The sequence below is a fragment of the Thermophagus xiamenensis genome (assembly GCF_900112795.1).
GTDB classification, from domain to species: Bacteria; Bacteroidota; Bacteroidia; order Bacteroidales; family Marinilabiliaceae; genus Thermophagus; species Thermophagus xiamenensis.
In genome coordinates this window covers 1-57671 of sequence record NZ_FONA01000014.1, presented here as the reverse complement: position 1 = coordinate 57671, position 57671 = coordinate 1, and the positions used below count along the sequence as shown (strand labels likewise).

43 protein-coding genes and 1 tRNA gene are annotated in these 57671 nt (G+C 39.1%); 24 read left to right on the top strand and 20 right to left on the bottom strand.

Features of this window, described 5'->3' with window-relative positions; genetic code table 11:
* Positions 1-86 precede the first annotated feature (86 nt).
* Entirely contained in the window at positions 87-788 is a 702-nt protein-coding gene (gene sfsA / locus BM130_RS09685; protein ID WP_010527826.1) for a DNA/RNA nuclease SfsA, read from the bottom strand.
* Between the two features lie 324 nt (positions 789-1112).
* On the opposite strand from sfsA, the gene BM130_RS09680 reads away from it, so the two are divergent.
* A complete protein-coding gene (locus BM130_RS09680; protein ID WP_010527825.1) occupies positions 1113-1379 on the top strand; it encodes a YkgJ family cysteine cluster protein in 267 nt (88 codons plus the stop codon).
* Here the strand turns inward: BM130_RS09680 and BM130_RS09675 are convergent.
* Positions 1376-2068, bottom strand: coding sequence for a head GIN domain-containing protein (locus BM130_RS09675; protein ID WP_010527824.1), 693 nt, complete (start codon positions 2066-2068; stop codon positions 1376-1378). The two genes, BM130_RS09680 and BM130_RS09675, sit on opposite strands and share 4 nt — an antisense overlap.
* A gap of 528 nt (positions 2069-2596) precedes the next feature.
* The gene (locus tag BM130_RS09670) at positions 2597-5560 is read right to left on the bottom strand and encodes a DEAD/DEAH box helicase (RefSeq protein WP_029626618.1); all 2964 of its coding nucleotides are present in this window, start codon (positions 5558-5560) and stop codon (positions 2597-2599) included.
* 224 nt (positions 5561-5784) lie between these two features.
* On the opposite strand from BM130_RS09670, the gene BM130_RS09665 reads away from it, so the two are divergent.
* From BM130_RS09665 to BM130_RS09655, 3 genes are all read left to right on the top strand, one after another.
* Positions 5785-6390 carry an NAD(P)H-dependent oxidoreductase gene (locus BM130_RS09665; protein WP_010527822.1) on the top strand — a complete coding sequence of 202 codons (606 nt, stop codon included), beginning with the start codon at positions 5785-5787 and terminating at the stop codon, positions 6388-6390.
* A gap of 344 nt (positions 6391-6734) precedes the next feature.
* Positions 6735-7358, top strand: a complete 624-nt coding sequence (locus BM130_RS09660) for an IMPACT family protein (protein WP_010527821.1) — start codon at positions 6735-6737, stop codon at positions 7356-7358.
* Positions 7359-7399: 41 nt separating this feature from the next.
* Entirely contained in the window at positions 7400-8320 is a 921-nt protein-coding gene (locus tag BM130_RS09655; RefSeq protein WP_010527820.1) for an SMP-30/gluconolactonase/LRE family protein, read from the top strand.
* Between the two features lie 172 nt (positions 8321-8492).
* Here BM130_RS09655 and rplS read toward each other — a convergent pair whose 3' ends face one another.
* The gene (rplS, locus tag BM130_RS09650) at positions 8493-8840 is read right to left on the bottom strand and encodes a 50S ribosomal protein L19 (protein ID WP_010527819.1); all 348 of its coding nucleotides are present in this window, start codon (positions 8838-8840) and stop codon (positions 8493-8495) included.
* Between the two features lie 250 nt (positions 8841-9090).
* Between rplS and BM130_RS09645 the strand changes: the two genes are divergently transcribed.
* The 3 genes from BM130_RS09645 (at position 9091) to BM130_RS09635 (ending at position 15038) form a co-directional block, all read left to right on the top strand.
* Positions 9091-9834 carry a lysophospholipid acyltransferase family protein gene (locus BM130_RS09645; RefSeq protein ID WP_010527818.1) on the top strand — a complete coding sequence of 248 codons (744 nt, stop codon included), beginning with the start codon at positions 9091-9093 and terminating at the stop codon, positions 9832-9834.
* 99 nt (positions 9835-9933) lie between these two features.
* On the top strand, positions 9934-11910 hold the full coding sequence (locus BM130_RS09640; protein ID WP_010527817.1) for an OmpA family protein: 1977 nt from the start codon (positions 9934-9936) through the stop codon (positions 11908-11910).
* 221 nt (positions 11911-12131) lie between these two features.
* Entirely contained in the window at positions 12132-15038 is a 2907-nt protein-coding gene (locus tag BM130_RS09635) for a triple tyrosine motif-containing protein (protein WP_010527816.1), read from the top strand.
* 220 nt (positions 15039-15258) lie between these two features.
* Here BM130_RS09635 and BM130_RS09630 read toward each other — a convergent pair whose 3' ends face one another.
* The 3 genes from BM130_RS09630 to BM130_RS09620 all read right to left on the bottom strand — a co-directional run bounded on the left by BM130_RS09630 (position 15259) and on the right by BM130_RS09620 (position 18636).
* The gene (locus tag BM130_RS09630) at positions 15259-16137 is read right to left on the bottom strand and encodes a bifunctional 5,10-methylenetetrahydrofolate dehydrogenase/5,10-methenyltetrahydrofolate cyclohydrolase (protein WP_010527815.1); all 879 of its coding nucleotides are present in this window, start codon (positions 16135-16137) and stop codon (positions 15259-15261) included.
* A 64-nt stretch (positions 16138-16201) separates the two neighbouring features.
* Positions 16202-17536 carry a signal recognition particle protein gene (gene ffh / locus BM130_RS09625; RefSeq protein WP_010527814.1) on the bottom strand — a complete coding sequence of 445 codons (1335 nt, stop codon included), beginning with the start codon at positions 17534-17536 and terminating at the stop codon, positions 16202-16204.
* Between the two features lie 116 nt (positions 17537-17652).
* Positions 17653-18636, bottom strand: a complete 984-nt coding sequence (locus BM130_RS09620; RefSeq protein WP_010527813.1) for a Gfo/Idh/MocA family protein — start codon at positions 18634-18636, stop codon at positions 17653-17655.
* 599 nt (positions 18637-19235) lie between these two features.
* Here BM130_RS09620 and BM130_RS09615 point away from each other — a divergent pair.
* The gene (locus tag BM130_RS09615; protein WP_010527812.1) at positions 19236-20237 is read left to right on the top strand and encodes a metallophosphoesterase; all 1002 of its coding nucleotides are present in this window, start codon (positions 19236-19238) and stop codon (positions 20235-20237) included.
* A gap of 610 nt (positions 20238-20847) precedes the next feature.
* On the opposite strand, the gene BM130_RS09610 is transcribed toward BM130_RS09615, so the two are convergent.
* The 4 genes from BM130_RS09610 to BM130_RS09595 form a co-directional block, all read right to left on the bottom strand.
* Positions 20848-21549 (bottom strand): hypothetical protein, encoded by a 702-nt coding sequence (locus tag BM130_RS09610; protein ID WP_010527811.1) that lies wholly within the window; start codon positions 21547-21549, stop codon positions 20848-20850.
* 128 nt (positions 21550-21677) lie between these two features.
* Positions 21678-24053 (bottom strand): type IA DNA topoisomerase, encoded by a 2376-nt coding sequence (locus BM130_RS09605; protein WP_010527810.1) that lies wholly within the window; start codon positions 24051-24053, stop codon positions 21678-21680.
* A 105-nt stretch (positions 24054-24158) separates the two neighbouring features.
* The gene (locus BM130_RS09600) at positions 24159-26093 is read right to left on the bottom strand and encodes an ATP-dependent helicase (protein WP_010527809.1); all 1935 of its coding nucleotides are present in this window, start codon (positions 26091-26093) and stop codon (positions 24159-24161) included.
* Positions 26069-27013 (bottom strand): endonuclease Q family protein, encoded by a 945-nt coding sequence (locus BM130_RS09595; protein WP_010527808.1) that lies wholly within the window; start codon positions 27011-27013, stop codon positions 26069-26071. Before BM130_RS09595 ends, BM130_RS09600 begins: the two co-directional genes overlap by 25 nt.
* A gap of 334 nt (positions 27014-27347) precedes the next feature.
* Between BM130_RS09595 and BM130_RS09590 the strand changes: the two genes are divergently transcribed.
* Positions 27348-27536, top strand: coding sequence for a hypothetical protein (locus BM130_RS09590; protein WP_010527807.1), 189 nt, complete (start codon positions 27348-27350; stop codon positions 27534-27536).
* Between the two features lie 23 nt (positions 27537-27559).
* Here BM130_RS09590 and dcp read toward each other — a convergent pair whose 3' ends face one another.
* The 4 genes from dcp to BM130_RS09570 form a co-directional block, all read right to left on the bottom strand.
* On the bottom strand, positions 27560-29686 hold the full coding sequence (dcp, locus tag BM130_RS09585) for a peptidyl-dipeptidase Dcp (protein ID WP_010527806.1): 2127 nt from the start codon (positions 29684-29686) through the stop codon (positions 27560-27562).
* 727 nt (positions 29687-30413) lie between these two features.
* Positions 30414-30530: a 30S ribosomal protein THX gene (locus BM130_RS15830; protein WP_044138704.1), complete on the bottom strand. Its 117-nt coding sequence runs from the start codon at positions 30528-30530 to the stop codon at positions 30414-30416.
* A 121-nt stretch (positions 30531-30651) separates the two neighbouring features.
* The gene (locus BM130_RS09575) at positions 30652-31704 is read right to left on the bottom strand and encodes a nucleoid-associated protein (protein ID WP_010527805.1); all 1053 of its coding nucleotides are present in this window, start codon (positions 31702-31704) and stop codon (positions 30652-30654) included.
* A gap of 288 nt (positions 31705-31992) precedes the next feature.
* Positions 31993-33747: an Ig-like domain-containing protein gene (locus tag BM130_RS09570; protein WP_010527804.1), complete on the bottom strand. Its 1755-nt coding sequence runs from the start codon at positions 33745-33747 to the stop codon at positions 31993-31995.
* A gap of 631 nt (positions 33748-34378) precedes the next feature.
* Between BM130_RS09570 and BM130_RS09565 the strand changes: the two genes are divergently transcribed.
* A complete protein-coding gene (locus tag BM130_RS09565) occupies positions 34379-37339 on the top strand; it encodes a DUF2268 domain-containing putative Zn-dependent protease (RefSeq protein WP_010527803.1) in 2961 nt (986 codons plus the stop codon).
* A 20-nt stretch (positions 37340-37359) separates the two neighbouring features.
* Here BM130_RS09565 and BM130_RS09560 read toward each other — a convergent pair whose 3' ends face one another.
* Together BM130_RS09560 and BM130_RS09555 are read right to left on the bottom strand one after the other, a co-directional pair.
* Complete coding sequence (locus tag BM130_RS09560; protein WP_010527802.1) at positions 37360-38628, bottom strand: metallophosphoesterase; 1269 nt, start codon at positions 38626-38628, stop codon at positions 37360-37362.
* 271 nt (positions 38629-38899) lie between these two features.
* A complete protein-coding gene (locus BM130_RS09555) occupies positions 38900-39481 on the bottom strand; it encodes a DUF996 domain-containing protein (RefSeq protein WP_010527801.1) in 582 nt (193 codons plus the stop codon).
* A 403-nt stretch (positions 39482-39884) separates the two neighbouring features.
* Here BM130_RS09555 and BM130_RS09550 point away from each other — a divergent pair, with 403 nt between their 5' ends.
* A complete protein-coding gene (locus tag BM130_RS09550) occupies positions 39885-42296 on the top strand; it encodes a TonB-dependent receptor (protein ID WP_010527800.1) in 2412 nt (803 codons plus the stop codon).
* A 103-nt stretch (positions 42297-42399) separates the two neighbouring features.
* The gene (gene rocD, locus BM130_RS09545) at positions 42400-43623 is read left to right on the top strand and encodes an ornithine--oxo-acid transaminase (RefSeq protein WP_010527799.1); all 1224 of its coding nucleotides are present in this window, start codon (positions 42400-42402) and stop codon (positions 43621-43623) included.
* 56 nt (positions 43624-43679) lie between these two features.
* Here the strand turns inward: rocD and BM130_RS09540 are convergent.
* Positions 43680-43763, bottom strand: a tRNA-Leu gene (locus tag BM130_RS09540).
* A gap of 307 nt (positions 43764-44070) precedes the next feature.
* On the opposite strand from BM130_RS09540, the gene BM130_RS09535 reads away from it, so the two are divergent.
* Both BM130_RS09535 and BM130_RS09530 read left to right on the top strand, forming a co-directional pair.
* On the top strand, positions 44071-44577 hold the full coding sequence (locus BM130_RS09535; protein ID WP_010527798.1) for a holin family protein: 507 nt from the start codon (positions 44071-44073) through the stop codon (positions 44575-44577).
* On the top strand, positions 44574-45410 hold the full coding sequence (locus BM130_RS09530; RefSeq protein ID WP_010527797.1) for an N-acetylmuramoyl-L-alanine amidase: 837 nt from the start codon (positions 44574-44576) through the stop codon (positions 45408-45410). Before BM130_RS09535 ends, BM130_RS09530 begins: the two co-directional genes overlap by 4 nt.
* Before the next feature lie 17 nt (positions 45411-45427).
* Here BM130_RS09530 and BM130_RS09525 read toward each other — a convergent pair whose 3' ends face one another.
* Complete coding sequence (locus BM130_RS09525; protein WP_010527796.1) at positions 45428-46414, bottom strand: aldo/keto reductase; 987 nt, start codon at positions 46412-46414, stop codon at positions 45428-45430.
* 131 nt (positions 46415-46545) lie between these two features.
* Between BM130_RS09525 and BM130_RS09520 the strand changes: the two genes are divergently transcribed.
* A complete protein-coding gene (locus tag BM130_RS09520; RefSeq protein WP_010527795.1) occupies positions 46546-48135 on the top strand; it encodes a dipeptidase in 1590 nt (529 codons plus the stop codon).
* Between the two features lie 40 nt (positions 48136-48175).
* Here the strand turns inward: BM130_RS09520 and BM130_RS09515 are convergent, their stop codons facing one another.
* The gene (locus tag BM130_RS09515) at positions 48176-48916 is read right to left on the bottom strand and encodes an SDR family NAD(P)-dependent oxidoreductase (RefSeq protein WP_010527794.1); all 741 of its coding nucleotides are present in this window, start codon (positions 48914-48916) and stop codon (positions 48176-48178) included.
* A gap of 526 nt (positions 48917-49442) precedes the next feature.
* Between BM130_RS09515 and BM130_RS09510 the strand changes: the two genes are divergently transcribed.
* From BM130_RS09510 to mnhG, 9 genes are all read left to right on the top strand, one after another.
* A complete protein-coding gene (locus BM130_RS09510) occupies positions 49443-50147 on the top strand; it encodes a DUF554 domain-containing protein (RefSeq protein WP_010527793.1) in 705 nt (234 codons plus the stop codon).
* Positions 50148-50220: 73 nt separating this feature from the next.
* Positions 50221-51663 (top strand): RapZ C-terminal domain-containing protein, encoded by a 1443-nt coding sequence (locus BM130_RS09505; protein ID WP_010527792.1) that lies wholly within the window; start codon positions 50221-50223, stop codon positions 51661-51663.
* Between the two features lie 247 nt (positions 51664-51910).
* Positions 51911-54241 carry a hydrogen gas-evolving membrane-bound hydrogenase subunit E gene (gene mbhE, locus BM130_RS09500; protein ID WP_010527791.1) on the top strand — a complete coding sequence of 777 codons (2331 nt, stop codon included), beginning with the start codon at positions 51911-51913 and terminating at the stop codon, positions 54239-54241.
* The gene (locus BM130_RS09495; RefSeq protein WP_010527790.1) at positions 54241-54654 is read left to right on the top strand and encodes an MnhB domain-containing protein; all 414 of its coding nucleotides are present in this window, start codon (positions 54241-54243) and stop codon (positions 54652-54654) included. Before mbhE ends, BM130_RS09495 begins: the two co-directional genes overlap by 1 nt.
* Entirely contained in the window at positions 54642-54995 is a 354-nt protein-coding gene (locus tag BM130_RS09490) for an NADH-quinone oxidoreductase subunit K (RefSeq protein WP_010527789.1), read from the top strand. Before BM130_RS09495 ends, BM130_RS09490 begins: the two co-directional genes overlap by 13 nt.
* Positions 54992-56491 (top strand): proton-conducting transporter transmembrane domain-containing protein, encoded by a 1500-nt coding sequence (locus BM130_RS09485; RefSeq protein WP_010527788.1) that lies wholly within the window; start codon positions 54992-54994, stop codon positions 56489-56491. Before BM130_RS09490 ends, BM130_RS09485 begins: the two co-directional genes overlap by 4 nt.
* 37 nt (positions 56492-56528) lie before the next feature.
* On the top strand, positions 56529-56846 hold the full coding sequence (locus tag BM130_RS09480) for a Na+/H+ antiporter subunit E (RefSeq protein ID WP_010527787.1): 318 nt from the start codon (positions 56529-56531) through the stop codon (positions 56844-56846).
* A 1-nt stretch (position 56847) separates the two neighbouring features.
* Complete coding sequence (locus tag BM130_RS09475; protein WP_010527786.1) at positions 56848-57132, top strand: MrpF/PhaF family protein; 285 nt, start codon at positions 56848-56850, stop codon at positions 57130-57132.
* On the top strand, positions 57132-57434 hold the full coding sequence (gene mnhG / locus BM130_RS09470) for a monovalent cation/H(+) antiporter subunit G (protein ID WP_010527785.1): 303 nt from the start codon (positions 57132-57134) through the stop codon (positions 57432-57434). Before BM130_RS09475 ends, mnhG begins: the two co-directional genes overlap by 1 nt.
* The last annotated feature ends 237 nt before the right edge of the window (positions 57435-57671 follow it).

Genomic DNA, 57671 nt, shown 5'->3' with positions numbered 1-57671 from the left:
GAGTTTCATTCGACCAACAAATTAGATTAAAGTATAGAAAATGAATGGCATGTTCGCTAACCGGAAATATCCATGCTTTTTTATTCTTAAACATTATCTTGAACAAAAGGCAAAACCCTTTTCAAAAAGATCCCAGTGGGCGATACTTCCGCTTGTACAGGGAATACCTCTACACCTTTATCCACAGCCCTGTTAAGTGCTTCCGCATAGGCCGGATCAATCGTTTTTGCTGCAGCAAATAGTTCCACATCCATCCGTTGAATTATGTAAAGCATGACTGCCCTATACCCTTCTTCCTTTAATCGCATTAAAGTCTCAAGGTGTTTGAGTCCCCTTGACGTGATGGCATCCGGAAACAAGGCATAAGGACCCTCTTTAAGCGTTACATTTTTAACTTCGATAAAGCAGGTTTCCTTTTCATTTTCAGCCATGATATCGAGCCGGCTGTCTTGTATTTTACATTCCGGAACAATATGGGCGTATCCCTCTAAACCGGTTATAGAATTGTTTTGCAGAGCTTCAACAGCTAATTTATTGGGATGACTAGTATTAATACCGACCCAATTATTGTTAATGCGAATCATCTCCCAAGTATATTGGGTTTTGCGTTTAGGGTCATCGACCGGCGACAAATAAACTTCCGCTCCTTCCTCTAAACAACTTTTCATAGATCCGCTGTTGGTACAATGCGCCAACACCTGAGTACCGTCATCCAATTCGACATCCGTAAGAAATCGCTTGTATCGCCGAATTAATCGGCCATGCACTAACTCTTTTTTAAATTGCATTCGTATTAAAGTTATTTAATTCATTGGCTAACGGAGGGATAAAAAGTTGAATTTCAGATTATTATCCTCAGTTTTTAAAAATACTGAAATAAGTCCGTTCTAATAACCTAATAGTAACACCATTTTTTCACCATTATTCCTTCTGCCAAAATATTTTTTAAACATATTTTTCAGCGATAAAAGCCAATTCGCCTTTATTTGATTCTTATATTGGTTCTTTTTATTTAAATAAAATAATTATCGCCGTCTATTTTAAACTTTTTAACCGGAATAAATTGGAATTCAGCCGGATAATTTAATTCTTTGCAAAAAAGACAATATTCCATGAAATGTCGTCAAAGTTGCGGTGCATGTTGTATTGCACCCTCTATCTCTTCATATATACCTGGCATGCCAAAAGGGAAGCCGGCCGGGGTTACCTGTATTCATCTCACTGAAGATTATCGGTGTGCCATATTTCACTCACCCGACCGCCCGCAGGTATGCAGCGGTTTTAAACCCGAAGAAATTATTTGCGGACAAAACCGTTGCGAAGCCTTGAAGATACTTACTGAACTGGAAAATGGAATAATAACAAAATCAGGCAACTAAATTTTTTCAACTTTTCCACCAAGTGTTTCTTTTATGTTCAGTTTTTGAGGATTACCTGTATATTCCACGGTTGCACCTGTTGATGCTTTTGCGTCTAATAGACCGGAAACGTTTACTGATACAATTCCACCGGTATTTGCTGCAATGTAAGCCTTTTCTGCTTCAAGTCTTTCACCCTGAAATTTGCCTCCTGTCGATGCCTTTACTTCTATCGTTTTAGAATAGCCCTCTAAAGCTATCCTGGAGGCAGAAACAGTCGCCTCGAGCGCATCCACCTCAACATTCAAGTTAATAACTCCATCAAGTCCGGCATCTAGAGTTAACAATTTGGCTGTCAATACACCTTCATTGTCTACATTTCCTCCTGAACCAACAGATATGGAACGAATATCGGTATAAGTGAGATAAACCTGCACCTTAACGTCCTGATAAACTTTGGTGCGCATTTTAACTGTCAACTCATTTTGATCATTCTCTATAATAACATCCGATGTAGGTGCATTAACAATATTAATCTCTGCTTTTGGTTCGTCACCTTTAATCAAGGTTACATTTATACCTTTGGTAACCTTTAATTTATTAAAATCCTTAATTATTCTCGTCTCTTTATTCATATTCTCCTGCCCCTCCTGGGCAAACAAAAACAAACCAAAAGAAATGGATAAAAGGGATACAAATATTCGCTTCATGCTCACAAATTTTAGAATTAAAAAAATATATTTAACCTTTATTATTTTCAATTATTGTCACATGGAATCAAAAATTTTTATTTTTTTCGATAAACATGCAAAAATCAATTCAAAACTATCAACGCAAATTGACAAGGTTCATTATATACATCAAAAATAATACCTAAGAGTTCAGTTTATAATTATTTGAAATCCTATTTTAATGAAACGAGCATGGCGACTTTTGCCACAAAAGAGCATGTATAAAATTTATTAAGCCATGCGAGTTCCATCCGACCAATGATTTAAGTAAATTTTATACGGATGAAAAATTAAGGTCATTTGCAATATATTTTTAAATTCATTAGTAAATTGAAGTTTAAAAATCTATATACATAGTTTTTGGCCCCGGTATTTTTAAAGAGCTCATGACCTTATGGTCTAAAATGACTTACCATCAAATCCTTCCCATTCTTCACTTTTCTTATTTTAAATTTTAGTTGTAAGCCTTCTTGACTTGTTTAATATAGTTTTACAGTGAATTACTAATTAATTAAATAATTCTTTAATCTGTTCAGAATTCATTTGGGTTAAAGGATTGGATGTATTGACAAAAGTATCGGCTAAACGATTTTTCTTTTCTTGTAATTGGGCAATTTTTTCTTCAATAGTTTCACTGGAAATGAAACGATAGACAAAAACATTTTTGGTCTGTCCAATTCGATGAGCCCTGTTAATGGCCTGAGCCTCAGCTTTTGGATTCCACCAAGGGTTTAGCATAAAAACATAATCGGCCTTAATCAAATTAAGTCCGACCCCGCCGGCCTTTAGAGAAATTAGAAAAACCTTAACATTATCATTTTGTTTAAATGCTTTTTCAACTTGATCACGTTGTTGGGTTTTACCAATAAGTTTGGCAAAACCTATTTGACGACGAACCAGCTCCTTTTCCAACAATTCAAGGTCTTTAACAAAAGAACTAAATATTAACACATTATGATTTTCGGACAAAATATTTTCGAGCGATTCCAACATTTGTTCAAATTTTCCTGAACCTCCCTGATACTCTTCAAAAAGCATTGATGGGTGATTCGCTAATTGGCGTAAGCGAGTCAAGGCTTTAAGGGCAATAAAGGCCTGTTCGCCGGAAGGACGACTTTCGATAGCCTCAAGAATTTTATTACGTACCCCCGATTTTTCACGCTCATATATTTCTTTTTGTTCTGTTGTCATATCACAATAGACCACCTGTTCCATAATGGGTGGAAGATCTTGAGCTACCATCTCTTTGGTCCGCCGCAAAAGAAACGGACTTATCATTTTCTGCAGATGTTCTGATTTTGCTTCATCTTCATTTCTGGAAATAGGTATCTCATAATACTTTTTAAAAAAATTCAACGACTTGAGTAACCCCTCGTTTACAATATTCATTTGCGCCCAGAGGTCAACCAATGAGTTTTCAATGGGGGTCCCCGTCAACGCCAAATAATGATTGGCCCGGATTTGCTTCACAGCATTATACCCTTTGGATGAAGGATTCTTTACACTTTGACTCTCATCTAAAATAAGATATTCCCACTTAGTATTTTCCAATATTTCTATATCATTTCGCAAAATACCATAGGTTGTAATAACTACATGATAATGCCGCAATATTTTCCACAAATCTTTTGAGCGTAATCTGTCGGAACCCGTATAAATATAACACTTTAAAGAGGGGGCAAAACGTTTTAATTCGTTTTTCCAATTATGAACCAATGATGTAGGCATTACGATAAGAGAAGGGGCAATTCCTGAACGATTAAACCCCTGAAGGTTGGATGAGAACAATGATAATTGGCCGGTTGGGGCATCTTCGTTCTGGGTCTCTGAAGAAGAATAGATTTTTTGCAAAAGTGCAATAGTTTGCAAAGTCTTACCCAATCCCATATCATCGGCGAGAATACCACCAAACCGATTATGCCTTAAAAAAAGTAACCATTGATACCCTTCAACCTGATAAGGACGAAGTGTGGCATTTAAACCTTGAGGTAAAGGTATCGAATTAAATTCCTTAAGTTTAGGCAGTTCAGGGGTAGACACCTCCTCCAAATCATCTCTTCCGGACTTTTGAAGTTCATCCAAAAGATGATAATAGCTTTTGGGAAGTAATATTCTATCGCCTTCAGTTTTTCCAAAATTAATCAGGTCGTAATATTTCGTGAACCATGCTTTGGGAATGATAAAAATGGTCCCATCAGGCAAAACAAAACGTCTGTCACCATTCAAAATGTTCCGGCGAAATTTAGTGAATGGAATTTTATGCGGCGGTATCTCTACAATGCTATTTATATCAAACCAATCCAATTCATCAGAAGCTGTATCGAAATATATATTAACTGGCTCTAAAGAATACTCTTCCCCTTCAAATTTTAGCTCCAACTGAACGTTATTTTCAATCAGTAATTGACGATGCTCTCTCACCCACTCCACCAAATTTGCCGGATTTATAGAACCGGATAATTGCTCCTTATTGTCAGATAAATCATCAAGATGGGCAAAAGAAATATCATCGACCAATTGCAGTCCATTATCTTTGAGTAATGTAAAAAACCTTTCCTCGGTTTCAGAATTTCGTTGAAAACGTCGAAAAATATATTTTCCCTGGTCGTTTATAAAATCGACAAATACACTCGACTTTTGGTTGGGGACTATCCACCGACTACCGTACCGAAACTTAAATCGTAATACGGGACGGAGGAATATGTCTTTTTCTAAAATTAATTTAACTTCAGGATGCTCCGAAACATCAACAACTTCAAATCCGGTACCTTCAATATGGTATTGCTCAACTATATGAATAATAAACTTACTAAGATATGTTTCAATGGCTTTGGTACCTTTGATATGCAAATATTCTTTTTCTTTGAAAGGTTTAAGTTTACCACTTTCAAATTTCTCGAAATAATATAGTTTGTTTCCAGTTTTCAGTACGGCAGGCGAAGAACAAATAACTTCTACATCCTTTTTTGCAAGAGAAAAAGGATATCCATTTTGCCTGAATTTCAAAGAATAGGTCATATGATCGCCATTTACATTCACATAGAACAATGGCTGACAAGGCGTTGGTGCTATTTTCAACCGGTCATTTCGGTAAACATTGCTGTATCCACTCTGTTTAAAATAAACCGGAACCCTGGAAACTGCCAGCATTCGAACCAATTGATACATCTTTTTCTCAATCTCCGGCCGAATCCTTTCTTCCAATATATTGGACGGTATATTGTTAATAAAATCCCGCAAACTATTCTCCCGACTGAATTTTCGGAACAATTCTTTGTCAGAAATAGTGTGCAACAGTTTTATCATCTCTTTTTCCTCATCAGAATAGTCTTCCGGATGCTCCCGGATGTGATCAGGAGTAACATGTTCCAACAGCTCTATTTGTTGACCATCCTGAAATTTGGCATGATAGGGTATGGCTGTCAATCCTATATTTAATCTATTTGTAAAAACAATTATTACTGAAGGCATTTTGTCTTGATTTGCTATTTCCAAAATCAGCAAAGATAATATCATCAACCCTTAAAATTCAACTCTTTTGGACCCGATTATGAAACTTTATTATTTAGAATTGTTCTAATTAAAAACAAACCCTTATTTTTGTAACCCTCTTTTTTAGTAAATCTCATACATTTAAAGAGACCAAAAAAAGAAAAGAAAGATTTGAAGAGTGAACATCATCAAAAAAGAAAAACATGCAACATTTAATAATTAGTGCTCATCCCAACCAAAATAGTTTCAGCAATGCATTGGCCGAAGCTCTCGCCGCTGAAAGCCTCAACCATAAAATAAACCCAATTCGACGTAATTTGTATGATATTGATTTTAATCCGATTCTTACTAATGAAGATTTGGGTCAAATCAAGGAAGGTCGCATTCCTGAGGATATTTACCGTGAACAAACTCTGATTAAAGAAGCAGATATTATTTCATTTATATACCCGCTGTGGTGGGGTAGCTTTCCTGCAATCTTAAAAGGCTATTTTGACCGAGTATTAACAAATGGCTTTGCTTTTAAAATAAGCTCCAATGGTCCGGAGGGATTACTTAAAGGAAAGAAAGTGGTTTTGCACACATCCATGGGCAATTCGGTCGAAGAATATGAAAAAAAGGGTATTCTTGATGCTTTCAGGCAAATTCATGGTGATGAAGTTTTCGGCTTTTGCGGAATAGAAATAGCCGGTCATTACTTTTATCCAAGGATATCTGATTCTTCACCGGAAATAAAGAAACAATATATTGAAAAAGCATTACAAAATTATAATTCCATTTTTTCCAGGATGCATCAAATTTCCGTTTAGATGCAAAAACATGAAAATGTGTAAAGTTGATGATATTTTGCAATAAATAATAAATAAAGAAAATATCATGTAAAAAGAATTGTTCTGTTTTGACAAGCATATTTAAATGCAACGAGCATAACAACGTAAAGATGTCATAATATAACCCTCCAAATATTATGAATAATCGGAAGCCGGTCTAAAATAACTGATCGGCTTCTGCCTTTGGCTATTTTTCCGATCCATTTATGTTAACTTTTCTATTCCTTTAGCTTATTCTGATTGGGTTTACCGATATTTTCCTATTTTTGAAGTACTCATTTTAAACAAGATAATGCAACCTTGTCCAATACGTAAACAGCTTTATGGAAAAGGATTATTATACAACCATCAAAAAACCGGTAGAGGGGATTTATAAAGAAAAGGGAAGTAAATTTTTAGCTTACGGATTTCCGGTTCAAACGGAGGAAGAGATAAAAACTCACATCGAAAATCTAAAGAAAAGGTATCACGATGCCAGGCATCATTGCTTTGCATGGGAACTTGGCCTCGATGGTAACAACTTCAGGATGAACGATGACGGCGAACCTTCCGGAACAGCCGGTAAACCCATTCTTGGTCAAATACATTCCTTCGGGCTCACCAATATTCTGGTTGTGGTGGTACGTTATTTCGGGGGAATAAAACTGGGAACAGGAGGCCTGATACAGGCCTATAAAGCAGCTACCGCCGATGCCCTTGAAAAAGCTGAGTTAATACAATGTACGGTAAAAAAATCTTTTTCCGTTCGGTTTCCCTACAACATGATGAATCAGGTCATGCGCGTGGTTAATGATGAGGAACTGACTATTAACGCCCAAAAGTTCGAAGCCGATTGCAACATGACGCTTGCCGTCAGAGAATCAAAATTCGAATCTATCATAGATCGCTTCCAAAAAAGCTTTGGCATAGAGGTAATTGAGGATAAAGAACCGCCTATCAAAAGGTGATATATCACGAATTTACTATTCGGGGCAAAACAATAACCATCATGAAACAGCTAACCACAATATTAACAACCATAGTCCTCTTTGCTCAATTTTCAGAAGCAACGGCTCTGACCCCTCTTTACGAGAGCTTTGACATCACCCCTGATTCAGTCTTTATGGATTTGGCCGAAGGACCTGCGGTATCGCCCAATGGAACGCTTTACGCCGTAAATTACCGTCATCAGGGAACCATAGGCTTTGTAAAGCCGGACGGCTCGCACGGATTATTTGTAGATTTACCGGAAGGCAGCACAGGTAACGGAATTCGTTTGTGGAAAAATGAAACACTTTTGGTTGCCGACTATACGGGACACAACATATTGCAAATTGACATAAACACCAAATCCATTTCAGTGTTGGCTCATAACCCACAAATGAGTCAACCCAACGATATTGCCATCAGCTCAAAAGGGGTCGTTTATGCCAGTGACCCCGACTGGGAAAATAATTCCGGAAGAATATGGATGACCGACCAAAGCGGCAAATTAAAACTTCTAATGCAAAACATGGGGACTGTAAACGGTATTGAATTATCGCCCGATGAAAAATTGCTTTATGTCAATGAATCTAATCAAAGAAATATTTGGGTTTTCGACATCCAAGACGACGGAACACTTGCCAACAAACGACTCCTTATCAAATTTGCTGACTACGGATTTGATGGCATGCGATGCGACGAAAAAGGAAATCTGTATGTGGCCCGCTTCAACAAAGGAACGGTTGCCATTATATCACCCGATGGCAAGCTAATAAGAGAAGTTGTACTGAAAGGAGACCAGCCTACCAACGTCGCATTTGGCGGAAAGGATGGTAAAACCGTTTATGTTACCGTAGCAGACAGGGGTGCCATTGAAGCTTTCAGAACAGAGTTCAGGGGAAGAGCACTCTTACTTCAAGATGTATGGCACAATCATAAAAAATGAGGTTGACCTGACATCTTATATCGTAATCCCTGAAAATTTTCAATCATACTGACAGAGGTAACAATAAGAAAAAGGTAAAACAAAAATCTGGCAGACAAAAACAAAAAAACCATCCACAAATGGATGGTTCGTAAGTTCTAACAATTCTTTCCCAAAAATTGGTCGGAAAAAATTAAACTCTTTTCTCTTTAATACGGGCTTTTTTACCGGTAAGCTCACGGAAGTAGTAAATTCTCTTACGCCGAACTTTACCTCTGCGGTTAACTTCCACTTTTTCGATAAAAGGGGAATTCATGGGAAAGATACGTTCAATTCCGACATTGTTGGAAATTTTCCGAACGGTAAAACGTTTGTTATTACCACTTCCTTTAATTTGAATAACTGTACCGCGGAAAACCTGAACTCTTTCTTTATTTCCCTCTTTAATTTTGTAGTGAACCGAAATAGTATCACCAGCGCCGAATGCGGGAAGTTCTACCCCTGTTTTAAAGGCCTCTTCAGCAACTTTAATCAAATCCATTTTCTGTGCTTTTGAAGATTTAACTTAACCGTGCAATATTACATGACCCCTCTGTTCAGTAAGAGATTGCACGAATCGGCTGCAAAAGTAATGTATTTCTTTTATATATTAAAGGATTCCGATATCTTTTTCATCAATTTTATTTTTACCTGAACTTAATTCGTCCTTGATATGAAATATGCTATTTTTGTATAGCTTTAATTTTACTGTAAAAGTAGGTAAAAAGCCTTTATTTTTCAAAACCCCAAATATGTCAAAAAAATTATCAGTTTCGTGGTGGTATTGGTTTTATCAGATATACAAATGGTTGATATTTGTTCCTCTTTTTTTAATCAATTCTTTAATATGCGCCATTTTTGCAGCATTATTTTCTATTCTAATATCACCGGGTGCCGGTGATTTCTGGGGAAAGGCCTGGGCAAAAATAACTTGTTGGCTAACCCCTGTTATAGTAAAAGTACACGGACGGCATCATATTTCTCCAAAACAATCATATGTTATAGTAGCCAACCATCAAACCGGGTTTGATATTTTCATGCTTTATGGTTATTTGGGCATCTATTTTAAATGGATCATGAAAAAGGAATTAAGGAAAATTCCTTTTATCGGATTTGCCAGCGAAAAAGTAGGACATATATTTATCGATCGCACTTCACCGCGTAATGCAATGAAATCTCTAGAAGAAGCCAGAAAAAAACTCACAGGAGGTACTTCGGTTGTTATATTTCCCGAAGGAACACGCAGTAATTCAGAAAAAATGCGACCTTTTAAACGCGGCGCTTTTAAGTTGGCTTTAGATCTACAGCGTCCTATCCTTCCCGTAACTATTATCAACTCATGGCGTATTAAAAGACGTGGTTTCATGAACATTGTTCCGGGACGAGCTGCTTTGGTTATTCACCCACCTATTGATCCCACGGATTTTACAGACAATCCGGAAGCTTTAATGGATAATACCAGAAAAGCTATTGAAAAGGGAAATCAAATACATTGAAAATAAAACATTGAAAAATCCTGTGTTAAGATAAAAAGAAGGGTAAGCCTTGCGGTTTTTATCCAAACCAAAACTATTACGAAAATAAAACTGATTATAATGAAGCGATACGCCGGAATTCTGGTAGTCATGATAATTATGTGTACTATAAGCACTAAGGCTCAAAACAGATATAGCATAGACAAAAAACGGATCATCAAAATTTATGAACAGGGCCGTGATGCCTATGCCGCCGGTAATTATTCCCAAGCCAAAGAATTGCTAGAAAAGGCCATAAGCAGGGCACCGGAATTCATTGAGCCTATGCTATTGTTGGGAGACCTCTATCACTCACAAAAAAATTGGGAAAAAGAAATTGAAATACTGCAGCAAGCATTGAAAATTGATTCCACCTTCTTTCCACCTACCTATTTTAACATTGCCAATGCGGCTTTCTTATCCCAAAAGTACGACATGGCAATAGATTACCTTCATCAATATAGAATCATCAATCCCAATAAGAATGCCCACAAAAGAGCGGACAGTATGATTAACCATATCCTATTTGTCAAACAGATAATGAATAATCCTTTCGATATAGAATTAAAAAATGAAGGTCCTGCCCTAAACAGCGACTTCGATGAATATTGGCCGAGCCTCACAGCCGATGAACAAACCATGGTCATCACCGTTCTTTTCCCCCGTGATATGAAGTTATATATGGAACAGGGCGGAGAATTACCCAAATCCTCAATGTTTTACCAGGAAGATTTCTATATATCTTATGCAGACAGCGTGGGACAATGGATGTCCCGCCAACTTTTGCCCGGAAAAATCAATACCAACAGCAATGAAGGGGCACAGACTTTATCGGCCGATGGTAACCATATGTTTTTTACCGGCTGTGGACGGTCCGACTCAAAAGGCAGCTGCGATATTTACTATTCCCGAAAAACTCTGAATGGGTGGAGTGAACCTGTAAATATAGGCGCACCGGTGAATTCCCCCTATTGGGAAAGCCAGCCTCATTTTGCTGCCGATGGACGAACCCTTTACTTCATCAGTACCCGTCCGGATGGCGAAGGCGGTAAAGATATTTGGAAAGCAACACTTATGGGCTATAAGGAGGATGGTACCCCTTGGTTTGGAAATCTTGAAAACCTTGGAAAGCCGGTAAACTCACCTAAAGATGAAAATTCACCGTTTCTGCATCACGACGGACAAACCCTCTATTTTTCCTCTAACGGGCATCCGGGCCTTGGTGGTATGGACCTTTTCGTAAGCCGGAAAATGAGTGACGGCAAATGGTCTGAACCACAAAATATGGGATATCCCATTAACTCTGAAAAAGATGAAATAGGTTTAATAGTAACGGCCAGGGGAACTAAAGCCTATTTCTCGTCCGATGGGAAAAGTGCCAATACATTGGGTAAAGATATTTACAGCTTTGAATTGCCGGAAATATTTCAGCCCAAACCTGTACTTTATGTTAAAGGAAAAGTTTTTGATGCCGAAACTGGAGAAGTTCTTCCTGCTCAATTTGATCTTATTAATCTGGAGACTCAAGAAGTTGTGGTAACATCCGAAGGCAACAGTTTTTCAGGACAATTTCTTGTATGTTTACCTACGGGTGGAGAATATGCTTTTAAAGCGGAACATCCCGGTTATCTGTTCTATTCCGGCAATTTTAACCTCAAAGGAGAACATCCGTTAGATAAACCCTACTACTTAGACATAGCCCTCCAACCCATTAAACCGGGCGCATCCATTCGCCTCGAAAATATATTTTTCGAAACCGATTCTTATACCCTTAAACCCCAGTCGACCATTGAACTACAAGAAGTTGTTTCCTTCCTGGAAAGCAATCCCCAGGTGCGTATTAGAATCGAAGGGCATACCGATAACGTAGGTTCCGAAGCGTATAACCTTAAACTCTCTTTAAACAGGGCCAAAGCAGTTTATGATTATTTAATAAGTCAGGGTATTGACAAAACCCGCCTAGAATATAAGGGCTATGGATTCAGCCGACCTGTCGATACCAACCAAACGGAAGAAGGAAGAGCCAACAACCGAAGAACAGAGATGAGAATTCTTTAAATTTTGTTAACTTGCAATGACTCAAAACATTTTTTTTAGTCATAACAAAAATTTGCATAAAGAATGCACTGGCAGAAATAGACTTATAGTAGTTAGCGAAGAGGCATTAGTCATTAGTGTTGATTACACTATACTCTAAGAACTAAGTACTAAATACTAAAACATATGACTTAACTCACTTTAGTTCCATTCGACCAATGAATTAGATAAATCATATTCTAATGGCGAAAAAAACACTTTCTTTAATTTTCTATTTGTGCTTTGTATCCCTTGTACGCCCTAATCCGGTTGAATATGGTATTTCTGACATTCAATATTACAGCCGACAAGAATATAGAGGCGACAGACAAAACTGGAATATATCTCAGGCGGACAACGGTTTGTTATATTTCGCCAATAACGGTGGCCTTTTGGAATTTGATGGCACCCATTGGCGAATGCTTCCTTCTCATCCCAATCTTATGAATAATCTTACCCGATCAGTTTTTGTAGACAAGGGTCGGATTTATATAGGGGCTGCCGATGAATTTGGCTTCTATTCTAAAGACTCAACGGGTAATTTTCAATACCAATCCTTAAGCGATAAGTATAATATTCCTGATTTGGGGGATTATTGGAACATTATAAAAAAAGATAATCAAATAATTTTTCAATCCCATAATGGTCTTTGTATTTATACACCCAATACGTCTGTAGATTTTATCCCTTCCAATTCGCGAATATCAGAGATATTTCTGGTTAATGGAATGTTGTTGGCACATGACGACATGGATGGATTGATGGAGCTTCGTAACGACAAGCTTTTTAAAATATCGGGGGGTAAAATATTTTCGGGAAAGACCATTAGCGCTATACTTCCTGTTTCTGACAATGAAATAGTAATTGGCACCATGGACGATGGTCTTTACCGATGGAATATGACGGAAATAAAAGCATGGGACGTTCCGGCCAATAACTATTTGAAAAAATCCAATATTTTTTGCGGAACCGGAGCCGGTGGAGATCTTGTTTTTGGCACAATTCAATCGGGAGTGGTCATTGTTGATACTACAGGAATCATAAAAATGATTGCCGGAAAAGATAAAGGGTTAAACAACAATACCGTACTTGATCTCTTTGTTGATCAGCAAAAAAATATTTGGGCTGCTCTGGATAATGGCATCGCAAGAATTAGCTACAATTCCGCAGTAAGCTTTATCCAGGGATATTTTGATATTGGTACGGGCTATTGCATGATTAAAAAAGACGACCACTTTTACTTGGGGACCAATCAAGCCCTTTACACCATAACACAAGATAAATTTCGAAGCCCCATCAAAGACAGGACCGATTTTCATTTAGTGAAAAATTCCAATGGTCAGGTTTGGTCGCTGTTCGTGGATGAAAATACCGGTGAACTGCTTATGGGACATAACCTGGGGATTTTCCGCATTGAAGGAGAATATGCCGAGCCTATTTCACCACCCGGTCTCAACGGTGGATGGACATTCAGATACGTTCCCGGCAACAAAAATCTTATGGTGGCAGGGACCTATACCGGACTGGTTCTTCTGAAACGTGACAAGAAAGGCTTCTGGAAATACTTTAAAGCGGTTGAAGGTTTTTATGAATCATCACGATTTATTGAATGGGAATCGGATACAACCTTATGGGTTGCTCATGGATTGAAAGGCCTTTACAGAGTTACATTTTCTGATGATTATTCCCGCATTATCCAGGTTGAAACAAATAACCATTTCCGGGGCATTGAAGATTATTTGGCATTTTCTTTAACCAGAATTAATGACACCATTATTTTTACGTCATCCAAAGGGATTTACACATTAGCAGAACGAAATAAATTTAAAAGACATCAATTGGAATCTTATTTCCTGCCCAATGGACCTTTCCCTGTTCAGTTGTACCAAGACCGTTATAACAACATCTGGTTTTTTGTCGACAACGGCGTTGGGGTTCTTCGCCTTCAGGAAGACGGTACCTACAAAAAAATAATTAATCCGCTCGTACCGCTTAAAAATAAACTGGTAAGTGGATTTGAGTCGTTATATGTGCTTGATAAAGAAACCACCTTTTTTGGGATCGAAGATGGCTTTGGTCAATACTCAGCCACCAATGATATCAATTACCATCAACCATTTCATGTACACATTAGAACCTTCAAAAGTCAGCGAAAGCCCAACCAAACTTATTCTTCAGATGGTAATGCAAAAGATCAATCCTATATACCAATTTTTCAGTTTAAGGATAATGCATTTGATATTACCTATTCAGCCACATGGTATGGTGAAGGTGAAGTGGAATTTTCGACACTTTTAGAAGGGTTTGACAACGAATGGTCGCCATGGTCTGCCGCTCAAAACAGGCAATACACACGGCTTTTTGAAGGTGAATACACTTTTAAGGTAAAAGCGAGAAATATACATGGTGTTCAAGCACTACCTGTCTCTTTCAAATTCATAGTTTTACCGCCATGGTACAGAACCATCTGGGCTAAGACCGCTTACTTCATTATTCTTGTAATTCTGCTGTTACTAATATTATGGATCACCAATCGAATTGCCGAAAAGAGTCGGCAAAGGGAAAAACTTCAACAACAAATGAAGTATCTCAAACGGGAAGAACAACTTAAGCGGCAAGCACTGGAAAAGGAAAAAGAAATGATTCGCTTACGAAATGAGAAGCTCAAAGATGACATGAAACATAAAGAGAGAGAATTGGTTAATACCACTATGCATATTATCCAGAAAAATGATTTTCTTATTAAAATCAAAGAAGAACTCCAAAAAATAAAGAAAATCGATGATAAAAGTTTTATTGAAAACAGGATAACATCCGTAATCCGACAGATCGACAGAGATATAGACAATGAAGAACACTGGGAACAATTTGAGAAACATTTAGAACTGGTACATGAAGACTTTCTGAAGCGTTTGATTACGAAACATCCAAACCTCACCGCCCGTGAGCTCAAATTGGCTGCTTATTTACGAATGAATATGACTTCTAAAGAGATTGCGTCCTTAATGAACATCACCGCCAGAGCAGTAGAAAACAACCGTTACAAACTAAGGAAAAAGATTGGGCTCTCTCAGGGGAATAACCTGGTCGATTACATAATGAAAATTTAATCTGTCTTTTTAGCGAATGCGAAAAACCGGACCTTCAAACGAATGCCCGGCTTCCAAAAATATATAGGAGGAAAATAAATTAGCTTTAAAAGCTACTAAACTATCATATTGTTAGGTTATTTGATTCTGTATACCGGCCATTAATGTATAAACCTTCTTTCTTCTCCCCTATTTACAACAACATTTCTGTACTTTTATTTCCTAACAATTTATTCCGCTATCAGTTAGTTCGTTGTTTGGCGGCCTTAAGGGTATTAATTAGCAAAGATGCACGGGTCATAGGCCCAACCCCGCCAGGAACCGGTGTAATATAACTGCATTTGGGGGCCACTTCTTCAAAGCGCACATCGCCCATTAATTTAAACCCAGACCTGGTTTTATCGGAAGGAACACGCGTAGTACCAACATCAATTACTACAGCTCCTTCTTTCACCATGTCGGCGGTAACAAAACCCGGGCTACCCAATGCGGCAATTAAGATGTCTGCTTGCCGACAAATATCCGGCAGATTTTGTGTCCGACTATGACATACTGTTACGGTAGCATTTCCGGGCTCACTCTTTTGCGACAACAACACACTAACGGGACGCCCAACAATGTTACTTCGACCTAATACAACGACATGTTTCCCGGAAGTCTCAATGCCATAACGCCTAATAAGTTCTACAATGCCCTGGGGTGTGGCCGACACAAAAGCCGGCATACCCATAGTCATCAGTCCAACATTTTGAGGATGAAAACCGTCTACATCCTTTCGGGGATCTATGGCTAAAGTTATTTTTTCTTCCGAAATATGTTTAGGTAGTGGCAGTTGAACAATAAAACCATCAACCTCACTATCATTATTCAAATCATCAACGCATTTCAGCAGCTCTTCTTCGGTTACATCATCCTCATAGCGTATCAGCGTCGATTTGAAGCCTACTTCCTTGCAATCCTTAATTTTATAGGCCACATAACTTTCACTGCCGCCGTCATGCCCTACCAGAACAGCCACCAAATGGGGTTCCCTAATCCCCTTGGCTTTCATTTTTTTAACTTCTTCTGCAATCTCTGCCTTTATATTGAGTGCTGTAGCTTTTCCGTCGAGTAGTTGCATAATTATTCTATATTTAAAAGTAAAAAGGAGAAGCCGCTCAACTGCGACTTCTCCTTTTTAAAATTTATCTGCGTCCCATCATAAAACTGTTCATCATCTTCGAGAGGTTCTTGCCTTGCGTCATCATCCGCATGGCTTTGCGCGTATCCTCAAACTGCTTAATTAATCGGTTGACTTCCTGAATGGATGTTCCACTCCCAGCTGCAATACGTTTTCTCCGACTGCCATTAATAATTGAGGGATTTTGCCTTTCCTGAGGGGTCATAGATGAGATGATAGCCTCTACGCCCTTGAAAGCATCGTCGTCAATATCAACGTTTTTCAGCATTTTACCCATTCCGGGGATCATAGCCGCCAAATCTTTCAGATTACCCATCTTTTTAATTTGGCGTATTTGTCCTAAAAAGTCATCGAAATTGAACTGATTTTTGGCAATTTTTTTCTGCAGCTTTCTGGCTTCTTCGGCATCATATTGTTCCTGGGCTTTTTCAACCAGCGAAACAATATCCCCCATGCCCAGAATACGGTCGGCCATCCGAGAGGGGTGGAAAACATCCAGGGCATCCATCTTCTCACCCATCCCCACAAATTTGATGGGCTTATCCACCACACTACGAATCGATATGGCAGCACCACCACGGGTATCCCCGTCAAGTTTGGTGAGTACTACCCCGTCAAAATCCAGGCGGTCGTTAAACTCTTTGGCAGTGTTAACGGCATCCTGACCGGTCATGGCATCGACCACAAAAAGGGTTTCGTGAGGTTTCACAGCCTCTTTGATAGCCGAAATCTCATTCATCATCTCCTCATCGATGGCCAGACGACCGGCAGTATCGATGATGACAACATCATGTCCTTTAGCTTTGGCTTCCTTGATACCGGCTTTAGCAATCTTTACCGGATCGGTATTCCCTTCTTCGGTATAAACGGGAACTCCAATTTGTTCACCTAACACCTGAAGCTGGTTGATAGCCGCAGGACGATAAACGTCGCCGGCAACCAAAACAGGATGTTTGCCTCGCTTGCTCTTTATCAGGTTGGCCAGCTTTCCCGAAAATGTGGTTTTACCGGAACCCTGAAGGCCGGCAATCAAAATAACGGCCGGATTTCCTTTTAAATTAATATCGGTGGAAGTACCACCCATAAGTTGGGCTAACTCATCGTGGACAATTTTCACCATCATCTGCTGCGGCTTAACAGCCGTCAGCACATTTTGTCCCAAAGCTTTTTCCTTAACCGTTTCGGTAAAGGTTTTGGCCGTTTTGTAGTTAACATCGGCATCCAGCAAGGCACGACGAATATCTTTAAGGGTTTCGGCCACATTAATTTCCGTGATCCGCCCCTGGCCTTTAAGTATCTTAAATGATCGCTCTAGTCTTTCCGACAGATTCTCAAACATCCTTCTTCAGGTTTAAATTCGGATGCAAAAATAAAAAAATATCTGTGATATAAGAAGCCCAAAGAAATATCGAACCCTACTATTTTCCATAAAACACCCGATACATAATTTCATAATCATTTTTGATATATAATCTTTTCCATAACCAAATTAGTCCGGGCTGCTGTTATGCCGGTGCTTACGCAGTCAGCTTCTCTTCTAATGGCTTCAACAACATTGCGAATAAGGTTGTATTGAATATTTTCCGGATTTATATAGGGAAACTCCTGAAAGTTGTACCCGTTAAACAGCAAAACAGGCTCATGTCCGAACGAAGAGAACTCAATTCGTCCTTCTGTACCAATAATTTCCATCACATCTCGTGTGGAAGAGGAATCGCTGACAAAGCTCCAGGTGCCACTGCCCAAAACGCCGTTTTCAAACTCCATTTGAGCTACCACTGTATCTTCTGCGGGATAATAGCCGCCAAAATTTTTGGCACTTCCCGACACTTTAATAATAGGACCAAAAAGAAAATCCAAAAAATCGAGTTGATGCGATGCCAAATCATAAAAAATACCTCCGCCGGCAATGTCGGGCAGCACACGCCAGGCGGGGTTGTCCTTGTCAATTTCTTCCTTCTTCGGGGGCCTGACAAGCATAACATTGACCACTAACGGTTTCCCTATTGTGCCTTCTTCTATCAGCGATTTAACCTTACAAAAACCGGGCAACGTACGGCGATAATATGCCACAAACAGCGGAACTCCTGTTTTTTGACTCACTTCATTCATCTTAAGACATTGCTGATAGGTTGCGGCCATAGGCTTCTCCACATAGACCGGTTTCCCCGCCTCCATAGCTTTGATGGCATATTCAGCATGCGACGAGGGCGGTGTAGCAATATACACTGCATTAACCTCATCGTCATGAATCAAAGCATCGGCATCCGAGTACCATTTAGGCACTCTGTGTCGCAGCGCATAATCACGCGCTTTATCTTTATTTCGGCGCATAACTGCTACCAGCTGAGAACCCTCCACTTTGTTAAAAGCCGGTCCGCTTTTTAGTTCGGTCACATCTCCGCAACCAATAATGCCCCATTTTATTATCTTTTTCATTAGTATATAATTTATCTAATTCATTGGTCTAATGGAACTCGCATGACAAAGAATTTTATACATTCTCTGTTGTGAAAATCTCTCATTGTCATGCTCGTTTCATTCGTATAAATTTACTTACTTCGTTGATACACTGCTTCTTATAAGTAGTCATTAGTGGTTAGTTGTTAGTCATTAGTGATTAGTGGTTAGTGATTAGTAATAAGTTTATCAACACAATTCACTAATGACTGTTGACTTCTTCTGCCTTCTGCCTGTGCACTTCTGCCTTTGTCTTTTATACATGTCCTTTTGTGGCAACAGCCGCCATGCTCGTTTCATCCGTATAAAATCTACCTGTTTCATTTAACTATTGGTTCTTAAAAATAGTCATTAGTCCATTAACACTAACCACTACTGACTGTTGACTAATCACTAATGACTATTCCTGCCTGCAGTCTCTAAACTTTTTACTTTATAACGCAGGATTCTTTTTTCCAATCATACCGGGAATTTCCGGGTATCAAAATGAATGGAAAGAAAATTTAATATCCATTCTGTGCATTAAAAAAGAAATAATTATCACTTTTGTTCATGCATTGCAATATTAATATTGGAACATGGTATTAAAAAATATAAACAAGGCCAAAATTTCCATTGGGGTCAAACCCTATAGAAAGCAAGAAACCTTTTATGATATTATAGGCGATGTACATGGCTATGCCTATGAGCTTCAATTGCTTTTAAAGCAAATGGATTATGAAAACATAAATGGGGTATGGTTCCACCCCAAACGAAAAGCCATCTTTGTAGGTGATTTCACCTGCCGTGGACCCCAAACCCGTGAAACCATTAATATTGTTAAACAAATGGTAGAATACGGCAGTGGAATGGCCATTCTGGGGAATCATGAAATGAATGTAATCGGACATTTTACCAAAAATTACGATAACACACCCTTTAAGCCGGCAACAGGGTCCAATAAAAAATTGATGGATAAAATTAAGGCCGAATACATGTACGAAAAAGATAAGCTAAAGGCCGATGTCAAATGGCTGCGACGCCTGCCTTTTGCCCTCGATCTGGGACCAGTTCGCATCGTTCATGCCTATTGGAACAATTCGCATATAGAACTCATCAAAAATACGCTTACAAAGGGGAAGCTTACTAAAAAAATTCTCTATAAAGTATTTTCGCCCGAAACAGCAATAAGCAAAGCCATTCGACAAACCACACGGGGGATTGAAATCAACATGCCACATGATTTAATCATCAAAGATCAAAAGAATATCCGCCGCACCGGTTTCCGTGTAAGATGGTGGGAAGAGCCATACGGAAAAACTTTCCGTCAATTGGGATACGGTAATAAATTTATTCTTCCGGACTATACTGTTCCTCCCGAAATCATTGAAAATTTTGAAGTATATCCATCCGATGCTCCGCCCGTTTTTGTAGGACATTATTGTGTTCCTTCAACTCAGATGATGGCTGCCAGCAATGTTTGTTGTGTTGATAATTGTTTAGCCAATGAAGGTCAATTGGCTGCCTACCGATGGAACGGAGAAAACCACATTAAAATGACCAATTTTGTGTTTCAAGGAAAAAAAACAGCATTGAAATAAGATTAAATCAGGCCATTAGGTTATTAGGTTATTAGAAAGGACGAGGAATCAACAATTTTAAAAATATTTTGCCTTTACATATGGATTTAGGATTAATGCATATACACAAATATTCAACACTATTCGACCAAGGCCCAACGACCAAAATAAACATTAATGGAATAAAAAGTTTGAGCTGATTGAATTACCTTTTGAATTTATAATGCTTGTTGCAATAGGCATGATGTTACAATTAATAAGATAATACAGTAATTGACTCCGATTGATAAAAAACATTGTAGCCCATCTAAAATTTAGCTTCTTACCTGCACCTTTTTTATTCGCTTTTTTCAAAATGGTATTTCTTTTTTTATTGTGTGGTTCCTCCGTTTTATTAAGCAAATATTAACTAAAAATTTACTTATCCGGTTTTGGTTTATTTATTCCCCATTTGAATTTACTTGTTCCCCATTAAAAATTATACATTCCCCAGTAAAAATTATTAGTTCCCCATTTAAATTTATTTGTCCCCCACCATGAGGAAAGTTATATTTTTTACCGGAAAGTAAGAAAATTAGAAAGGGTATTGAAAACTTATTTAAGAAGATGCGGCTTTAAGCCACAGAAAAAATCAATGCAGCTTCCTGTAATGAGAAATGTACCCTTTTCGCCGACCGGGACAGTCACGGAAAGCAAATCGACCATGTTCCCTAATGGTAATCATGGCCTGTTTAAGGTAGGTATAACTACGGTTTCTTAAATCCATTAACCGGTTCTGCTTAGCTACCTCATCATTATGTTGGGCATACATGTAGGCCAGTTCTTCACTTTTGCGGACGGCTGCATCGAGCAAAGACATATCAAAACTTATTGCTTCCAAAATTTTCGCATTTGCTTTACCAATAACCGATAAATCAATAAGATGCTGAATCATCGCCACATTTTTCCTGCTATTTTTAATGGCACGTGATTTACCTTTCCAGCCGGAATCATTCCGAAAGGCAAAGTCGAAAAATTGAAGCAATCGGGTTCGAAGGGCAAATCCTTCCCGTATTTTTTTTCTCAGCAGACTATTACGTTCCTTTCGGGAATGGTAATATTGTTTCCATACACTTTCGGCATATCGGCAGGCATCAGTCCTCTCAGGCAACGATTCCACCACTGACCAGTCAAGACCGGATGCCACTAACGGTTCCTTATCGTTTTGGCACCACCAATAGAGGTTTTCTGCTTCCTGAAGCTCAACAGCTACCGGAATGTGCGGACGTATCACCTCCTTTTCAGGGATATCTTCCAACAAAGGCAATAATTGCTCAAACTCTTTACGGGACATGGGTTTATGGGATTTATATCAAACCTTAAGTGCGATAATAAGAAACAGACATCAAAAAAAGAAGATTATTCAATACTCTTCCCTATCATCCTCAATCCCATTCAAATAAAATGTTTCTCAATTTTTTCTTACCGTTCATCGAGCACCACCCGGAAATCATCATTCCAGATAAGTCTTCCTTTTTTTTCGGTGCCATCCTCAGCTTTAAATCCTTTCAGCACATTGGTTTTACCTTTAAGAATCAATGTTTCGGCCTGCTTTTCGGTAAGTTTTTTGCCCATAAATACAAAAGGAATAATAACCCGACAACCTTCCCGATAACGGATACAGCCCCAAGCATTTTTACCTTTTACAATACGCCCCTGTTTGCATGCCGGACAAATCCACTCGGGTGTCTCGTATTTTTCGAGCCGGAGCTGATAGTTGTCATCGAGCCAGAGCTTACCATCCACCTTTTCCCCATTTAATTCGAACCCTTTAATAAGACCTGTTTTACCATTTCTCAGAAGTGTCTCAATCTGCTTGTCTGTCAACTTCTTATTTAAATACTCAAAAGGGATTAATGTTTTACACCCCTCTTTATAGCGTGAGCAGCCCCAATATTGTTTGCCTTTGAGCATGACGCCCCGGCCACAACGCGGACAAGCTATTTTCTCCGGATTGTCGTCTTTAGATTGGTTATGTTGCTTATTTCGGGCTTTGGCTTCTTTTAAAAGCTCTTCAGTAACCTCAATTTTGTGTTGAGAATAATCGTTTTTAACCACGGTAACCACCTCGTTAACCATAACCTTCATTTCCTCCATGAAGGCTTTCACATCGTATTTGCCGTTTTCAATGTCACGTAATTTTTTCTCCCACATACCGGTCAATTCCACCGACTTAAGCAGGTCATTTCGGATGGTATCTATCAGTTGAATGCCCGTGATGGTGGGTACCAGGCTTTTTCTGTTTTTGGTAATGTACCGACGTTTAAAAAGCGTTTCGATGATGGCAGCGCGTGTTGATGGCCTTCCTATGCCGTTTTCTTTCATAAGGTCTCGTAGTTCCTCGTCATCCACCTGTTTTCCTGCGGTTTCCATAGCCCTCAACAAAGTGGCTTCGGTATAGGGCTTGGGCGGCTGTGTCTCTTTTTCCTGCAGGTCGGGCTCATGTGGACCGCTTTCTCCCTTTTCAAATTCAGGCAACACATTGTCATCATCTCCGGGATTTGTGTCAGAGCCGGTTTGAAATACTTTTCGCCAGCCGGGATCAAGAATTTGTTTTCCGGAAGTTTTAAATTTCACTGTTTCCACGATTCCTTCGACGGTGGTAGTTGAAATGATGCTGTCGGGCCAGAAAGCCGCAATAAAGCGCCGGGCCACCCGATCGAAGACCAATTTTTCGTTACGACTAAGTCCTGCCGGTATTTGTCCTGTAGGAATGATGGCATGGTGGTCGGTAACCTTTTTATCGTCAAAAACCTTTTTGGATTTTTTGATTTTTTTCCCGAGTAAGGGTTGCACCAGCTGTTCGTAAGGTTTTAGTCCCTTGAGAATACCCGGAATTTTAGGGTAAATGTCATTGCTCAGAAAAGTGGTGTCGACACGCGGATAGGTTGTAACCTTTTTTTCGTAAAGCGATTGAATGATTTTAAGCGTCTCGTCGGCCGAAAATCCGAAACGTCGGTTGCATTCCACCTGAAGAGCCGTCAAGTCAAAGAGTCGTGGCGGGGCTTCTTTTCCTTTTTTCCGTTTAAAGCTGGTAATTTCAAAAGGTTTATTTTTGATAATTTCCAGAGCCTGTTGAGCTTCTTCCTTTTTAAAGAATCTCCCTTCTGCAGCCGAAAAAGTTACATTTTTATAAATGGTTTTTAATTCCCAATAAGGTTGTGGCACAAAGTTATCAATCTCTTTCTGTCGCTGAACTATCAATGCCAAAGTTGGTGTTTGAACCCTCCCGATGGATAAGACCTGTCCTTGTTGACCATATTTAAGCGTATAAAGCCGGGTAGCATTAATACCCAGCAGCCAGTCGCCAATGGCACGCATACTGCCCGCAGCATACAAACGATCAAAGTCTGAAGCATCGTAAAGCTTATCAAACCCTTCTTTTAAGGCCTCTTCGGTAAGCGAAGATACCCACAGCCGTTTTACGGGACATTTACACCCGGCCTTTTGCAAAACCCATCGTTGAATCAGCTCTCCCTCCTGGCCTGCATCACCGCAGTTAATCACTTCCTCGGCCTCTTCCACGAGGCGGGCTATGATTTTAAACTGCTTCATCACTCCCTGATTGCTCAGCAGTTTAATGCCAAACTTTTCGGGAATGATAGGCAATGTGTTGAGACGCCATCGTTTCCAGTCGGGGGTATAGTCATGAGGTTCTTTAAGTGTGCATAGATGTCCGAAAGTCCAGGTAACACAGTAGTTGTTTCCTTCAAAATAACCGTCGCGCTGGTGTCTTGCACCCAATACGCGTGCAATTTCTCTGGCTACCGAGGGTTTTTCGGCTATACATACCTTCATAAAACGGATGAGATTGTTCAGATGTAGTGCGAAGATAATAAAAATAGTTTGGGATTTCCGGGATATTGTTCGGAATGCACTATGCATGGCAGCGTTAATGCGCCACTAAAACAATGAAAGTTGCGTGTCAGGATCGGCCTTTATCTTAGATTTACGAGAAGGAAATACCCGCTCAATCAGCTGCGAGGGAATTTCTGAAATAAATGATGATGGTTTTTGGTCGCATTCCTTGCCGAAAATTTTTCGCCTTGATGCCCATGTTACATATAATTTATCGCGGGCACGAGTCATGGCAACATAAAACAGACGTCGCTCCTCTTCCCTTTTGCTGTCGGAATGGTTGGCTGGTGTAATACCCTCTTCCGCACCACACAGGAAAACCACGGGGAACTCCAATCCTTTGGCAGCATGAAAAGTTAATAACCGGATACCATTATTGCCGTTTAGGACAGGGTCGGTAAAAGGATCCAGAAGTGCATCCTCCAAAAACCCGGCGATATCAGCTCCGGCATCAGAAGCTTGTGAAAGAATGGTATCCATTTTTAGTTGTTGCTCAGGATTGTCAATATCAGCTGAGAGATAAAGTTCAAAGACCTTTTCTGCCAATCCCTTAACACCTGATTGCTTCAAAATATCAGGTATTTCCTTATACAAGCCGAGCCATTCTTTCCATCTTTCCAAAAACTTACCATTAAAATAAGAACAGGCAGCCTGGCGCCAATCTTCGTTTTTGTCGAATAGACGGACCATAAACGCCCGCACATTTTCCGAATTAGAGTTTGACAATACATGTAAAATATCTTCCAACGCTATCCGGTTATCGGGATTCAGAAAAAGACGGATTGTATTGGTAAGAATCGAGAAAGGCGGTTCCGACAACCATCTGTTTCCATCGGCCATCACCACCGGAATATTGGCCTTTTTCAGCTTCTCATGCAACTGTCGTCCCACCTGATGGGTGCGGTAGAGGACTGCAATATCTGAAAAGGCATAATTTCCGTCAAAAGCTTCTGCGCTTGAAAGCAGATTGAACCCACCCACTAATTTTTCGATCTCATGAAGGATAAAATCAGCCTCATGCGCGCATGTTGCGCCATTGAAAACAGAAATCTTTTGTACTCCCTCTCTTTGCGGATGTAAAGAAACACCACTTCGAAGGGTATTGTGTCGAATCAGTGCCGAGGCAGCGTTAACTACAGCAGGTATGCTTCTGTAATTTCGGGCAAGACTAATGGTCTCAGGCTTAAATTCATTTTGGAACCGGAAGAAAAGCCTCACATCCGACCCCCTGAAGCCATAAATAGATTGATCGGGATCACCAATGGCCAGAATATTACAATCCTTCCCTAAAAGACGAATAAACTCATATTGGATGGCATTGATATCCTGAAATTCGTCGATGGCAATGGCTCTAACTCTTTTTCGATGATATTGTAAAGCTTCCGGGTTTTCTTTCCAAAATAAAACCAGTTGACCAATAATATCGGAAATATCCACTGCACCTTGTTGCAACAGATATTCACGATAACCTGAGACATATTCCGGGAAAGACGCCTCTTGCTCCACCTGCCGCCCCTCAAAGAATGCCGCCATTCGTTGAGAAAGACCGCGACATTGCTTGTTGCCCAGCTCAGGAAAAAGAAGACGTAAGATTGAGAGCCGATTGTTTTCATCGAAAATCACCTTCAAATTTGGGGAATGATCTCTTAACATCTTCCAGGCAATAGAATGGAAAGTGCCGGCAGTGACCTTCTCCGTATCATTACCTACAATGTTATCCAAACGTTCTTCTATTTCATCGGCAGCCTTATTGGTAAATGTGATGGCAATTATTTCATTTGGCTTAACACCCCCATTGGCTATTTGGTTTTGTATCCAATGGATCATAGTCCTTGTTTTTCCGGTTCCGGGTCCTGCTTTGACCAACACCGCACCGGTAAGAATATCTCTAACTTTTTTTTGCTCCTCATTCAACCCTTTATATTCAGTTTTCGGGTCAGAATCAGCAACAGCACTTAATTCCTGTAAAGAAGTGACCATCCCGTTATCGCCACTCTTAATTTTTTCTTTTGGGGGAACATCGGCGATCCCGAAGAACGATAGTTAGTTTGAGATGGGTTCAGAGAAACGCCGCACTTTCGGTGTCCATCCAGATGGTATTTTCCTTCCTGAGGAAAAAATTCATAAGTACCCAAAAATCCGTCACGGCTTTTTAGGGCGTGAAACATGGCGTCGTAACTCATTTCGGTATCGAACAATGTAGCCTCTCTGCCCAACTTTTGTGCTGAATGAGCATCGGAATTGGATATGAGGGCAAAACGGTCCAGGGCACTCCAATGCCAGTTCATGGCAGGATCGGACGACAAACCCGTTTCCAATGCAAAAATCAGATGAGACAAATCTCTGAAACACTCATCTACACTGTCATAACCACCCTTCGAGCCCAAAGTACTAAACCAAGGCGTCCATACATGAGCAGGAATTAAATAAGAACGCTCAGAACATTCGGTAATGATTTCCAGCAGGTCGCGAGATGGCAGGCCCAGGATTGGTCGTCCGTCGGCGGTCAAATTACCGATTTGAGATAGGCGGGCATTAATTTCGGAAACGGTCTCCAAATCGGGTGCAAAAATCAAGTTATGATTTTTCCGCACCTTATCACCATATTTATAGATGGAACTGATTTCGGAAGACAAACAAAAGCGTACTGTAGTGTCACTCACCTTTGCACCCGGCAACCCCGGTTCACGAGGCGGATTTTTCATCTTAAAGAAACCGGAACCATCGGGCTCCAGTTTTTCCTGAATCTCCTTAAACCATTGGGGATGTGTAAAATCTCCCGTTCCAACAACATTGATTCCTTTAATCCGTGCCCACTGATATAACGCCTCCAAATTCAGATTTTTACTGGTAGCTCGTGAAAAGCGGGAATGTACATGAAGGTCTGCAATAAAGAACATTTGGCAAGTGAAAATTAAAAATGAACCATAAAATTAATAATCATTTTCACACCGAAAGAATAAAAAAGGACAAATTATAAGCATCAGTAATAAAGATAAGCCATTAAAGCTGAAGACAAAAACAAAAAAAAGAATAAGGCTGATAACTTTAAAATTATCAGCCTCATTCGAAAAATGTTTTCGCCCAAAGAAATTCCGGAAATCGTAAAAAAAGCTAATCAACACAGGAAAAGACCTCGTTATACGCTGTTCAATTAATGAAAAGCCATTTCTATTCAAAACAGAGTTTCTTTGTTGCGAAAACTACCCTAACCCCAAATTTATTCTATTTTTCATGCTTACCTTATTATTTGTGATACAAATATTGATGCGTAAACCTCCGGAAAAAAATGGAATCGACCAGCCGTGGACTATTGTCGACAAAACAGAAGAAATTCCAGACCATTTTTTGGGGGACCCAATCCTACAAAAAAGAAAGCCAGGAAGAATCAGCCAAACCATTGGCGTTCTTCCCGGCCTGTGAAGATATTCTTTCGGATTTTTATGTTAATCAATCAATCCACGATGTTTAAGCATGGGGGTAATATCAGGTTCTTTGCCACGGAAATCAACAAACATTTTATGTAAATCCTCTGAATTTCCACGTGAAAGAATCATTTCACGGAATCGTTGGCCATTTTCACGAGTAAGGCCACCATTTTCCATGAACCATGCGAAAGCATCGTTATCGAGCATTTCGGCCCACAGATAGGCGTAGTATCCGGCGGCATAGCCATGTCCCCAGATATGCAAGAAATAGGGTGAAGAATATCTTGGTGGAATCTGCGGAATAAGTAGATTAATATTTTCCAGAGCCTGTTTTTCGAAGGCCTCCACATCGTCAATTGATGTATCAGTAGTTATGGTATGCCATTGCATATCGAGCCCTGCCGCAGCCAACACTTCTGCCAATGCAAAACCCTGGTTAAATTTAGAGGCTTTCACCACTTTATCTACCAACTCTTTGGGCATGGGCTCACCGGTCTTGTAATGTTTGGCATAGTTGTTAAATACTTCGGGATACAAAGCCCAATGCTCATTGATTTGAGAAGGTAATTCCACAAAATCGCGTGATACATTGGTTCCGGCCAAACTGGGATATTTTTGGTCAGAGAGCAGGCCGTGCAAAGCATGTCCGAATTCATGGAACATGGTAGTAACATTATCGTAAGTGAGCAGAGCAGGCTCACCTTCGGCCGGTTTAGGGAAATTACATACATTATAAATTACAGGCTTTTGATTCAGCAGTCGTGACTGACCAATTATTTCACTCATCCATGCACCACCGGCTTTATTATCACGTTTAAAATAGTCAACATAAAAAAGTCCGACAGCACTGCCATCTTCATTAAAAATTTCAAAAACCCTCATATCATCACTATACACGGGAATGTCATGCCGTTCTTTAAAGGTAATGCCATAAAGTTTGGTGGCAGCGAAGAAGACACCGTCTTCGAGTACGCGGTTAAGCTCAAAGTAGGGCTTTATTTCATTTTCGTCCAAATCATATTTGGCTTTTTGCAATTTGGCAGCGTAATAACTCCAGTCCCAGGGTTCAAGTTTGAAGTTACCGCCTTCCCTGTCAATCAACTTTTGTAGTTCCTGAGCTTCTTTTTTGGCTTTGGCAACCGTAGCGGGGACCAACTCGGCCATAAATTTATTGGCGGCTTCAGGCGTTTGTGCCATTTGGTCTTTCAGGTTCCACTCGGCATAATTTTTAAAACCGAGCAATTGCGCCTGCTCAGCTCTAATGCTGGCAATACGTTTAATTATTTCCCGGGTATCGTTTTCATCGCCCTGACTGGCACGAGAAACCGATTTAAGAAACAACTCGCGACGGGTTTCACGGTCATCGAGCGAAGAGAACAAGGGTTGTTGTGTGGTGTTGAGCAAAGGCAACACATAAACGGTTTTACCATCCCGTTCTTGTTTTAAGGCTTCCAATTCAGCATCGGACAGGCCCTTTAATTTGCTTTTATCTTCAACCACCAAAGCACCTTTTTTCGCCGCAGCCAATAATCGATTAGCAAATTGAGTTCTCAACAAAGCTTCCTCTTCGTTGAGTTTTTTCATTTTTTCTTTATCCTCAGGCGACAAATTGGCTCCTGCTAATACAAATCTTTCATAGTAATACTCCACCAATCTACGCGACTCAGCATCCAAATTCAACTGGTCTAACTGATTGTAGATGCTTTTTACACGTTGGAACATTTTCTCATTAAGAAAAATGGCATCGCTAAGACTTGCCATCCTGGGGGCAATTTCTTCTTCCACCGCCTGTAATTCGGGATTGGTATTAGCACCGGTAAGCATATTAAAGATACCGTAAACCCTGTTGAGGGTATGTCCGCTTTTTTCCAGAGCAACCAAAGTATTTTCGAAAGTAGGTGGTTCCGGATTGTTGGCGATAGCCTCTATTTCTGCCAGTTTTTCTTTAATTCCGGCTTCCAGGGCCGGCTTAAAATGGCTATTCTCAATGGCCGCAAAATCGGGCGCATGATAAGGTAATGTACTCTCTTTCATTAACGGGTTGTTTTTTAATGCCTCATCGTCCTGATGTGCACTCTTTCCGTTACCACAGGCCGACATGATGATGGCCAGGGCAACTGTACTAATTAAATTAATTTTTCGCATCGTAATTAAATTGAATTTAGGAACAATTTATTTAGGTGTTTGTTGTGCCATTCAATAAAATTCTTTTGGGCTACAAAATATCTTTTATACAAAAACAACTTAATCAAATAGTTTAAAGATTCTAAGAAATCACTACGCACTCAACTGATACCTCAAAAAGAGAAAATCATCCTTCCTTAAATCAGGAAATTGATAAATGGGAAAATGCCACTTCCTGTTTCTGCCTGTGCACTTCAGCCTTTGTCTTTTATACATGTCCTTTTGTGGCAAAAGCCGCCATGCTCGTTTCATCAGTATAAAATTCATCTAATTCATTGGTCTGATGGAACTCGCATGACAAAAAGTTTTATACATTCTCTTTTGTGACAAATGCTGTCATGCTCGTTTCATTCTCTTATTATGATTAACTTTCCGGGTATAAGGGTTGTTTAAATGCTTTACCAAAATAAGCATGCGGAAAAGTCAGCAACCATAATTACGTATAAGACATTAAAAAAGTATATTCTATAAATCACACTAATAAATGACACAAGTCCGGTAACAGGAATAAAATAAGAACACGCTTAAGCCTAAACCTTGTAAATTAATATACCAAATAAAAGCGAAAAGAGGGTGCCTGAAAAATCTGTATTTTCACTGTTTGTGGTGTGGTACTTAAAAAGCTCAACACAAATATTTAATAAACAGATAGAAAAACAAAAGTTTTCAGACACCCTCCTTTGTAGTTCTAACCGTTCTCTTTTTCGTTTTTAGCGTTGGCCTTTTTCTTATTCCGAGGCCTTGAGTTTCCATAAGTTTTGGCAAATAATTTACCGCGTCTGGTCTTTCTGTCACCTTTTCCCATAATACATTAAAGTTTAAATTAAAAATTTAAAATCTAACGACTTTGAAAAATAGTTGATACAAAAAAACTCAACACCTGCAAATATAATGAAAAGGGTCGGAAAGGCTTACCTCTACGGCCCTTAATGTTCTACTTCAAAATATAATTTGTAATAATTTAAACCTTTTTCGGGATCGAATCCCCGTTCGATGTGGTCGCGCCGACCATGAACATATACATGAAAGTTTTTGTCGAGCTTAAGAACAGATTTAAAGTACTTTTTCTCGGTTTTAACAGCACTTTTTGAAATATCAAAACTATCGTTTAATGGCAGTTCCTTTTCTTCTTCAAACGTTTGGCGAAAATCGTTAAACGCCTCAATCACTTCGGGATGCCGTATCACTTGTTGTTCAAAATCATCTTTTTTAAAGCTGTCGTTCTTATTGAAAAAATCGATGGAACGGTTTAACAGGTCTATTTGGTCGGGCTTTGGAACTTCATGTTCGTCGTTGAAAACATCGGTGACGAAGTCACGGCAAAGATTCAGATAGTTTTTTGTGAAATAATAGTTATCCTCTCTGGGCATAAGACCCAAAAAATCATCTTTCCAGAAGCGAGCCTCCTGCCCTTTGTTAATATTGTCGACCATAGTGACTTTATATCCTGCTTCCTTTTCGGTATTAAAGACAATACATCCTTTATCCAGCTTGCGGATATTAATTCCTTCCTGAGCCCCCAATTCAAAAGTATTGTCTTTAAGATATACTTTCAGATAGGTCTCCTTGTTTTCACTTTTAAAAATACCGATGGCATCGGTTACTTCACCATCGACGACACAATTGCTGAAATAGACCATATAAAATTCACCGCCTCTGATTTTGGGATGATTGGATTGTTCATAGAGGTGTTCGGCCACTTTTACAGAGGTATCATAAAGCTTATCAGGGCTGTCGAAAACACCGGATAACCATTGAAACATCCGGTTATTTTCCGGCTCTTCGTTTTCATCGGTAAAATTGAAAAAAGCTTCGGTTTTAAAAGGCCGAAAAAAATAGGACAATAAAATATCACCAACTGTTTCATCATCAAAAAGCCGCACCGGACTTTTGGAAAATTTAATAGGTTCTCCCTCGGTACGACATCCTATGTGATGAATTACCATATTTTCAATTCTGACCTGCGAATAATCAATCATATATAATGTTTTTTACCCGCAAATTTAGAAAAATCAATCCGTAAATAAATTAAAACAACAATTGAGCCTTTATTTATATCTCAACATTCTTCCTGAAACTTATTAAAAGTCCCTTACATTTCATTGAAATCCGAAAATGTAAGGGACTTACTATGGGAATAAAATCACCTTATCATAAACACACTAAACAACCAACTTTTATTTAAAAAAAATTTAATTCGGAATGTTTCTCGGAATGCTGCATTAGCATAAAAGGCCTGTACTTGAGTTATTTCTTTTTCGAGATGGTTAAAACTCATTAAACCAATATCTGATAATTTCCTCGGCCGGTTTACCTCTTACCGAAGCAGACTTTTCAAAGGCGGTATTCATATCTCTCGGTTCATACTTGGTGAAGCGGTCGTAGTACATATATCCATGCGATATTACCCCTTGAATATTCACACTGCTTTCGTTCACAGCCTGAAGTATGCCATGATAAAGGTCGGCCTGCTCGTAAAAATCAACATTCCAGTTATTGGCAGCAACGGAAACATCCAGTACCGGTTCGAGATGCCCGTAGGTATTGGCAGCCCCATCGACCGAAGGTGCCCACACCCATACAATCAAAGGCTTACTAAATCCTGAGAAATGGTTTAAAATGCCGTTCATGGCATCCTTAATTTGAGATACAGAGGGATTGGTAATCTCGGTAACACTGGACACCACAATGCCAAAGGCATCAAACAGCGCCACAAAGCTGTCGGTATAGCTATCATCTTCAAAATATTGCCACTCGGAACTTCCCTCGTAATTTATTGCGGTAAAGGGTCTGGCCACTCCGAAATAAGCAATTTTCCCGCTATAGACACTTCGCACCTCATTCATGAGTTCATTCCAATGGCTTTCGTAAAGTGTCTCTGAGCTAAAGGCATCCGGGGCAGTAGCATATGAGAGGCCGTGTCCCAGAGAGATCCATTCCACCCCTTTGGATTCAGCGGTTTGGGCATATTCTTTCAATATTCTGGAATATTCCGAGAACCAGTCTTCCCAAAAATCGTCACTTAACTGTTGGCCACTAAAAACAATTTCGTTAAATGATTTTCCGTCCAGCTGCTCTTCTTCCTGAGGCCATACGCCAAACCAATACATCATATTCAGGTTTCTTTCAGAAGCTTCATCCGAAAGGGTTTGATACTGGCTTTGACTCAACATATCCCAGTCATATTGGGTATTGGCAGATGTACTCATGGCTACGGAATCTTCTCCCACCACAGTAACAAAGACCGGGTCGAATACCGTCACGGTATTGGCGTTCATATCCTCAAGACGGTCGAAAGTTTGCTCAAAAGCTTCCGGATAGAGGTCCTGCCCCATCCAGGGACCGGCGTCGAAGAGAGATACACCCTTAATAAAATCAGAACCCTTAGCATTGATTCCCGACACTTTGGGATAAGCCATCAACGAAATATCATAAGTCTCATCGCCTTCAAATTCCCGGGAATATTGTACGGGGATATAATCATCGTTAACGTCGGAAGACAAAGTCCCCAATCCTGCTTCATTGGTTTCGAAAGAGAATTTTCCCTCGGCATCGGTGGTTGTGGATAAATCGCCAAAAAGAATCTCAATATTTTCCAGAAAAGTATTGGTTTCAGCCGATTTCAAAATTCCATTAATAACATAAGCAGGCTCTGTAATCGAAATAGTAATGGAAACTGATGCAGATTTTCCTTGGTTATCCTCTACTGTTGCTTTAATAATGTTTTCACCAATATTCAAATCATCATTTGAATCCCATTCAACCGTATATGGTTCCGACTCCCAATAGTGCACACTATTACCGTTAAAAAAAAGATCAACCTGTAAAATTTCCCCATCTGAATCCGATGCTTCAATTTTAAAAGAAATTATATCTCCTTTTTGGAATTGGGCCCCATCGTCAGGTGATACAATAGTTATTTTAGGCGCCTGAGGTTCAGGTTCATTTTCCTCGCCATTGTCTGAACAACACCACAATAGCAAAAGAAAAAACAAGCTGAAAAGTGGAAGTGAAGTTTTCATGTCTACATTATTTTCTAAGTTAATGGATTAAATGGAATTTAAATATTAGATAGGGATTCGTTTTAATCATTAGCGTGGAAAAAGTCTTTAAACCTGATATCCGCTTCAACGTCCTAGAGGTCTGACAACCTAATTCATAATGTCAATAAAAAGAAAATGACCGGGGTAAGGAAGGATATTTTTAAAAATATTCAAGAAAATCGTACCCAAGTATCCATGAAAGTTGGAATAACTCCAATGTTCAAGATATTAAAGCCTATTTCATTAATACGCACACTCGCTCAAAATGTTATGCATTTTAAAAAAAAAATGAAATAATTTAAACTTTTTCCAAAAAAAACCAAAATGACCAGTTTTGTAAATTCCCTTAAAAAATTACTTTTACACTGTAAAATTGGGAATTGGAAAACCTTTATCGCTAACAATTAGTTTGTACATACTTTTATTATCTAATTCACTAATCAAATGATCCTCGCCTGACAGAATTAACATATTTTTGTTACGGCAAAGAGAGACCATGGTTGTTTTTAAAGAAATGCTATTTTCCGGCTGGTTCAAATTTTAATTACTAACCCACGCAACTAAAGCTTGAAAGATTTTTATGGTTAAGAATTTAAAAAACACACATATTATGCAAAAACTCCCGGTGGCTGTCATCTTACTTTTTTCAACGTTACCGATTTTTGGTCAATACTATACATCAGGCACCGACCCTGCATCAATCAAATGGAAACAAATCAACACCGACCGTTTCAGGTTGGTATTTCCAGAAGAGTTTTCCCGGGCAGCATTGGATTTAAGTTTTTATTTGGATAGCATTGCTCCCAAAGTAGAGGCATTGCTACACCATCGTCCGAGAAAAATTAACATTTTAATTCACGGTCGGTCCGCCTATAGCAACGGTTTTGTGTCGTGGGCACCCCGCCGAATTGAATTATATCCTACACCCGACCAGGAAAATTACAGTACAGACTGGCTTGAACAACTGGCCATCCATGAATATCGTCATGTTGTACAAATCGATAAGTTAAGGCAAGGATTTACCAAATTTGGGTCATGGTTCACGGGGCAGCAAGCTACCGGGGCAGTTCTGGGCTTGTATGTCCCTCTATGGTTTATGGAAGGCGATGCTGTCATTACGGAAACAACCCTGTCGAAAAGCGGAAGAGGAAGACTTCCCGTATTTACTCAACCATTAAAGGCCAGACTGATTGAGTACGGATATGATTCATTTGACAAAGCTTACCTGGGCTCTTATAGAGATTATATTCCTGATTATTATAAATTAGGTTATCATTTTACGGCCGAAGTTCGACGACGTTATGGTGCAGATCTCTGGTCAGACGTTCTTGACAATACTGGCCGCAACAGTTGGTCGTTAACTCCTTTTCGTAAAGCTATAAGAAAAACGGGTTTCCGCAATCAACGCCTGCTTTATAACGCTGTTTTTGACAGCTTAACGACAGAATGGCGAAATTATGATTTGAACTTAACTTCTTCAAAATACCGGATTATCGCTAAAGGGGATGATGATTATACAACTATAGAATATCCCGTTGTTACCGCACGGGATGAAGTTTTTGCTCAAATTGACGGACCGGGGCAACGCACTAGAATTGTACAAATTTTGCCCAATGGGGATAAAAAAAACATAGTTTATACAGGATTTCGAAACAGTGATCCCATCACTGCCAATGAACGGTGGATTGCCTGGACCGAACTGCAACCTCACATCCGATGGGAAAATGCCGACTATTCCATTGTCAGGTTATTTGACCGTATAGAGGGTAAAACAAAAAATCTAACCGCCAAATCACGATACTTCTCGCCTACCCTTTCGTCTTATTCGGATACTTTGGCAGTTGTAGAATGTACTACCAACTACCGGTTCTTCATTTCGCTTATTGATATTCCCTCAGGCGAAACCATAAAAAAAATTGCGACACCAGAAAATGCTTTTCCCATGCATCCTTCCTGGACCGACAAACAAGATGAATTGGTGATGGTTCTTTTTACAAACTCAGGCAAAAGCATAGCTACGCTCAACACAAAAAACGACACATGGAAAACACTTCGCAACCCATCATTTGATGAGCCCAAATATCCCACCAAAAAAGGTGATTATGTATGGTTTACAGCTTCAATACCAAATTCCGAAGAAATTTTTCGTCTTTCTACTCTAACCGGTAAAACGACACAAGTAACCCAATCCCGTTTCGGGGCTACCTATCCGGCTATTTTAAACAAAGACACCCTCTTATATTGTGATTATTCAGCCAAAGGTTACCGACTGGTAAAAATTCCTGCCCAACAATCCTGGGAAACTGAGGTTAAGCCGGCAGACTTGACCAACCCTCTTGTAAAACAATTAACAAAACAAGAGAAAAGAGACACAGAATATTCCATCCATAAAACACCGGAAATAAAATCTTACAGTAAATGGAACCTTTTAAATATACATTCCTGGGCCCCGGCATACGTAAACATAGATGATTCTGAAATATATCCCGGCATTTCGTTAATGAGTCAAAATCTTTTAGGTACTGCCATTGTTACCGCAGGTTATAACGCAGCCAACTCCAAGAGCTACGAAAAATACCATGTAGGATTTTCCTGGCGCGGCTGGTTCCCCATAATAGATTTTGATATTAAATGGGGCGACTATAAGGAAACATTCAGTAATCAATACCAAATCAATAATGGTTTCTATACAATAGACCAGTTAGGAAAGGAAAAACATCTTAACATAGAAGTAGGTGCGAAAATTCCTTTGTACCTAAGTCGCGGCAAATGGCAACGTTATTTCCAGGTTGAAACACAACTGGAATCGCAGAGTATTAGCAACCAAAACTATATTCAAAACATATATACCTATTTGGTGAACTTTTCAACCCCCACCGATAAAAATCTGATAAAATTACCGGATATCAACTACCGGGGAATGGAATATTCACTTTATTTCCACAATAAGTTGAGGGGAACCAACAGAGATGTAAATACCCGCTTTGGACAAAGTGTTAGTCTTCTTTACCGACATACCCCCTGGGGCAACTACAACGCCGGAGAAAATTACGGCATTAGCAGTCGGCTCTATTTCCCGGGTATTGGGAAGCATCACTCATTGGTGGTGGATAATCAGTGGCAAAAGAAAATTGGCGGTGATACCATCAGTTCAGAATCGAACTATCTAACTTATTTAAAATTTAACGACCTTTTAGATATGCCACGGGGATATAATAGTATTTACAATGATGAAATGTATATTTTTAATGGTACCTACCAAATGCCTCTCTGGAATCCCGATTGGTCACTTCCGGGCGTTTTATACATTAAACGTTTCCGGCTGCATCTGTTTTTCGATTTGGCCGTGGCAAAATACCAACTGCAGGAAAAAGATTCAAAAACAATTTACAGATATTCTAACACCTATACCTCAACAGGAATTGAATTGTTAAGTGACCTTCACGCCTTTCGGTTTATTCTTCCGTTCACCATCGGGTACAGGGGAGGATTTAGGGAAGTAGACAATTCATTGTTTCATGAGGTGATAATTTCAACCAGTTTTAACAATTTTCTGGTTGGAAAAAAATAAATCCTAAATTGTTCAGGCGACTAGCCTTCACCCATTAATGGTCCCCGATGCAACTCAAAAACAGTAATCTCTGGTGGCATTCCTACCCGCGCAGGCATACCCAGATAACCTAATCCACGGTTAACATACAAAAATTGCTTACCCTCGCGATAAAGACCTGCCCACCGTTTAAACCTATACTTGGCGGGGCTCCAGGAAAATTTTCCCAACTCCACACCGAATTGCATGCCATGGGTATGACCCGAAAGCGTAAGGTCATAATTCTTTTTACCAACAACTTCAGCATCCCAGTGGTCAGGGTCATGCGAAAGCAACAATTTAAAGGATGCCTTCCTGGCGTTCGACCATGCTTTCTCCAAATCACCATATTGCGGGAAGGGCGGTCGCCCCCAATTTTCCACACCACTTAAAACAAAACTTTCGCCTCCCTTTTCAATTAAAACAGACTCGTTCCTCAACAGCTTGAATCCAAAACGTTCAAATGCAGACAAAATTCCCTGAAAATTGGCTTGTTTCATCTCCGGCGACGGCCATGAGCTATAGTCTCCGTAATCATGATTTCCTAATATTGCATATTTACCCAAAGGAGCATTAATACCTCTCAAAATATTTTCCCACCCATCGGTTTCACCGGCAAAATTATTAACAAGATCACCAGTAAAAACTACCATATCAGGCTGTTGAGCATTAATTAAGTCAATAGCCTCAAGAAGTGCTTTCCTATTATTGCCAAAACTCCCCAAATGCAAATCGGAAATTTGCACGATACGCAAATTGTTAAACGCGGCAGGAAGATTGGGAAAAGAAAGCTTTACAGGCCGGGCATAAAAAGCAAAACGTCCTTTAAGAACACCAAAAAGAATCGTCACAAAAGGCGCTGTTGCCAAAATAATTCCTAACTGACTTAAAAATCTAGCCCTTGTAATGGATGGATAATGTCGCTTGGTATGAGTATTGGCTTTTCGACTAACAAATAAACCCATTAGCTCTCCGATTCCAATAACCAACAGATAGATAAATTTTGGAAGATAAACCAAAAGAAATGTCGCCAGAAAATAGCTAAAAGCATTAAAAGAATGATAACTTTGGGCATTAGGAATTGTTTTTCCAAAAATAAAGAAGCCACTCAAAAAAACAATAGGACTTATAATAAATGCAATAATCTTAATCCAATTATTTAGTGCATTTTTATTTGAAATTCCAGAATTCTTCCAATGCTTCCAAAGTAACCAATCAGTGCCAACAACAAACAATAATAATACCCACAAAAACATCATCTGGTATCTCATTCTTTTCCTATTTTAAATTACTAAAACCATACCACCACCATGCAATGTAATTTTAAACAAAGCGTAATTTGATGAATTTTAGGCTGACAAATCTAACATAGCAAAAAGAAAGAGAGCTAAAACGATTGTTAAAATTTTGTAAAACAATTAATAATTAAAACGGATAACTAAAGAAATATAATTTTAACCCCGGTAATTATTGCCTCAAATGAGACCATCAAAATTACCGGGGAAAAACAGGAAACAACAATAGAAAAAATTGGAAAGAAACTTAAACAGCGGCCTTTTCAGAAAATGCTTCTTCTGGCTGCACAGTAAAATAAGCAATAATATGCATTATCCAACCAATGAAAATGATTATTGAACCTATAAAAAATATAATAATTCCAATAGCCCCGATAAAGTAAAGCATTCCTGCCGTTTTAAAATGCTTCACTCCCGTATGTTGGGCCAACAATTTTAAAGACTTCCCAAAAAAGTAAAAACCAATAATAAGTCCGACAAGCATTACCAAACCACCTATAATGGTGGCACCATTTTCAAAAAGTAAACCGGTTATATTTTGAATATTTGCTGGATCAATGCCACCACCTGATGAAAGTCCAACAGCGGCACTACCAATAGCAACCCCTAATATAATTGAACCAACCAATACTGAAATTACCTGCACAATAAAACCGGTTAGGGCATTTTTAAAAATTGCCGGATTATTGTAATGCTTTGAAAAATGATAATGCGATAATAATAAAAGAACTATGACAGCGATTCCAACAAAAAAATTTATTATAGGTATAATAGTTGCTATGGGCAACAATATACCAATACGCCCTAAGTTAATTGCTTGTTTTTTCATAACTAATTTAAATTTTAAATTAACAATCTTTATGTGGTATTATTCTTTGAATTCTATTGAACGATTGTTTACTTAAATTTCAATATTCCCCTTCTCGCTGCCGAAAAATTCGTCTTTGTTAGTATTGTTTCAAGTAAAACCTTAAACCAACCTCAAAAAAAACTAAATTATGTATGGAAGTTAAAAACAATATTTGTAGAACGCAACAAATTTTAAAAGACTAAAGCTAAAGTGATTAAACCATTTAAATAGCTTCACAAAATTTGAGACACAGGCCATTGGCTTTATAAAAGCCTAACAATCGGCTTTGACAGTCAACAAAAATCAGAAAGCTTATCACATAGGGGCATCCTCAATAATTTCTCTATTTTTGCGTTAAAACAACAAGAAGATTTATCTCCTTATGTCTTTTAAACATAACCTCCTTCTAACGCTATTAATAATTAATGTTCTGACTATTTACGGTCAGGAAAAAATTATCATTAAGGGGAAAATTGTATCGGAACAAGAAGAACCTATTGAAAAAGCTCACATTATTGCTATAGATTCGTCTAAAGGAACAACAACCAATAAAGATGGTTCTTTTGAATTAATATTGAGAGCTGAATTTCCAATAAATCTTCAAATATCCCATATTGAATACCTTCCCGGGCAACTAACCATTCAGCAAAAAGACCTGGATATAAAGCCTTTAAAAATTGTTTTGCAAACACGAATCAGAGAGCTCAATGAAGTAAAAATTTCAGAACCGAAAGCTAATGACCAGTCAGCCATTAAAATAAATGCAGACCTTACCCCTTATCTCTCCTCTCCTGCCGGTCCGGCAATCGAAGGGTTGATCCGTTCTCAGATGGGCGTCGCCGCAAATAATGAATTAAGTAGTCAGTACCGGGTAAGAGGCGGTAATTTCGATGAAAATTTGGTATATCTTAACGGGTTCGAAATATTTCGTCCACAGTTAATAAGAAGTGGGCAGCAGGAAGGGCTCAGTATTATAAATCCTGATTTGACTGAATCGGTATACTTTTCAGCCGGTGGTTTCAGTGCAACATATGGTGATAAAATGAGTTCGGCTCTGGATGTCCAATACAAAAAACCACAAAACAATGAATCGGGAATCAACGTAAGCTTATTGGGCGCCAATATTTTCACCATTGGAAGTGCCTTCAGCAAAAAAATCACCTGGCTGGCCGGAGCACGTTACAAAACCAATAGATATTTGTTAAATTCATTGGATACCAAAGGTGATTATAATCCTGAATTCACTGATTTCCAGACAAACATAAATTACCAAATCAACTCCAAATTTTCCATTGAAGCATTAGGTTATTACGCGCTTAATCAGTACAATTTTATCCCATCTGACCGTGAAACTTCATTCGGAACCATTAATGACATAAAACAATTAAAAATCTACTTTGCCGGACAGGAAAAAGACCGGTTCAAGACAGGAATGGGAGCCCTCAGACTTAATTTTCAACCAGATAAATCGGCACGTTATGAACTTCAAACTACCCATTACAGAGCATTAGAAAATGAAGCTTATGACATTGCCGGTGCATACTGGCTCCAAGAAATTGAAGGAACCAACGATGCTGAAACAACGACCACGATAGGTGTGGGCGAATATCTACAACATGCGCGGAACGATTTGTTGGCTACCGTAACCACAGTTTCGCTTAAAGGCATAAATCATATTAACTCTACCAACTCTATTCAATGGGGATTAAAATGGCAAAAAGAATATTTTGACGACCGAATAAATGAATGGGAAATGATTGATTCTGCCGGTTATTCCATACCTCGAAATTCCAATTTAGAATTGAGTTATAGCCTAAACACCCAGCACCAACAAACAACCCATCATTTAAAACTTTTCGTGGCGCATCAAACAACACTTACACCTACATGGGGTAAAATAAGCATGAACTATGGCACCAGAGTTATTTGGTATGACAATGAAAGCACTGTTCATGTCACCCCTCGATTTCAGTTTTCTTTTCACCCACATGCAACGCCCAATACTCGTTTTCGCCTGAGCGGAGGTTGGTACTTTCAACCACCTTTTTATAAAGAATACCGTCCGGCCAGAAGCGGGGAAATATACTCTTTGGAATCCCAGAAGTCCAGACAAATTTTGACCGGGATAGACCACTATTTTTCCATAACGGATCGGCCGTTTAAATTTTCAGCAGAGGTATACTATAAATATCTTTATAACCTTATTCCTTATCAGGTAGATAATGTCCGCATAATATATAGTGGTAAAAACGAAGCCAAAGGCTATGCTACAGGTGCCGATTTCAAAATACATGGTGAATTTGTCCCGGGATCTGAGTCATGGGCAACACTCTCTTTATTACGCACAGAAGAAGATATTTTAACAGATACCTGGGAAAAAGAAGGGGAGCCGGGATATATACCTCGTCCATCAGACCAGCGCGTTAACTTTTCAATGTTTTTTCAGGATTATCTTCCCAACAATCCATCGTTTAAGGTACACTTAAGTTTTTATTATGGTTCGGGACTAACTTTTGGCCCACCACGCTCCCCGCGGTATATGGCAACCTTTCGGATGCCCCCCTATCGCAGAGTAGACATAGGCTTCTCCAAAGATTTACTGCCCTGGATGAGTCGAAACTTACAAATTTACTTTCTTAAAACCGCCTGGTTAAGTGCTGAAATATTTAATCTTTTCGATATAAACAATACCATCTCTTATTTTTGGGTGAGCGATGTCAACAACCGGGAATATGCTGTTCCCAACTATTTAACAGGCAGACGCTTGAATATTTCATTAAAAATAGGATTTTAGAAAAGAAATTCTGCTTAAGTGATAAATTTCAGCCTTTTTTACAATTTAATTCTTTTATTTTGATGAAAAGAAGATCAAACATTCATCAAAAAATCAGACACCTATGAAACAACCCAAGACAAGCAGTGAATACATTTCACGAGAACAAAAGTATGGGGCTCACAATTATCATCCGCTACCGGTCGTTCTGGAACGAGGGGAAGGCGTCTTTGTATGGGATGTAGAAGGCCGGCGTTATTTTGATTTTCTCTCGGCTTATTCAGCGCTCAATCAAGGTCACTGTCATCCAAGAATTATTAATGCTCTCAAAGAACAGGCCTCCAAACTGACATTAACGTCCAGGGCTTTTTACAACAATGTATTGGGTGAATTTGAAGAATATGTATCCAATTATTTTGGTTATGACAAGGTATTGATGATGAATAGCGGCGCCGAAGCGGATGAAACGGCATTAAAACTATGTCGCCGATGGGGCTATGAGAAAAAAGGCATTCCGGAAAATCAGGCTAAAATTATTGTTTGTGAAGGAAATTTTCATGGTCGAACCATTACCATCATAAGTATGTCGACCGACCCGGATAGTTATAGCGGTTTTGGTCCGTTCACTCCAGGTTTTATTACCATCCCCTACAATGACCCAGAAGCATTGGAAAAGGAGTTAAAAGACCCAAATGTTGCAGGATTTTTAGTAGAACCCATACAAGGAGAAGCAGGTGTGTTTGTTCCTGATGACGGATATTTAAAAAAGGCATTCGAACTTTGTAAAGCGCATAATGTATTATTCATGGCCGACGAGGTACAAACAGGAATTGCCAGAACCGGCAAAATGTTAGCTTGCGACCATGAAGGAGTACATCCCGACATTCTTATTCTTGGCAAAGCCATCTCAGGAGGTGTGTTGCCAGTATCTGCAGTATTGGCCGATGATGATATAATGCTGGTTATTCGTCCGGGAGAACATGGCTCTACTTATGGAGGTAATCCGTTGGCATGTAAAGTAGCCAAAGAAGCCCTTCAGGTGGTCAAAGATGAAAACCTGGCCGAAAATGCTGAGCGACTAGGTGTCATCTTCAGAGAAGAGATGAAGAAAATTGACTCTGACATGATAGAACTCGTAAGAGGAAAAGGCTTGCTAAATGCCATTGTAATACGCCCCCAAAATGGCAAGGAAGCCTGGGATGTTTGTGTTGCCATGAAAGAAAACGGTCTCATTGCCAAACCCACTCATCAACACATTATTCGATTCGCTCCCCCACTCATCATTACTGAAGAACAACTTAAAGAAGCCATTGAAATCATAAAGAAAACTATTATGGATTTCCAATAAACAGAATCCTAAACACTAAAAAAGCCGCAACTAATTTTTTGGTTGCGGCTTTTTTGTGCCCGGAACAGGACTCGAACCTGCACGTTCTTGCGAACACTAGTCCCTGAAACTAGCGCGTCTACCAATTCCGCCATCCGGGCTAATAAAATCTAAAAATACTGTTCTTTTCAACAGCGATGCAAAGATAGAAACTTAATTTTTTTCGCCAATACTATTTCTCGTTTTTTTAGCTACAAAGCCCTAAAAAAGGGTATTACTGCCCATCAATTAAACTTAAATAATCAACCGGATTTTACGCTCAAAAAACATAAATCCAAAATGTTACTCACTTTCTTTTTTCACACAACAATATTGAACAAAAATATTGTTTACAGAGAAGGATATTAGTAAATTTGAAAATACCAACAACAATTGAACTTAAACCATTAACCCCATAAACAAAAGCTTATGTCCATATTCTCAAACATCTTTAATGGAAGCCTCACAAATATTATTGAAAGTTTAGGAGGTGTAATTGACCAATTTTCTCTTTCAAAAGAAGAAAAGCAGCGATTCCAATTAGAATTGCAAAGTTTGTTAATGCAAAAAGAAAAAGAGCTGGAAGAGAGCTTTCGTGCTGAGTTAGAAACCAGAGCAGACATCATTAAAGCCGAAATGGCACAAGGCGATGCTTTTACAAAAAGAGCACGACCTTCTATAATCTATGGCGGACTTCTCTTTATTTTTATAGTTCATGTATTGGTTCCCGTTATTGCTTTAATATCCGGGACCCCGGCAGATGCCTTGCCCCGGCTCAGTCTACCCGAAGAATTCTGGTGGGCCTGGGGAACGGTTGTGGGCGTTTATGGTGTTAGTCGGTCAGCTGAAAAAATGGGTGCAAGCAACCGCTTCACTCGACTTGTTACCGGCACCAATACCCCAAATATAAAAACTTCAAAAAATGTTAGAGGATGATTGCAGTAAAAAATCATCGTCTGGTATCATCAGACAAGTCTCTACAAATATCCTTTGATGCAAGCCCCAATCACGGAACTACTTTTAGTGAAGGGCTTCCAGATGTTATTGTTTTACACTATACAGGCGGAAGCTCATTGGAATCCTCTGTAAATTGGCTAAAAAACCCTGCATCAAAAGCCTCTGCCCATGTTATTATTGGAAAAAACGGTGAAATAGTTCAAATGGTGCCATTCAACATAAAAGCCTGGCATGCCGGAATTAGTGAATGGCAAGGAAGAAAAAATCTAAATAACTTTAGTATAGGCATAGAAATTGATAATTCCGGATTACTGGAAAAAAGAGTTGATGGCTACTATACTTATTGGGGAAAACGCATTGATAACAGTCAGGTAGTTTTGGCTACCCACAAACACAAAAATCAGGAACAAGCCTGGGAAGCTTTCACCGAAAAGCAAATTGTAATTGTAGAAAAAATAGTTATGGCACTCAAGGAAAGATATCCGATTAAAGATATCGTTGGACATGATGATATAGCACCCGGCCGAAAAACAGACCCGGGTCCGGCATTTCCGCTTCAAAAAATTAAAAACAAATTATTTTATTATCGCAATGAAGATGTGCAATTAGATATTAATAATAATCCCAATTATGGCATTGTAACGGCCGATTATTTAAATATCAGAACCGGCCCTTCGGTAAATAATCAAACTGTTTCCGAACCTTTACCTAAAGGCACTAAACTTAAAATTGTGGAAGAAAAAAACGGCTGGCTCAAAGTTAAGGTAGATATCCAAGGATGGGTCAGCCAACATTGGGTTGACCTACTTTGAGCCGGACATTTTTTATATTATAAATGAGCCTCTAACTGACGATTGATAAATTCAATTTCATCGTTGCTAAGCTGAACATCGGCAGCTTTGGCATTTTGGCGAGCCTGTTCAGCATTTCTTGCTCCGGCAAGAGCAATAGTAATCCCTTTACGGTCTAAAGTCCATCTCAAAACCAATTGGGCAAGTGATACTCCTTTTTGGTCAGCTATCGGCTGAATACTCTTTAAAAATTCATTTGTTCGAACAATGTTTTCATCGGAAAACGATTTATGGGACTGACGATGATCACCATCCATAAATTTATAACCGGGTTTAATTTTACCGGTCAGCAATCCTCGTTCTAAGGGACTATAAGCCAAAACAGATTTATTATTTTGAATACACCAGGGAACAATCTCTTTTTCTATTCCCCGATTCACCATACTAAAAGGCACCTGGTTGGATAATATTTTCACTGATTTTCCGGCAGCTTCCATTAAAGATACATCATAATTACATACTCCGGCATACCTTACCTTTCCTTGTTGAATAAGTTTTTCAACCGCTTCAAAAGTCTCCTCCACCGGTGTACTAACATCCGGCCAGTGAATTTGGTAAAGATCAATATAATCGGTTCCAAGCCGTTTCAGACTATTTTCACATTCTTCAATAACACTCTCTTTCCCGGCATATTTATAAACATCAATTGGTTTGCCGCTATTATCCTTCGTATTCATATAAAAGGTACCCTTAGGCAAATCCCATCGAAGCCCGAACTTAGTTAAAATTTGAATTTTATCCCGAGGAATATCCTTTATGGCTTCACCAACAATCTCTTCACTGGTCCCTTGTCCGTAAATAGGAGCAGTATCGATACTTGTAACACCTTCATCCCATGCCGCTCTAATGGCATCAACAGCTTCTTTTCGGTCGGTTTTTCCCCACATCCAACCACCTGCAGCCCATGCACCAAAAGTGATAGCAGATAGTTGCAAATCCGAATCTGACAATTTACGATATTCCATACCACAAAAATTTTGAGTTTATGTAATTCATTTATTTCGTCTTAATCTTATAGGTCTGTCGAAATTAGTTATTTTTGTCCAATTATTAAACCTTTCTGACATTACAAATTAAATTAAAAAGATTATCGGTTATGCATTACTCTTCACATCTGATTCTCTCATTGGTTTTATCTTTAATTGTTTACTGGTCAGGGTACGCTCAGGAAAAGCCTGACTGGGCCAATGGTGTTCCCGAAGGATGTACAACGATTACAGTAGGAAAAATGGCTAGTTTTGATGGTTCTGTAATGACCTCCCACACCGATGACAGCCATCGAACCAGAGCCTGGATAAATATTGTTCCGGCTGAACGACATGGACGACGTGATAAAGTTACAATGTATAAAAGAGAACCAGATGATTCAGGTCCCATGCCCGCCTACAAACATGTGCCCATAGGAGAAATTCCACAGGTGAGAGAGACCTATGGTTATATTAATACGGCCTATCCCTGTATGAATACCGAACAACTGGCCATAGGGGAATCTACCTTTGGCGGTAGGGAATCATTAATCTCTGACAAGGGACTTATTGATTGCCAACGATTAATACAGCTCATGTTAGAAAGATGTACCACGGCACGGGAAGCTATTAAAACCGGTGGTGAACTGCTAAAAAAGTACGGATGGAACGATGCAGGCGAGTGTTTGACCATCGCCGACACCAAAGAAGTTTGGCATATGGAAATTGTCGGCCCCGGAAAAGGGCGGGTTGGTGCCATCTGGGTAGCCCAACGTGTTCCGGACGATCATGTTAGCGTTAACGCCAATGCAGCACGTATTCAGGAAATTGACCTTGATAATCCGGACTATTTTATGGCATCCGACAACATATTCGATATGGCAAGAGACAGCATGTGGTGGAACCAAGCCACCGGACCATTTCGGTTTGCCGATGCCTATGCCCCCGAAAGCCGTGAATCGATGGCTGCCCGCCGACGCGAATGGCGCGTATTGTCGATGATGAATCCATCGCTTAATCTTGACCCTGAAGCCAGAGATTATCCTTTCTCTGTTAAACCGGCGGAAAAAGTATCGCTGGAAAAAATGATTGAAATATTTAAGGATTATTATGAAGGAACGCCCTATGATATGATAAGCCATATAAAGAAGGTTACTGAAGATGGGGATACCATTCCGCACCCACTGGCCAGTCCCTTTATGCCCTACGATGCATACGATTTGTTTGACATCCATGGTGGCTGGGGCGATTTAGGCGAAAGAACTATTGCCCGCTGGTATACTATGTACGCCACCATCACTCAAAGCAGAGATTGGCTGCCCAATGAAATTGGTGGGTTGGTTTGGCTGGCCCTGGATAATGTGGCTACCTCGGTTTATATTCCCGTTTATTGTTCCGTGACAGACTTGCCTGGTTCCTATAAATATCCTGGCCGAAAAGGCTTTAGCCGTAACTCGGCATGGTGGGCATTTAACCGTTTAAGTACCCTCGCCTCACAGCGATGGAACGAGATGCGTTACGATGTAGAAAAGGTTATGGTGCCGTTGCAGAAAAAAATCTTTAAAAGTCAGGTTGAAGCAGAGAAGAAAGCGATGAATATGGGCCCTAAGCAAACCCGGGACCACCTTACCCGATTTACCAATGAATGGGGTAATAAGGTGGTGAATGAAGCCTGGAAACTGGGAGATTTCCTATGGACTAAATATGATGAAAAATTTTAAATCATTAACAAGTATGGCGGAGGCCTTTCCGCCATACCTTTTACGGTAAATAAATCATTTTCCGTGTCATACCGCCATCTACGTAAAAGTTCTCTGCATTTACGAAATCATTTTCCGGCTGACAGAGCCATACCACCAGTGATGCGATATCCGAAGGTTTACCGACCCTGCCGCTTGGATGTTGCGAATGGTCCTGAGGTCGGAGCTCTTCAGGGTCGCCGGTATGTATCCAACCCGGGCTGATACAATTAACTGTAATACCTGTACCCGACAAAGAATTGGCCAGGGCATGGGTTAAAGATACCAGCCCTCCTTTGGAAGCGCCATAGGCCTCTCCGCCCGGTTCAGACATCCGATGACGGGTAGAAGCAATTTGAATGATACGTCCGTAGCTGCCTTTAGGATGTCTTTTGGCAAATTCGCGGGCACAGAGAAAGGCTGCCCGCAAGTTAGTGTCAATTATGTAGTCCCACTCTTCTACAGTAAGTTCTGTAAGAGGTTTAAACCGGCTCAGTCCGGCATTGTTTACCAAGATATCGGTCTTTGGCCATTCCATTTCAATCTGTCGAAAAAATTTTACAATCTCATCGGCATCCGCCAAGTCCAAACAAGTTGTATGAATCCATGGGTAGTGTTGACGAAGCTGCTCCAATGCCTCTTGATCCTTATCAACCACCCATACCCTCGTACCGGCTTCTTCCAGAGCTATGGCGATAGCTCTACCTATACCTTTGGCACCACCGGTTACAATAGCACGTTTTTCTTTTAATGTCTTTTCCATAAAAAGTATCTAGTTTATTTTTTTATAAAACCATCAAAATCAACTTCAGTTTGTCGCAACATGAACATGTAATATAAGTGCACAGGCAGAAGATAAATTTATCAATTTCATGATTTTGAGGTAGGGTGTTCTTCACCTTCAATTAATATCAGGACATGAGCAATATCGAATGCTTTAACATGAACTTTGTTGATTATGAGTCAGAAAGACGAATGTTAGCCACAATAAGTTTTACACGAATATACTTAAAAAGATTATTCGAAATAATCCAAGCCCTGTATAACCAATTATACCGCACTGCCAAAAAAGAGAGGAAAATCCCATCTTACCTTAACGCTGCTATGTAGAAATAAAAATTATCTATGGATCAAATTTCCCCCAAACATAAAAAGTTATATGCCTGATATGAGATTGTTTTACGCCCATGATTATCTATAATGATGCTTATCGACCGGAATTTTCGACATTTTACTTTTTTCTTAAAAACCTGTAAAGTATTTTTGCATAACATCGAAAAAAACAATTAATGACAGGCACACTGATAAATGTGGCAACGGTAATGGTAGGAAGCGTTGTAGGATTGATATTTCGACACCGACTTTCCCAAAGAGTAGTAAGCACTGTATTTCAAGGGATAGGGCTATTTACACTAACATTAGGCATATCCATGTTTTTAAACAGTCAATGGATTTTGACTGTAATACTTGCTCTATTATTTGGCTCTATTACCGGAAGTGTATTAAAATTGGAAGAAAAAACAGATATTTTAGGAGGATCCATCAAAGAAAAATTACATTTCCAAGATGAAAGGTTTACCGAAGGTTTGGTCACAGCTTTTTTAATGTTTTGTATGGGTTCGCTTACTATTTTAGGGGCCATTGAAGAAGGAATCGGGAAAGGTCCGGAATTGCTTATCACAAAATCGGTATTGGACGGTTTTTCTGCCATGGCCTTATCAACAGCTATGGGTGCAGGGGTATTATTTTCCGCAATACCTTTGTTAATTTATCAGGGAAGTATTACAGTTATTGCCATGTGGGTAGGTCAATTTTTTCCTCAAGCAATTATCGATGAACTAAGTGCAACAGGGGGCATTTTATTAGTTGGTCTGGGATTAAATATTCTCAATGTCACCAAAATTAAAGTAACAGAACTTTTACCGGCATTATTGTTTGTAATTCTGTTTTCATGGATGAAATTTAAAGGTTATTTTCCTTTTGAATTCCTTTGAAAAACAGAAAACAAAGTCCATTTAATTATATTTCAATTAAACAGTAACACAACAACATCAAAATCAGAAAGAATTGAAAGAAAAAAATATAGCTCAACTAAAAAAAATATTTCGTGAATGGTCAGGCGAAGAGGTTGAAAATCTTTCCCCTCTTCCCCCCTCAGGTTCAGAGAGGAGTTATTACCGTTTGACAAGCCCTAAACATTATGCGTTAGGTGCCATTAACCGAAACGTAAAGGAAAATAGGGCATTTTATGCTTTTAGTCGCCACTTCAAATCATTAGGACTAAAAGTTCCGGAAATATATTACATTGATGATTCGGAAGAGTATTATTTGCTGGAAGATTTCGGGAATACCACACTTTACGACTGGCTTTCCAATACCCGTCGGGGCAAAGAAGTACCAACAGATATAGTCAATTTTTACAAAAAGGTTATTGATAATCTGGTGATATTTCAAGTAGAAGGCAAAAAGGACCTGGATTTTTCACTTTGTTATCCCCGACATAGTTTTGATAAACAGTCGATGATGTGGGACCTGCACTATTTCAAATACTATTTTCTGAAACTGGCCAATATTGCCTTTGACGAACAATTGCTTGAAGACGATTTTCATCTATTTTCTGATTATTTACAACAGGCTCAAAGCGATTTTTTCCTTTACCGTGATTTCCAATCACGCAATATAATGGTTACACCCCAAGGGCCGGCCTTCATTGATTATCAGGGAGGACGTAAAGGTGCTCTTCAATACGATTTGGCCTCTCTTCTTTACGATGCCAAAGCCGACATTCCCCCGGAAACCAGAGAAGAGCTACTCGATTATTATATTTCGGTACTCGGCAATAAAATAAAGTTTAATGAAAAAGAGTTTAGAAATTTCTTTTCCGGTTATGTGCTGATACGTATCATGCAAGCCATGGGTGCCTATGGGTTTAGAGGTTTTTATGAAAAAAAAGAGCATTTTCTTAAAAGTATTCCTTATGCCATAGAAAATTTAAAGTACCTTCTCTCAAGACTTAATCTACCCGTTTCACTTCCGACTCTTATCGATGCCCTGTACAAAATTACTGAATCAAAGAAATTGCAGGAAATTAGTAACACCGCCAATTTAACGGTTTTAATTACCAGCTTTTCTTACCGCAGAGGCATACCCGTTGACACCTCAGGTCATGGTGGTGGGTTCGTCTTTGATTGTCGCTGTATTCATAATCCCGGACGATATGATGAATATAAGGACAAAACAGGACGCCACCCGGATGTAATTGCCTTTTTTGAACGACAAAATGAAATGGATAATTTTTTAAAGAATGTGTTTGCATTGGCTGATCAATCGGTACAAAAATATTTGAAAAGAGACTTTAAACATTTGATGTTCAATTTTGGTTGTACTGGCGGTCAGCACCGTTCTGTCTATTGTGCCGAAAAACTGGCTTCATACCTGAGAAAACAATACCCGATAAATGTTGTATTAAAACATCAGGAGGTTCTCACCTGGCCCAATGAAAAAGAATGAATTGATAAACCTTTTTATATAACGCAGGTGAAATGTTTTCTTAATTTCAAAATTAAACACCAATTAACGGTTATAACCGATTCATATATAAGATAAATTTAAATAAATGGGGAAAAAGTGTAAAAGTAAAAAAGAAAGCAAAACCAAACCCGGCCACAAGTTTGTATGTTCCAAATGTCAGCGAACGGCAAAAAAGAAAGAAAAGCTTTGCAAGCCGGTTAAAATTTGAAAACCTGGGATACCATATATGGAAAAGTTATCAATAATATTAATAGGCCTAATCTTTTTAATGGGATTTTTGGCGCCCTTTTTACGTAAACTTTTAAAAAGTTACACCGGGCGTATAATGGCGCTCTTTCCTTTTGGCTTATTTGCCGTTTTATCCTATCTCTTTTTTCTTTTACCTGACGAAACCGCACATCTTGTAGATACCGGGCTGAAACTATTGCCGGAAATATCTTTATCATTCCGTTTTGATGGTCTCAGTTTAATTTTTGGATTAATGGTTAGTGGTATAGGCGGTCTGGTATTGGGGTATTCCTCTTTCTATATGGCCCATTACTCAGGGCGTTCAAAATTTTATTTTTTTCTGGTATTATTTATGGGGAGCATGCTGGGGCTGGTATTCGCTGATAATTTGATTGCCTTTTTTATCTTTTGGGAACTAACCAGTATCACTTCTTTTTTCCTCATAGGTTTTGAACACGAAAACGAAAAAACACGGCAAGCTGCCCTGCAAGCTCTGTTGCTAACCGCATTCGGGGGTCTTTGTCTTCTTTTTGCGGTGATTATGATTGGCAATATGGCCGGAACTTATAGTCTGACAAATATTTACCAACAAGGTTTTCGTTTTGGGGCACATTCCAATTATTACCTGGTTTTTGTTTTAATATTTGTGGCGGTTGCAACTAAGTCGGCACAATTTCCATTTCATTTTTGGCTGCCGGGCGCAATGCATGCACCTACACCTGTTAGCGCCTATTTGCACTCGGCGACAATGGTAAATGCCGGTATCTTTTTATTGCTCAGACTTAACCCAATAATGGGAGGAACAATAATCTGGAAGACTATTTTTGTTATAACCGGAGGAATTACCATGTTTATTGGTGCCTTCTATTCGATGGGTCAAAAAGATTTAAAACGAATATTGGCATTTACTACCATCAGTGCCCTGGGTACTATGGTTTTGCTCATTGGCATGAACAGTACAGCCTCTATTCAGGCAGCTTTAATCTTTTTTATAGTTCACGGACTATACAAGGGTGGTCTTTTCATGATGACCGGCATCATCGATAAAAACACCGGGACCAGAGATATTGCCCGATTGGCCGGCTTGTTGAAAAAAATGCCTGTTACAAGTATAGCAGCCATTCTTTCTCTTTTAAGTATGTCAGGAATTCCGCCAATGTTAGGTTTTATAGGAAAGGAACTGATATATGATGCCAAAATACAGATGCCGGAACTTTCGTGGCTGGTAATTCCGTTAGGAGTAGCATCCAACATGATAATGGTAGCAATATCGTTATTAATATTTTATGAAATTTTTCTTCAACCCAAAGGGAAACAAACGGTGGCTTTAAAACAGCCTGAAAAAACACTACCGGGCAATTTTCTTGCCGGTCCGGTTACTTTAGCACTGGTTGGTTTAACATTAGGCCTATTCCCCGGATGGCTGGAAAATATTATGTCGAATGCACTTTATTTTATTCAAGGTGAAATTGTGGATGTACATCTATCCTTATGGCATGGCTTCAATAAAGTATTAATACTTAGCATCTTTACCGTGGCTATGGGGATAGTAATATTCCTGTTTCGGAAACCTATAGGAAGTTTGGTACAAGTAATCATCCGATGGACTGATCAGTACTATCTTCCCGAACGCTTTAATCAACTTATAAAAAACTATCTACACCTCGCCGGTCGTCAAACCAACCGAATTCAACATGGTTATCATCGTTATTACTTAATAACGTTTTTTACCATAACTTTTGCCTTAGTTATGTATCAACTTGCAACTCTAAAAGGGGACTGGATACCAATATATGAAACCAGTCCCATAAAATGGCACGTTGTTATGGTATTAACCTTTTCTATGCTGGCTGTTCTGTTTGCTGTTTTTACGCGTTCCCGAATCTCTGCTATAATAGCATTGGGAGTTTTAGGATACGGCATATCAATTTTATACATGTTTTATGGTGCAGTTGACCTGGCCATTACTCAATTTTTGGTTGAGACGGTCATCATGGTAATTTTTGTCATGGTAATTTACCATTTGCCACTTTTTGCCACTTTATCATCAACCAAAACAAGAATTAGAGATGGCTTAATAGCCATTGGTGTTGGAGTAATGGTTGCTTTCTTATTATTAAAAGCACGCTTTATTAACTTAGAACCACCTATTTCCGATTATTTTGCTCAAAATAGTTTATTAAAAGGGCACGGACGTAATATCGTAAATGTGATTTTGGTTGACTTCCGGGCCCTTGATACGCTAGGTGAAATAACAGTATTAGCCCTAGCAGCGGCAGGCGTCTTTACCCTATTAAGGTTAGACATAAACCGAAAAGATAAACACTGATGAGAAACTTAATATTAGAAAAAATAGCCACCTTATTTCTTTATGTAATGATAGGTTTTGCCCTTTTTCTGTTGCTAAGAGGGCACAACAGTCCCGGAGGTGGATTTATTGCCGGTATATTAGCCGCTTCGGGATTTTTAATGTATGCCATTGTTTTTGGGTCGGAGGCTGTGTTAAAAAAAATAGTTGTTAACCCGCGTTACATTATAGGAACCGGATTGTTGCTGTCACTGATATCAGCCATTATTCCAATATTTTGGGGTTTACCTCCCATGACTGCCATTTGGGGGACCCTCGGCAAAATACATGTTGGAACTCCGTTGTTATTTGACACAGGAGTTTTTGTTCTGGTAACAGGAATGATTATTTCTATTATTACTAACATAATGGATGTACTAAAATGGAATTCATAATAGCCATATTTATTGGGCTTCTATATGCGTGTGGGGTTTATTTGCTTTTAAGACGAAGTATTGTAAAGCTAATTTTAGGCGTATTAATTCTAAGCAATGCCACCAATCTTATCATTTTTTTATCCGGTGGAATTCAGCGCAATGAAATTAGTTTTATTCCCGAAGGGTCAGAAGTAGCAAATCCGGAGGTAATTTTAGATCCTTTACCCCAAGCATTGATATTAACAGCCATTGTCATAGGATTAGGGATTGCTGCCTACATTTTGGCGTTAAAATATAAATATTTTGAGAAGACCGGAACTCACGATTTAGATCAACTAAGTAAGACAGACCAAAAATGATTGTATCATTACCTATATTTTTGCCGCTATCTTTCATGATTTTTGCATTCCTTTTCCGCCATTACCGGGGAAGGGAATACATAGCCGTTGCGGCTGCTTTTTTGAATGTTATAACATCAATCCTTCTTTTTTCTCAAACGGCCAGGGAAGGGATGTTAAAACTTCAAATGGGCGATTGGCCGGCACCTTATGGTATTACTTTGGTATCGGACCGCTTCAGTGCATTTATGGTTTTAATAGCATCCCTTATATTTTTGGCTACCACAGCCTATTCAGTTCGTTCAGTCGATTGGAATCGCAAAAGTTTTGGCTATTATCTGTTTTCGTTTGGAGTATTAATGGGGGTAAATGGCAGTTTTCTTGCCGGTGACATCTTCAATCTTTACGTTTGGTTTGAGGTAATGCTAATGGCCTCATTTATTTTAATGAGTCATGGTGGCGAACGCCAACAACTGGAAGGGTCGATTAAATACCTTATTCTAAACCTTATTTCATCTTTCTTTTTTGTTGCTGGTATAGGATTGCTTTACGGGAAAATTGGCTCATTAAATATGGCAGATATCGCTTCCAAACTCATGAAATACGAAACCATGCCGCCCGAAATAAACCCTGCTTTTATACTCATTTTTGTAGGGTTTGCCATTAAAGGCGCATTGGTTCCCTTTTTCTTTTGGTTGCCGGCGTCCTACCATACTCCCCCACCCGTTGTTACCGCCTTGTTTTCCGGACTTTTAACCAAAGTAGGAATCTATTCACTCATCCGATTTTATAGTCTATTTTTATATCAACATCATGAATTTTGGCAACCATTAATCTTAGGGGTAGCAGTGTTGAGTATGGTTATTGGCGTTATAACGGCTACTTCACAATTTGAATTTCGTAAAATTTTATCCTTTCATATAATTAGCCAGGTAGGCTATGTTGTTATGGGACTTGGGCTTTATACCATTGCAGGTCTTGCCGGTGCAATCTATTTCCTGGCCCATAACATGTTATCCAAAACCAATGCTTTTCTTGTTGCAGGGTATGTATATCATCAAAAAGGAACGCTTAACCTTAAAATCTTAGGTGGTTTTTATAAGAAACATCCATTATGGGCGATATTTTTCTTTATCTCAGCTTTTAGTTTGGCAGGATTACCGCCTTTAAGCGGTTTTGTAGGAAAATTTTTATTGATAAAGGCGGGCATTGAAGCCGACCACTTAGGAATTGCTTTGATCGCCCTCTTCGTTGGTTTTTTTACACTTTTTTCAATGGTTAAAATATGGATAGAAGTATTCTGGAAACCTGAAGACAATATGAAAAAACTCAAGCGAATTCCCCAACAAAATTGGTCTATACAACAAAATCCTTTATGGATGACATTATCTTCCGGTGGAATGGCTCTGCTAATAGTTCTAGGCGGTATCTTTGCATCACCCATAGTTGATTATTGTTATTTGGCAGCCGAGAGCCTTATGAATCCTCAACTATATGTGGATTTTGTTTTAAATTAATGGATTGGGCAAAATTCCCCACAAAAAGACAATAGTGATGAAATTAATTTATTTTCTCTACTTCTTTATATTTTACGCATTTAAAGTTATTGATGCAGGATTAGGTGTATCGTATCAAATACTAAAAGGAAGTCGTGGGGATGATGGAATAGTGGTTAAATATCATCCTTCGGTAAAAAAAAAGTGGCAAATTGTACTATTATTCAACCTTATCAGTATGACCCCCGGTTCGATGAGTATCGATATTGACGAAAATGATAATACCATTCTTGTCCATTTATTAAATCGAAAAGACCGTACTGAATTTATAAGAGTAACTCAAAAAATTGAACAATTTCTATCAAAAGCCCTATAATATGGAAAACTCAACTGATTTTCTAACACTCATGACTATAGTTGCTTTATATCTATTTTCAATCAGTATTCTTTTTCCACTTTACCGACTGTTCAAAGGGCCTTCATTATCCGACAGGGTTGTAGCTCTGGATCAGATAGGAGTAATTGTTGTTGGGATGATGGTATGCGATGTGTTTCTCACAAGAGAAAAACTACTTTTAGATGTGGTTTTGATTGTTTCTTTTATTTTAGTATTTAGTTCCATGATTATTTCAAGATATTTACTAAAACAAAACAAAAAATAATGATAGATTATATCGCCGGTATTATTTTACTTATCAGTGCTATAGTAGTATTCATTGCCTCCATAGGAATATGGCGTTTTAGTAACCTTTTTGCCAGAATGCACGCCGTTACTAAAGTGTCATCAATGGGAATATTGCTTCTTCTCATAGGTATTAACCTTCTCTTTAGGGACTGGATTATATTATTGAAATCAATGATAATATTTGGTGTTTTAGTATTTTTATCACCCGTAGCCTCTCATGTTATAGCCAAAGTTGCCCGAAATATAAAAACTCCCGGAACCACTGATGAGGCCGAATAATTATCATTGAACAAAAAGAAATTACCCCGCGCTATCAATAGGGAAATATTTTACTCTGACCTCGTAAACCTTCAAAACTAAAATTTACCATTCGCACCCATTCCAATCATCATGGGGCCGAGAATGGTGACACACCTTTAAACCCGGATTATGTAATAGGAATTAATAATTGTGTTGAAAGTATTAATTTTAAAGGCGATATTTAATTTTAAATTTTCACCCAAATGGTTAACCTTC

What these genes read in the sequence shown, in the direction of transcription:
- BM130_RS15830 (WP_044138704.1), bottom strand. Translation starts at nt 30,530, where the DNA reads ATGGGAAAAGGTGACAGAAAGACCAGACGCGGTAAATTATTTGCCAAA.
- mnhG (WP_010527785.1), top strand. Translation starts at nt 57,132, where the DNA reads ATGATAGATTATATCGCCGGTATTATTTTACTTATCAGTGCTATAGTA.
- BM130_RS09665 (WP_010527822.1), top strand. Translation starts at nt 5,785, where the DNA reads ATGCAACATTTAATAATTAGTGCTCATCCCAACCAAAATAGTTTCAGC.
- BM130_RS09605 (WP_010527810.1), bottom strand. Translation starts at nt 24,053, where the DNA reads ATGAAGGTATGTATAGCCGAAAAACCCTCGGTAGCCAGAGAAATTGCA.
- BM130_RS09485 (WP_010527788.1), top strand. Translation starts at nt 54,992, where the DNA reads ATGATTGTATCATTACCTATATTTTTGCCGCTATCTTTCATGATTTTT.
- BM130_RS09535 (WP_010527798.1), top strand. Translation starts at nt 44,071, where the DNA reads ATGTCCATATTCTCAAACATCTTTAATGGAAGCCTCACAAATATTATT.
- BM130_RS09525 (WP_010527796.1), bottom strand. Translation starts at nt 46,414, where the DNA reads ATGGAATATCGTAAATTGTCAGATTCGGATTTGCAACTATCTGCTATC.
- BM130_RS09510 (WP_010527793.1), top strand. Translation starts at nt 49,443, where the DNA reads ATGACAGGCACACTGATAAATGTGGCAACGGTAATGGTAGGAAGCGTT.
- BM130_RS09560 (WP_010527802.1), bottom strand. Translation starts at nt 38,628, where the DNA reads ATGAGATACCAGATGATGTTTTTGTGGGTATTATTATTGTTTGTTGTT.
- BM130_RS09610 (WP_010527811.1), bottom strand. Translation starts at nt 21,549, where the DNA reads ATGTCCCGTAAAGAGTTTGAGCAATTATTGCCTTTGTTGGAAGATATC.
- BM130_RS09520 (WP_010527795.1), top strand. Translation starts at nt 46,546, where the DNA reads ATGCATTACTCTTCACATCTGATTCTCTCATTGGTTTTATCTTTAATT.
- BM130_RS09645 (WP_010527818.1), top strand. Translation starts at nt 9,091, where the DNA reads ATGTCAAAAAAATTATCAGTTTCGTGGTGGTATTGGTTTTATCAGATA.
- BM130_RS09565 (WP_010527803.1), top strand. Translation starts at nt 34,379, where the DNA reads ATGCAAAAACTCCCGGTGGCTGTCATCTTACTTTTTTCAACGTTACCG.
- BM130_RS09490 (WP_010527789.1), top strand. Translation starts at nt 54,642, where the DNA reads ATGGAATTCATAATAGCCATATTTATTGGGCTTCTATATGCGTGTGGG.
- BM130_RS09530 (WP_010527797.1), top strand. Translation starts at nt 44,574, where the DNA reads ATGATTGCAGTAAAAAATCATCGTCTGGTATCATCAGACAAGTCTCTA.
- sfsA (WP_010527826.1), bottom strand. Translation starts at nt 788, where the DNA reads ATGCAATTTAAAAAAGAGTTAGTGCATGGCCGATTAATTCGGCGATAC.
- BM130_RS09660 (WP_010527821.1), top strand. Translation starts at nt 6,735, where the DNA reads ATGGAAAAGGATTATTATACAACCATCAAAAAACCGGTAGAGGGGATT.
- rplS (WP_010527819.1), bottom strand. Translation starts at nt 8,840, where the DNA reads ATGGATTTGATTAAAGTTGCTGAAGAGGCCTTTAAAACAGGGGTAGAA.
- mbhE (WP_010527791.1), top strand. Translation starts at nt 51,911, where the DNA reads ATGGAAAAGTTATCAATAATATTAATAGGCCTAATCTTTTTAATGGGA.
- BM130_RS09640 (WP_010527817.1), top strand. Translation starts at nt 9,934, where the DNA reads ATGAAGCGATACGCCGGAATTCTGGTAGTCATGATAATTATGTGTACT.
- BM130_RS09635 (WP_010527816.1), top strand. Translation starts at nt 12,132, where the DNA reads ATGGCGAAAAAAACACTTTCTTTAATTTTCTATTTGTGCTTTGTATCC.
- BM130_RS09570 (WP_010527804.1), bottom strand. Translation starts at nt 33,747, where the DNA reads ATGAAAACTTCACTTCCACTTTTCAGCTTGTTTTTTCTTTTGCTATTG.
- BM130_RS09515 (WP_010527794.1), bottom strand. Translation starts at nt 48,916, where the DNA reads ATGGAAAAGACATTAAAAGAAAAACGTGCTATTGTAACCGGTGGTGCC.
- BM130_RS09675 (WP_010527824.1), bottom strand. Translation starts at nt 2,068, where the DNA reads ATGAAGCGAATATTTGTATCCCTTTTATCCATTTCTTTTGGTTTGTTT.
- BM130_RS09590 (WP_010527807.1), top strand. Translation starts at nt 27,348, where the DNA reads ATGCTTACCTTATTATTTGTGATACAAATATTGATGCGTAAACCTCCG.
- BM130_RS09555 (WP_010527801.1), bottom strand. Translation starts at nt 39,481, where the DNA reads ATGAAAAAACAAGCAATTAACTTAGGGCGTATTGGTATATTGTTGCCC.
- BM130_RS09670 (WP_029626618.1), bottom strand. Translation starts at nt 5,560, where the DNA reads ATGCCTTCAGTAATAATTGTTTTTACAAATAGATTAAATATAGGATTG.
- BM130_RS09655 (WP_010527820.1), top strand. Translation starts at nt 7,400, where the DNA reads ATGAAACAGCTAACCACAATATTAACAACCATAGTCCTCTTTGCTCAA.
- BM130_RS09630 (WP_010527815.1), bottom strand. Translation starts at nt 16,137, where the DNA reads ATGCAACTACTCGACGGAAAAGCTACAGCACTCAATATAAAGGCAGAG.
- BM130_RS09600 (WP_010527809.1), bottom strand. Translation starts at nt 26,093, where the DNA reads ATGGTCACTTCTTTACAGGAATTAAGTGCTGTTGCTGATTCTGACCCG.
- BM130_RS09575 (WP_010527805.1), bottom strand. Translation starts at nt 31,704, where the DNA reads ATGATTGATTATTCGCAGGTCAGAATTGAAAATATGGTAATTCATCAC.
- ffh (WP_010527814.1), bottom strand. Translation starts at nt 17,536, where the DNA reads ATGTTTGAGAATCTGTCGGAAAGACTAGAGCGATCATTTAAGATACTT.
- BM130_RS09495 (WP_010527790.1), top strand. Translation starts at nt 54,241, where the DNA reads ATGAGAAACTTAATATTAGAAAAAATAGCCACCTTATTTCTTTATGTA.
- BM130_RS09550 (WP_010527800.1), top strand. Translation starts at nt 39,885, where the DNA reads ATGTCTTTTAAACATAACCTCCTTCTAACGCTATTAATAATTAATGTT.
- BM130_RS09595 (WP_010527808.1), bottom strand. Translation starts at nt 27,013, where the DNA reads ATGTTCTTTATTGCAGACCTTCATGTACATTCCCGCTTTTCACGAGCT.
- BM130_RS09620 (WP_010527813.1), bottom strand. Translation starts at nt 18,636, where the DNA reads ATGAAAAAGATAATAAAATGGGGCATTATTGGTTGCGGAGATGTGACC.
- BM130_RS09475 (WP_010527786.1), top strand. Translation starts at nt 56,848, where the DNA reads ATGGAAAACTCAACTGATTTTCTAACACTCATGACTATAGTTGCTTTA.
- BM130_RS09680 (WP_010527825.1), top strand. Translation starts at nt 1,113, where the DNA reads ATGAAATGTCGTCAAAGTTGCGGTGCATGTTGTATTGCACCCTCTATC.
- dcp (WP_010527806.1), bottom strand. Translation starts at nt 29,686, where the DNA reads ATGCGAAAAATTAATTTAATTAGTACAGTTGCCCTGGCCATCATCATG.
- BM130_RS09480 (WP_010527787.1), top strand. Translation starts at nt 56,529, where the DNA reads ATGAAATTAATTTATTTTCTCTACTTCTTTATATTTTACGCATTTAAA.
- BM130_RS09615 (WP_010527812.1), top strand. Translation starts at nt 19,236, where the DNA reads ATGGTATTAAAAAATATAAACAAGGCCAAAATTTCCATTGGGGTCAAA.
- rocD (WP_010527799.1), top strand. Translation starts at nt 42,400, where the DNA reads ATGAAACAACCCAAGACAAGCAGTGAATACATTTCACGAGAACAAAAG.